The 55,516-nt window shown below is 72.3% G+C and carries 52 protein-coding genes and 3 pseudogenes (1 of these 55 cut by a window edge); 26 read left to right on the forward strand and 29 right to left on the reverse strand.

The genetic code is table 11. The features are described from left to right. Positions 1 to 251: 251 nt before the first annotated feature. The gene (locus ACFVYL_RS28815; RefSeq protein ID WP_389720980.1) at positions 252 to 908 is read right to left on the reverse strand and encodes a TetR/AcrR family transcriptional regulator; all 657 of its coding nucleotides are present in this window, start codon (positions 906 to 908) and stop codon (positions 252 to 254) included. On the opposite strand from ACFVYL_RS28815, the gene ACFVYL_RS28820 reads away from it, so the two are divergent. Both ACFVYL_RS28820 and ACFVYL_RS28825 read left to right on the forward strand, forming a co-directional pair. Next, positions 881 to 1,276: a hypothetical protein gene (locus ACFVYL_RS28820; RefSeq protein WP_389720982.1), complete on the forward strand. Its 396-nt coding sequence runs from the start codon at positions 881 to 883 to the stop codon at positions 1,274 to 1,276. The genes ACFVYL_RS28815 and ACFVYL_RS28820 overlap by 28 nt on opposite strands. Further along, on the forward strand, positions 1,273 to 1,767 hold the full coding sequence (locus ACFVYL_RS28825) for an anthrone oxygenase family protein (RefSeq protein ID WP_389720984.1): 495 nt from the start codon (positions 1,273 to 1,275) through the stop codon (positions 1,765 to 1,767). The genes ACFVYL_RS28820 and ACFVYL_RS28825 overlap by 4 nt, the downstream gene beginning before the upstream one ends. On the opposite strand, the pseudogene ACFVYL_RS28830 reads toward ACFVYL_RS28825, so the two are convergent. Continuing rightward, positions 1,764 to 2,137: pseudogene (locus tag ACFVYL_RS28830) on the reverse strand (integrase core domain-containing protein); the annotation flags it as partial. The gene ACFVYL_RS28825 and the pseudogene ACFVYL_RS28830 overlap by 4 nt on opposite strands. A 12-nt stretch (positions 2,138 to 2,149) precedes the next feature. After that, positions 2,150 to 2,653, reverse strand: a complete 504-nt coding sequence (locus ACFVYL_RS28835; protein WP_389720986.1) for a nitroreductase family deazaflavin-dependent oxidoreductase — start codon at positions 2,651 to 2,653, stop codon at positions 2,150 to 2,152. Between the two features lie 191 nt (positions 2,654 to 2,844). Here ACFVYL_RS28835 and ACFVYL_RS28840 point away from each other — a divergent pair, with 191 nt between their 5' ends. The 4 genes from ACFVYL_RS28840 to ACFVYL_RS28855 all read left to right on the forward strand — a co-directional run bounded on the left by ACFVYL_RS28840 (position 2,845) and on the right by ACFVYL_RS28855 (position 6,883). Continuing rightward, positions 2,845 to 3,561, forward strand: a complete 717-nt coding sequence (locus tag ACFVYL_RS28840) for a TetR/AcrR family transcriptional regulator (RefSeq protein ID WP_389720988.1) — start codon at positions 2,845 to 2,847, stop codon at positions 3,559 to 3,561. A gap of 729 nt (positions 3,562 to 4,290) precedes the next feature. After that, positions 4,291 to 5,670: a sensor histidine kinase gene (locus ACFVYL_RS28845; protein ID WP_389721183.1), complete on the forward strand. Its 1,380-nt coding sequence runs from the start codon at positions 4,291 to 4,293 to the stop codon at positions 5,668 to 5,670. Then, positions 5,667 to 6,332 carry a response regulator gene (locus ACFVYL_RS28850; RefSeq protein WP_389720990.1) on the forward strand — a complete coding sequence of 222 codons (666 nt, stop codon included), beginning with the start codon at positions 5,667 to 5,669 and terminating at the stop codon, positions 6,330 to 6,332. The genes ACFVYL_RS28845 and ACFVYL_RS28850 overlap by 4 nt, the downstream gene beginning before the upstream one ends. 149 nt (positions 6,333 to 6,481) lie before the next feature. Beyond that, complete coding sequence (locus ACFVYL_RS28855) at positions 6,482 to 6,883, forward strand: MarR family winged helix-turn-helix transcriptional regulator (RefSeq protein ID WP_389720992.1); 402 nt, start codon at positions 6,482 to 6,484, stop codon at positions 6,881 to 6,883. Between the two features lie 126 nt (positions 6,884 to 7,009). Here the strand turns inward: ACFVYL_RS28855 and ACFVYL_RS28860 are convergent, their stop codons facing one another. Together ACFVYL_RS28860 and ACFVYL_RS28865 are read right to left on the reverse strand one after the other, a co-directional pair. After that, positions 7,010 to 7,756: a maleylpyruvate isomerase family mycothiol-dependent enzyme gene (locus ACFVYL_RS28860; RefSeq protein WP_389720994.1), complete on the reverse strand. Its 747-nt coding sequence runs from the start codon at positions 7,754 to 7,756 to the stop codon at positions 7,010 to 7,012. A 52-nt stretch (positions 7,757 to 7,808) separates the two neighbouring features. Then, positions 7,809 to 9,077 (reverse strand): MFS transporter, encoded by a 1,269-nt coding sequence (locus ACFVYL_RS28865; protein WP_389720996.1) that lies wholly within the window; start codon positions 9,075 to 9,077, stop codon positions 7,809 to 7,811. A gap of 228 nt (positions 9,078 to 9,305) precedes the next feature. Between ACFVYL_RS28865 and ACFVYL_RS28870 the strand changes: the two genes are divergently transcribed. Then, the gene (locus tag ACFVYL_RS28870; RefSeq protein WP_389720998.1) at positions 9,306 to 10,568 is read left to right on the forward strand and encodes an ROK family protein; all 1,263 of its coding nucleotides are present in this window, start codon (positions 9,306 to 9,308) and stop codon (positions 10,566 to 10,568) included. Between the two features lie 71 nt (positions 10,569 to 10,639). Here the strand turns inward: ACFVYL_RS28870 and ACFVYL_RS28875 are convergent, their stop codons facing one another. From ACFVYL_RS28875 to ACFVYL_RS28900, 6 genes are all read right to left on the reverse strand, one after another. Continuing rightward, complete coding sequence (locus tag ACFVYL_RS28875) at positions 10,640 to 11,878, reverse strand: MFS transporter (protein ID WP_389721000.1); 1,239 nt, start codon at positions 11,876 to 11,878, stop codon at positions 10,640 to 10,642. A 144-nt stretch (positions 11,879 to 12,022) separates the two neighbouring features. Continuing rightward, complete coding sequence (locus tag ACFVYL_RS28880) at positions 12,023 to 12,622, reverse strand: TetR/AcrR family transcriptional regulator (protein WP_389721002.1); 600 nt, start codon at positions 12,620 to 12,622, stop codon at positions 12,023 to 12,025. Between the two features lie 263 nt (positions 12,623 to 12,885). Further along, complete coding sequence (locus ACFVYL_RS28885) at positions 12,886 to 13,818, reverse strand: phosphotriesterase (protein ID WP_389721004.1); 933 nt, start codon at positions 13,816 to 13,818, stop codon at positions 12,886 to 12,888. Next, positions 13,815 to 14,417 (reverse strand): DUF4865 family protein, encoded by a 603-nt coding sequence (locus tag ACFVYL_RS28890; RefSeq protein WP_389721006.1) that lies wholly within the window; start codon positions 14,415 to 14,417, stop codon positions 13,815 to 13,817. Before ACFVYL_RS28890 ends, ACFVYL_RS28885 begins: the two co-directional genes overlap by 4 nt. A gap of 23 nt (positions 14,418 to 14,440) precedes the next feature. After that, positions 14,441 to 14,836 carry a cupin domain-containing protein gene (locus ACFVYL_RS28895; protein ID WP_389721008.1) on the reverse strand — a complete coding sequence of 132 codons (396 nt, stop codon included), beginning with the start codon at positions 14,834 to 14,836 and terminating at the stop codon, positions 14,441 to 14,443. Between the two features lie 95 nt (positions 14,837 to 14,931). After that, entirely contained in the window at positions 14,932 to 15,522 is a 591-nt protein-coding gene (locus tag ACFVYL_RS28900) for a TetR/AcrR family transcriptional regulator (protein ID WP_389721010.1), read from the reverse strand. A gap of 161 nt (positions 15,523 to 15,683) precedes the next feature. Between ACFVYL_RS28900 and ACFVYL_RS28905 the strand changes: the two genes are divergently transcribed. The 4 genes and pseudogenes from ACFVYL_RS28905 to ACFVYL_RS28920 all read left to right on the forward strand — a co-directional run. Beyond that, complete coding sequence (locus ACFVYL_RS28905) at positions 15,684 to 15,986, forward strand: SHOCT domain-containing protein (protein ID WP_389721012.1); 303 nt, start codon at positions 15,684 to 15,686, stop codon at positions 15,984 to 15,986. Continuing rightward, complete coding sequence (locus ACFVYL_RS28910) at positions 15,983 to 16,855, forward strand: ABC transporter ATP-binding protein (RefSeq protein WP_389721014.1); 873 nt, start codon at positions 15,983 to 15,985, stop codon at positions 16,853 to 16,855. Before ACFVYL_RS28905 ends, ACFVYL_RS28910 begins: the two co-directional genes overlap by 4 nt. A 14-nt stretch (positions 16,856 to 16,869) precedes the next feature. Beyond that, a pseudogene (locus ACFVYL_RS28915) lies at positions 16,870 to 17,727 on the forward strand (ABC transporter permease); the annotation flags it as partial. A gap of 216 nt (positions 17,728 to 17,943) precedes the next feature. Continuing rightward, a pseudogene (locus ACFVYL_RS28920) lies at positions 17,944 to 19,647 on the forward strand (FtsX-like permease family protein); the annotation flags it as partial. Between the two features lie 74 nt (positions 19,648 to 19,721). Here the strand turns inward: ACFVYL_RS28920 and ACFVYL_RS28925 are convergent. Both ACFVYL_RS28925 and ACFVYL_RS28930 read right to left on the reverse strand, forming a co-directional pair. Beyond that, entirely contained in the window at positions 19,722 to 20,195 is a 474-nt protein-coding gene (locus tag ACFVYL_RS28925; RefSeq protein WP_389721016.1) for an ATP-binding protein, read from the reverse strand. A 192-nt stretch (positions 20,196 to 20,387) separates the two neighbouring features. Beyond that, the gene (locus tag ACFVYL_RS28930; protein WP_389721018.1) at positions 20,388 to 20,720 is read right to left on the reverse strand and encodes a hypothetical protein; all 333 of its coding nucleotides are present in this window, start codon (positions 20,718 to 20,720) and stop codon (positions 20,388 to 20,390) included. A 327-nt stretch (positions 20,721 to 21,047) separates the two neighbouring features. On the opposite strand from ACFVYL_RS28930, the gene ACFVYL_RS28935 reads away from it, so the two are divergent. Further along, on the forward strand, positions 21,048 to 22,145 hold the full coding sequence (locus tag ACFVYL_RS28935; RefSeq protein ID WP_389721185.1) for a PLP-dependent cysteine synthase family protein: 1,098 nt from the start codon (positions 21,048 to 21,050) through the stop codon (positions 22,143 to 22,145). Between the two features lie 22 nt (positions 22,146 to 22,167). Here the strand turns inward: ACFVYL_RS28935 and ACFVYL_RS28940 are convergent, their stop codons facing one another. Further along, on the reverse strand, positions 22,168 to 22,647 hold the full coding sequence (locus tag ACFVYL_RS28940; RefSeq protein WP_389721020.1) for an SRPBCC family protein: 480 nt from the start codon (positions 22,645 to 22,647) through the stop codon (positions 22,168 to 22,170). A 64-nt stretch (positions 22,648 to 22,711) separates the two neighbouring features. Continuing rightward, entirely contained in the window at positions 22,712 to 23,656 is a 945-nt protein-coding gene (locus ACFVYL_RS28945; protein ID WP_389721022.1) for a DeoR/GlpR family DNA-binding transcription regulator, read from the reverse strand. Between the two features lie 321 nt (positions 23,657 to 23,977). On the opposite strand from ACFVYL_RS28945, the gene ACFVYL_RS28950 reads away from it, so the two are divergent. Beyond that, positions 23,978 to 26,254, forward strand: a complete 2,277-nt coding sequence (locus tag ACFVYL_RS28950; RefSeq protein ID WP_389721187.1) for a hypothetical protein — start codon at positions 23,978 to 23,980, stop codon at positions 26,252 to 26,254. Here the strand turns inward: ACFVYL_RS28950 and ACFVYL_RS28955 are convergent. The 3 genes from ACFVYL_RS28955 to ACFVYL_RS28965 all read right to left on the reverse strand — a co-directional run bounded on the left by ACFVYL_RS28955 (position 26,214) and on the right by ACFVYL_RS28965 (position 30,297). Then, complete coding sequence (locus ACFVYL_RS28955) at positions 26,214 to 28,625, reverse strand: right-handed parallel beta-helix repeat-containing protein (protein WP_389721024.1); 2,412 nt, start codon at positions 28,623 to 28,625, stop codon at positions 26,214 to 26,216. The genes ACFVYL_RS28950 and ACFVYL_RS28955 overlap by 41 nt on opposite strands. A 233-nt stretch (positions 28,626 to 28,858) precedes the next feature. After that, positions 28,859 to 29,464, reverse strand: a complete 606-nt coding sequence (locus tag ACFVYL_RS28960) for a hypothetical protein (RefSeq protein ID WP_389721026.1) — start codon at positions 29,462 to 29,464, stop codon at positions 28,859 to 28,861. A 407-nt stretch (positions 29,465 to 29,871) separates the two neighbouring features. Continuing rightward, positions 29,872 to 30,297 (reverse strand): DUF6643 family protein, encoded by a 426-nt coding sequence (locus tag ACFVYL_RS28965; RefSeq protein ID WP_389721028.1) that lies wholly within the window; start codon positions 30,295 to 30,297, stop codon positions 29,872 to 29,874. Positions 30,298 to 30,580: 283 nt separating this feature from the next. Between ACFVYL_RS28965 and ACFVYL_RS28970 the strand changes: the two genes are divergently transcribed. Further along, positions 30,581 to 31,876 (forward strand): TerD family protein, encoded by a 1,296-nt coding sequence (locus ACFVYL_RS28970; protein ID WP_389721030.1) that lies wholly within the window; start codon positions 30,581 to 30,583, stop codon positions 31,874 to 31,876. A 14-nt stretch (positions 31,877 to 31,890) separates the two neighbouring features. On the opposite strand, the gene ACFVYL_RS28975 is transcribed toward ACFVYL_RS28970, so the two are convergent. Further along, positions 31,891 to 33,081: a glycosyltransferase gene (locus tag ACFVYL_RS28975; RefSeq protein WP_389721032.1), complete on the reverse strand. Its 1,191-nt coding sequence runs from the start codon at positions 33,079 to 33,081 to the stop codon at positions 31,891 to 31,893. Between the two features lie 58 nt (positions 33,082 to 33,139). Here ACFVYL_RS28975 and ACFVYL_RS28980 point away from each other — a divergent pair, with 58 nt between their 5' ends. After that, complete coding sequence (locus ACFVYL_RS28980; RefSeq protein WP_389721034.1) at positions 33,140 to 33,928, forward strand: glutamate racemase; 789 nt, start codon at positions 33,140 to 33,142, stop codon at positions 33,926 to 33,928. A 101-nt stretch (positions 33,929 to 34,029) separates the two neighbouring features. After that, positions 34,030 to 34,578, forward strand: a complete 549-nt coding sequence (locus ACFVYL_RS28985) for a hypothetical protein (RefSeq protein ID WP_389721036.1) — start codon at positions 34,030 to 34,032, stop codon at positions 34,576 to 34,578. 169 nt (positions 34,579 to 34,747) lie between these two features. Here the strand turns inward: ACFVYL_RS28985 and ACFVYL_RS28990 are convergent, their stop codons facing one another. Next, positions 34,748 to 35,782 (reverse strand): O-antigen ligase family protein, encoded by a 1,035-nt coding sequence (locus ACFVYL_RS28990; protein ID WP_389721038.1) that lies wholly within the window; start codon positions 35,780 to 35,782, stop codon positions 34,748 to 34,750. A gap of 238 nt (positions 35,783 to 36,020) precedes the next feature. Between ACFVYL_RS28990 and lnt the strand changes: the two genes are divergently transcribed. From lnt to ACFVYL_RS29005, 3 genes are read left to right on the forward strand one after another with little or no spacing between them, the layout of a single operon-like run. After that, positions 36,021 to 37,637 carry an apolipoprotein N-acyltransferase gene (lnt, locus tag ACFVYL_RS28995; RefSeq protein ID WP_389721040.1) on the forward strand — a complete coding sequence of 539 codons (1,617 nt, stop codon included), beginning with the start codon at positions 36,021 to 36,023 and terminating at the stop codon, positions 37,635 to 37,637. 46 nt (positions 37,638 to 37,683) lie between these two features. After that, positions 37,684 to 38,163 carry an NUDIX domain-containing protein gene (locus ACFVYL_RS29000; protein ID WP_389721042.1) on the forward strand — a complete coding sequence of 160 codons (480 nt, stop codon included), beginning with the start codon at positions 37,684 to 37,686 and terminating at the stop codon, positions 38,161 to 38,163. Next, entirely contained in the window at positions 38,160 to 39,110 is a 951-nt protein-coding gene (locus ACFVYL_RS29005; protein ID WP_389721044.1) for a hypothetical protein, read from the forward strand. The genes ACFVYL_RS29000 and ACFVYL_RS29005 overlap by 4 nt, the downstream gene beginning before the upstream one ends. Here ACFVYL_RS29005 and ACFVYL_RS29010 read toward each other — a convergent pair. Continuing rightward, entirely contained in the window at positions 39,100 to 39,618 is a 519-nt protein-coding gene (locus ACFVYL_RS29010) for an ATP-binding protein (protein ID WP_389721046.1), read from the reverse strand. The genes ACFVYL_RS29005 and ACFVYL_RS29010 overlap by 11 nt on opposite strands. Positions 39,619 to 39,700: 82 nt before the next feature. Between ACFVYL_RS29010 and ACFVYL_RS29015 the strand changes: the two genes are divergently transcribed. The 3 genes from ACFVYL_RS29015 (at position 39,701) to ACFVYL_RS29025 (ending at position 44,115) form a co-directional block, all read left to right on the forward strand. Continuing rightward, positions 39,701 to 40,882, forward strand: a complete 1,182-nt coding sequence (locus ACFVYL_RS29015; protein ID WP_389721048.1) for a methyltransferase — start codon at positions 39,701 to 39,703, stop codon at positions 40,880 to 40,882. Between the two features lie 195 nt (positions 40,883 to 41,077). Beyond that, a complete protein-coding gene (locus ACFVYL_RS29020; RefSeq protein WP_389721050.1) occupies positions 41,078 to 43,438 on the forward strand; it encodes a phosphoketolase in 2,361 nt (786 codons plus the stop codon). A 26-nt stretch (positions 43,439 to 43,464) separates the two neighbouring features. Then, complete coding sequence (locus tag ACFVYL_RS29025; RefSeq protein WP_389721052.1) at positions 43,465 to 44,115, forward strand: alpha-ketoglutarate-dependent dioxygenase AlkB family protein; 651 nt, start codon at positions 43,465 to 43,467, stop codon at positions 44,113 to 44,115. Between the two features lie 66 nt (positions 44,116 to 44,181). Here ACFVYL_RS29025 and ACFVYL_RS29030 read toward each other — a convergent pair whose 3' ends face one another. Next, positions 44,182 to 44,679: a methylated-DNA--[protein]-cysteine S-methyltransferase gene (locus ACFVYL_RS29030; RefSeq protein WP_389721054.1), complete on the reverse strand. Its 498-nt coding sequence runs from the start codon at positions 44,677 to 44,679 to the stop codon at positions 44,182 to 44,184. A gap of 210 nt (positions 44,680 to 44,889) precedes the next feature. Here ACFVYL_RS29030 and ACFVYL_RS29035 point away from each other — a divergent pair, with 210 nt between their 5' ends. Both ACFVYL_RS29035 and ACFVYL_RS29040 read left to right on the forward strand, forming a co-directional pair. Then, entirely contained in the window at positions 44,890 to 46,911 is a 2,022-nt protein-coding gene (locus ACFVYL_RS29035; RefSeq protein ID WP_389721056.1) for an FAD-dependent oxidoreductase, read from the forward strand. A gap of 32 nt (positions 46,912 to 46,943) precedes the next feature. Further along, complete coding sequence (locus tag ACFVYL_RS29040) at positions 46,944 to 47,477, forward strand: PadR family transcriptional regulator (protein WP_389721058.1); 534 nt, start codon at positions 46,944 to 46,946, stop codon at positions 47,475 to 47,477. A gap of 73 nt (positions 47,478 to 47,550) precedes the next feature. On the opposite strand, the gene ACFVYL_RS29045 is transcribed toward ACFVYL_RS29040, so the two are convergent. The 4 genes from ACFVYL_RS29045 to ACFVYL_RS29060 form a co-directional block, all read right to left on the reverse strand. Beyond that, complete coding sequence (locus ACFVYL_RS29045) at positions 47,551 to 48,687, reverse strand: Gfo/Idh/MocA family protein (RefSeq protein WP_389721060.1); 1,137 nt, start codon at positions 48,685 to 48,687, stop codon at positions 47,551 to 47,553. Next, a complete protein-coding gene (locus ACFVYL_RS29050; RefSeq protein ID WP_389721062.1) occupies positions 48,684 to 49,451 on the reverse strand; it encodes a sugar phosphate isomerase/epimerase family protein in 768 nt (255 codons plus the stop codon). Before ACFVYL_RS29050 ends, ACFVYL_RS29045 begins: the two co-directional genes overlap by 4 nt. A gap of 145 nt (positions 49,452 to 49,596) precedes the next feature. After that, a complete protein-coding gene (locus ACFVYL_RS29055) occupies positions 49,597 to 50,103 on the reverse strand; it encodes a hypothetical protein (protein WP_389721064.1) in 507 nt (168 codons plus the stop codon). A gap of 178 nt (positions 50,104 to 50,281) precedes the next feature. Further along, complete coding sequence (locus ACFVYL_RS29060) at positions 50,282 to 50,725, reverse strand: nuclear transport factor 2 family protein (RefSeq protein ID WP_389721066.1); 444 nt, start codon at positions 50,723 to 50,725, stop codon at positions 50,282 to 50,284. Between the two features lie 116 nt (positions 50,726 to 50,841). Here ACFVYL_RS29060 and ACFVYL_RS29065 point away from each other — a divergent pair, with 116 nt between their 5' ends. After that, complete coding sequence (locus ACFVYL_RS29065) at positions 50,842 to 51,405, forward strand: PadR family transcriptional regulator (RefSeq protein ID WP_389721068.1); 564 nt, start codon at positions 50,842 to 50,844, stop codon at positions 51,403 to 51,405. Between the two features lie 54 nt (positions 51,406 to 51,459). Here ACFVYL_RS29065 and ACFVYL_RS29070 read toward each other — a convergent pair whose 3' ends face one another. Together ACFVYL_RS29070 and ACFVYL_RS29075 are read right to left on the reverse strand one after the other, a co-directional pair. Then, the gene (locus ACFVYL_RS29070; RefSeq protein ID WP_389721070.1) at positions 51,460 to 53,019 is read right to left on the reverse strand and encodes a GMC family oxidoreductase; all 1,560 of its coding nucleotides are present in this window, start codon (positions 53,017 to 53,019) and stop codon (positions 51,460 to 51,462) included. Between the two features lie 196 nt (positions 53,020 to 53,215). Beyond that, positions 53,216 to 54,205 carry a fibronectin type III domain-containing protein gene (locus ACFVYL_RS29075; protein WP_389721072.1) on the reverse strand — a complete coding sequence of 330 codons (990 nt, stop codon included), beginning with the start codon at positions 54,203 to 54,205 and terminating at the stop codon, positions 53,216 to 53,218. 241 nt (positions 54,206 to 54,446) lie between these two features. On the opposite strand from ACFVYL_RS29075, the gene ACFVYL_RS29080 reads away from it, so the two are divergent. Beyond that, on the forward strand, positions 54,447 to 55,205 hold the full coding sequence (locus tag ACFVYL_RS29080) for a glycoside hydrolase family 75 protein (protein ID WP_389721074.1): 759 nt from the start codon (positions 54,447 to 54,449) through the stop codon (positions 55,203 to 55,205). A 19-nt stretch (positions 55,206 to 55,224) separates the two neighbouring features. On the opposite strand, the gene ACFVYL_RS29085 is transcribed toward ACFVYL_RS29080, so the two are convergent. Beyond that, positions 55,225 to 55,516, reverse strand: the 3' portion of a protein-coding gene (locus ACFVYL_RS29085) for a PTS fructose transporter subunit IIA (protein WP_389721076.1). The gene runs 119 nt beyond the window's last position; the window shows 292 of its 411 coding nt (coding positions 120-411); its start codon lies beyond the right edge, outside the window; it ends in the stop codon at positions 55,225 to 55,227.

The raw sequence follows: 55,516 nt of genomic DNA on the forward strand, positions 1-55,516 counted from the left end.
GCCGTCAAGAGGGTGTCTAAATTGGTCGTCACAACCCGATGTTGGACACCCTCCCTCCGTCTGAGAACCCCGCTATCGGAACTACTCGTCTAGGTGTGCTGTCCGGAGAGGTTGGTTCCGCGGAGTTCTCGGTTGTGGGCCAGGGCGGGAAGGCGTCGAATGGCTCTCCGCCATGGCAGGGCGGGCCTCCGTTCAGTTGCTGGGCACGTTTCGCGCGGCAGCATCGGCCCCTGAACTGGCGACACCGCCCGTCACAGCGAACGGTCAGGGTCTTTGGCGCCGCACAAGGACATCACTGACGACCGGAACTGCCTCGCCGCGTCTCGCGCATCCATGCGACCGATGCGGATCTGATGGTCAGCGGCATGTCCGAGAGCGATCACCGCGGCGACCAGCCACCCGATCTCCAGGTCCGCCGTGAACTCGCCGCTGTTGCGCCCACGGCGGAACAGGTCCTCCAAGCGCTGCTCGACCGGCAGGTGACGTGACATGTCTGCCTCTGGGGCGCTGCCTGCATGACCGAATGCCGCCTGCTCGGCCAGCAGTGTTCCGGCTGCGTCGAGGAACCGGCCAAGGGCTTCAGTGGCGGTGCCGGCCTCAGGAGCGGCAGCTTCCAGCACGGCGAACGCCCGGCTGCTCAGCTCATCACGCACCGCCGCAAGGAGTGCCTCGCGGGTACCGAAGTGCACGTATGCGGTCTGCCGTGTCACACCGGCTGCGGAAGCGATCTCCGCCATGCTCGCCTCCGGGCGCTCGGCGAGCACCCGGACCGCTGCTGATACCAGGGAAGCACGGTTGCGCTGGACCTCTACTCGCTGACGGCGACGCCTTATCTCTGACACGATTGACAACCATACGGCACGCCTCAAAGATGACAGCCATGTCAGAAATAACTGAACTGGCCGCACGCCGCCTCATGATCGACTACACCCGCGACATGGCCCTCTCCGACGAGGACCCGGCACAGATCGTAGGTCGCACCCTGACCGACGATGCGGTCTGGATCACCGACGGCACAGAACTCACCACCCATCAGCTGATCGAGCACGCTGCCCCGGCTCGCAAGAACGTCACCACTAGTCATATGCGGATCGATGATCTCCTCATTGACGGCCACCGGTTCGCTGCACGCTGTTGTCTCAGCGCGGAACACCGCAAGCTCGGGCACGTAGTGAGCGAGTGGCTCCTGATCGGCGAGGTCGCCGACGACGGACGAGTGCGGCATATCCACCAACTCGGTCGTACGCCCGCCGCCGAACCGGGGGCGGGGGAGTGATCCGCATTCCCGTCCGGCTAGTCCAGGGCCTCGCCGTGATGTCCACCGGTGCCCTCGCCGGCGCATTCGGCTACGGAGCGGCCAACCTCGTCCCCACCTTCAACGCCGTCCCCCTCGACGTGCGGCTGTCCTTCCATGCCCAGTTGATGCAAATGAACGGCATCACCATGCAGGGCGCCATGGGCGTGTCGGCGCTCAGCGCCCTCGCGCTGGCCGCCATGACGCGTGGCGTCTCACGACGCTTGGCCGGAGGGGCTGGGATCCTCGTCGTCGCGTCCTTCTTGATCACCCGCCTCGGCAACGTTCCCATCAACGGCCGGATCAAGCAGTGGGCGGCCACCTCCGCACCCGCCGATCACGCCGAGGCCCTGGCGCGATGGGAGGCGTTCAACTACGCACGCACGGGCGCCGCGTTCTCTGCCTTCACGCTGCTGATTCTTCTCTCCCTGGGGCGAAGCCACTCTGCCCAAGATCTAAACGTCAGACCCTAGGTGTATTGCCCTGTGAGGTTGGGGCACGGCTGGCGGGTGGGGGTGGTTGGCCCTTCAGCGTGGTGTGTCCGCGGTGGTGATTGCGGGAGTGCAGTCACTGGGGGAATGCCTCGCGTCGTTCCTGCTCTGGGTGGTAGGGGCGGGCGTAGGCCCATTCGTCGAGCAGGGTGCGGTTGAGGCGTTCGACCTTGCCGTTGGTCTGCGGCCGGTAGGGCCGGGTTCGCTTGTGCGTGATCCCGGCCGCGGCGAGGGCGTCGCGCCAGAGACGGGACTTGTAGCAGGAGCCGTTGTCGGTCAGCACGCGTTCGACGGTGATCCCGACACTCGCGAAGAAGCTCTGGGCCCGGGTCCAGAAAGCGGTGGCGGTCTCCAGGCAGAACACCTAGGCCGACCGAGACCCACGGGTCACACCCCGCTTCTGCACGGTGATCCGGAAGACGGGGTGGTCCGGTGCCGTCGCCAGGATCTCCTCGTCGGAGGATTTGGCGGTCACACCCTGGAAGTACTGGTGGACTTGCCAGCCCCACCGCTCCAGGTAGCCACGCAGGAGCGGCAACTTCTCGGCGTCGGTCACCTCCACGGCGGTGAACAGTCGCACCTTGCGCCCTACCCGCAGCTCCCCTCCGCCGGCCGCGCGCATGTTGCGCACCCACTGGGAGTGCCCGCGCGCCGACACGAGGTACTGGCCCCGGTCACCGTCGTGCGTGTACGGATTGACCGGGATGCGCTGCATCTTGCCGCTCTTGCGGCCCCGTACGGAGAGCTCGGCACTGCCCATCAGGCTGACGCCGTGCCGCGCCAGCCAGCCGATCATGCCGTTGAGGCGGACGTTGAGGGGGCTTCCCTTGAGGTAGGTGGGGGAGGGGCTGGCGGGCGTCGACGGCATGGTGGTCTCCCAAGGCTCAAGAGGGTGTGTGCGTGTGTGCGTGGGTGCGGACTCTTCGGACTGCGAGAGCACTGCTCTCGCTTGAGAACAGTGTGCACTGGATCGGTGATCCAGAGCAAGAGCAGTGCTCTCGAATGTGTGCACTGAACCGAACTGCGCGCACCGCTCCCACCCCGTGGCAGACTGGCCGCATGACCAGCAATGCCAGTGCCACCAATGCCACCAAGGGGGCCCGGGCCCGCGCCCGCGAGGAAGTCACCGCGGCGATCAAGAGTGAGGCGCGCAGGCAGCTCGCTGCCGAAGGTGCCGCCAAGCTCTCCCTGCGGGCCGTCGCACGCGAGCTCGGCATGGTTTCCTCCGCGCTCTACCGGTACTTCCCCAGTCGCGACGACCTGTTGACCGCGCTCATCATCGACGCGTACGACTCGCTCGGCTCCGTTGCCGAGACCGCGCACGCGGACGTCGCCGGTGAAGAGCCCCTTCAGCGCTGGACCGTGATCTGTGAAGCGGTGCGGGGCTGGGCGCTGGAGCGTCCGCACGAGTACGCGCTCATCTATGGCTCGCCCGTACCCGGGTACAGCGCGCCGGACTCGACCGTCCGGGCCGCCGCGCGCGTGGGGCAGCTGCTCATCGACGTCGTGCGCGACGCCCATCAGGGCCGAGGTGTTGCCGTTCAGCCGCTGCCCGGGGGGCTGCGCGGCGAGGGTGAGCGGATCGCGGCGGATCTCGCGCCGGACCTGCCTCCGGCTGTGATCACGGCGATGGTCGCGGCGTGGGCGCAGCTGTTCGGGCTTGTGAGCTTCGAGGTGTTCGGGCAGTACAACCGGCTTGTGGAGGACCGCTCGGCGTTCTTTTCGCACGCCGTGCGGCAACTCGCCGATGGCGTAGGTCTGTTGCCGCAGAGCTGATGCACTGCCGGGGCGCCAACGGCCGGGCATTATCAGGTACTTCTGGCGCCCGTGCGAGCAACTTCTGTTATACGGAGCAAACTGCTGCTCGCGGCGCGGAGCCGCCCATAGAGTGACGTGTGAGTCATCGAGCAGCAGCCCCCGAACTTTTCCGAGGACGTCCCGGAAGAGGAAGGAGGGGTGCTTCATGCACAAGCTCGATGAGTCGTCAGACTGGACGTACTGGAGTCTGGTGGTCATGTTGATCCAGATGGCGCTGGATCTGACCGTGCAGATCAGTCGTCTGGTCTGACGCGCTCACCCCGGGGGTCGGCCTTTCGGTCGGCCCCCACCTCATTGCGGCCCCGGTTTCGGGGCTCTCTGTGATTCCGGTACCGATGGCGGTTCTGGCACCGACCGTACATGCCCGTTTCCGTGGGTACCTGCGATTCAACCTATCCGCGTGGATCGCCGGAGGCCAGGATTCCATGATCGCTTCGGTCTGCCGGACCGTTCTTGTGACAGGGCGGGTCCAGGAGTGCCACTATGCCCCGCCGCACCACCGGACGGCGCACCACCGGACGGTGCACCACGGGCATCGGCCACGGACGTCGGTCACGGACGTCGGTCACGGACGTCGGTCACGGCGGACGGCGTACCGCGCGACCTCGGCCCCCCACGGCTACTCCCGTAGGAGTACGGGTGATCACCACGCCCGTCGGACGCCCGCGGACACCGTCGCGGTCTAGCGTGACCGCCATGGACGAGCAGCGCGAACGCAGGCCAGGCGGCCCGCCCCGGGCGTGGGGCGGACCGCCGATGTGGCGGCAGGGGCCGCCCTGGTGGAACGCCGGGGTGGCGGAGCGGACGGGGCGCCGACTGCCCTGGCTGACCACATTCGTGCTCACCGCGTTCGTGCAGGTCGGGTCGGGCTTCGCCGAGCACGGTCAGGGGAGCCGCGAGCAACTCACCCTCTTCGCGAGGTTGCTGTTGTTCCTGGCCACGGCGGTCCTTCTGCTGCGTCACCGCCACCCCACGCCCGTCGTGTTCGCCACCGCCGGGCTCACGCTGGTCTACATCGCTGCCGGGTTCCCCTACGGTCCGGTCTTCCTCGCTGTCGCGGTGGGCTGCTTCGCCGCCGTCGTCGCGGGCCACCGGCGCGCAGGCTGGGGTGCCGTGGGCGGGTTGTGGGCCGGTCATCTGTTGATCGCGCACTGGCTCTACCGCTGGTTGCCGCCCGATGACGACGGCGCCCGCCCCTGGAGTCAGGAGATCGTGGTCGCCGTCTGGGTCGTCGCGATCGTCGCGGTGTCCGAGCTGGGTCGCGTACGCCGTGAGCAGTGGGTCAAGGAGCGCGCCGAGCGCGCGCAGGCCGCCGAGCGGCGCGCGGGCGAGGAGCGGCTGCGGATGGCGCGTGAGCTGCACGACGTTCTCGCGCACAGTATTTCCGTCATCAACGTTCAGGCGGGCGTGGGCCTGGCCCTGCTCGATTCCGACCCCGAACAGGCCCGCACCGCCTTGACCACCATCAAGGCGGCCAGCAAGGAGGCGCTGGGCGAGGTGCGCCAGGTACTGGGCACCCTGCGCGCCCCCGGCGACGCGCCCCGCGCCCCGGCGCCCGGCCTGGACCGGCTGCCGGAACTCGTCGAGCAGGCAGGGAGCGCCGGGTTGACCGTCGACGTCACCACCGAAGGTGCCCCCGCGAAGCTGCCGCCCGGCGCGGACCTCGCCGCGTTCCGCATCGTCCAGGAGGCGTTGACGAACGTCGTACGTCACTCGGGGTCGCGCCACGCGCGCGTGCTGGTGCGCCACGAGAGGACCGTACTCACCCTGCGCATCGACGACGACGGGCCCGCCACCGGCACCGACGCGGGTGGCAGTGGCAACGGACTCGCCGGGATGCGGGAGCGTGCCGCCGCCCTCGATGGCACGATCGAGGCGGGCCCACGGCCGGCCGGCGGCTTTCGCGTGACCGCCGTGCTGCCTCTGGCGGGAGGCGCGGGCGCGAGCGCGAGCCGGGGCCCGGGGGTCCGTACCGCATCTCAGGAAGACGCCCACCCAGCACCTCAGCGAGACGCCCATCCCGCACCTCAGGAAGGCGCCCATCCCGCACCTCAGGAGGATCAGTGATCCGCGTACTGCTCGCCGACGACCAGTCACTGGTCAGGGCAGGCTTCAAGGCGCTGCTCGGGGCACAGCCGGACATCGAGGTCGCCGGGGAGGCCGCCGACGGCGAGAAAGCGGTGCGAATGGTGCGGGAACTGCGCCCCGACGTCGTCCTGATGGACATCCGTATGCCGCTGCTCGACGGGCTGGCCGCCACCCGGCGGATCACCGGTGAGCCCGGTCTTGACGACGTGAAGGTGGTCATGCTCACCACCTTCGAACTCGACGAGTACGTCTTCGAGGCGATCCGCTCCGGGGCCTCCGGCTTCCTGGTCAAGGACACCGAGCCGGAGGAACTGCTGCGCGCGGTGCGGGCGGTGGTCGCGGGCGACGCGCTGTTGTCCCCCGGGGTGACGCGCCGCCTCATCGCCGAGTTCGCGGCCCGTTCCAAGGAGCCCGCAGCAGCCGACGGCCTCGGTGAACTGACCGAGCGGGAACGGGAGGTGATGGCCCTGGTCGGCATCGGCCTCTCGAACGAGGAGATCGCCCGCCGTCTGGTGGTCAGCCCGCTCACGGCCAAGACGCATGTCAGCAGGACGATGGTGAAGCTGGGCGCCCGGGACCGCGCCCAACTCGTCGTACTCGCCTACGAGTCGGGCCTGGTCCGCCCTGGCTGGCTAGGCTGACGAGCGGCGTACGGCATGCGGGGAGGGGGCGTTCGGGGCCGGGTCGGGGCCGGGTCGGGTCGGGCTGCAATATCTATGTGCACGCATTGCATGCATATGCATTTAATGACGGTGCAACAAAGGCGGAAATTCTGCTACCGTGCCGTTTCATGGCGGGGAAAACGGCCGAACAAGGCCTGGTGGATCAATGGCGCGGCATCCTCGCGCTGCATGCGCGCACGCTGTGCGAACTCGACCGTGAGCTGCACCCGCACGGCGTGGGGGCGAGCGACTTCGAGGTGCTCGACGTGCTGGCCGAAGGGTCGTCGGACGACGGCGGCTGTTCGTTCCGCGTGCAGGAGATCTCCGCGCAGGTTCATCTGAGTCAGAGTGCTCTCTCCCGCCTCATCGGACGCCTGGAGAAGGACGGCCTCGTGGAGCGCGGGATGTGCAGCGAGGACCGTCGCGGCGTGCGCGTCTCCCTCACCGGCAAGGGGCGCGCGCTCCACGGCGAGGTGCGGCCCCTGCAGCGGGCGGTCCTCAAGAGGATGCTCGACGGCCACGAGAGCTGAGCCGTGGGCCGTGGGGCTCCGAAAGCCCTGTCAGCTCTGTCAGCCCTGTCAGCTCTGTCAGGCCTGTAAGCCCCGTAGTCGAGTCGCCCGGCAGTCAGCCCATCGGCCAACCGGTCAGTACGCAAGTCAGCCCATCACGATCGACGACTTCTCCCGCCACAGCGCCGCCACCGAACGGTCGCCCGTCACCTCCGGGAGCGGCAGCCGGTTCCACAGCGCCAGATAGAGGCGTGCCGCCTGCCCCGACACCTCGCAGTCGGCGGGCGCCATCGTGCCTCGCTCCGTGACCGGCGGCCCGTCGGACAGGCGTACGGTCCACGTCCGCTCGCCGCCCGGCGCATCCGTGGCCCGCACCCGCAGCACCCGCGGCTCCTCGCTGCGCACCCGGCTCTTCTTGCGCGCGTGGAAACCGAGCAGCAGCTCCTCGATGCCGTCCACGGCGAACTCGACGCCGACCGGTGACGGCGTGCCGCCCCGCGCGGACTCGGCGTCCACCCGGTGGACGGTCGTCTCGTTCGCCTGCCGCCGGGCCCAGAAGGCCAGCGCGGAGGGTGCGGGCAGGAACGCCCAGCACTCGACGTCGTGCGGCGCGGAGGTGAGCGTCGCGACGAGTGCCGCGTGCCCCTCGCGGAACCACTCGACGAGCGCGTCCCCGTCCAGGTCGGGGAGTTCGCCGCCGAGCCGGTACGAGGTACGCCGCTCGGTGATGAAGGCGGCGGCCCATCGGTGCACCATCCCCGTGTGCCTCAGCAGGTCCCGCACCTGCCAGTCGGGGCAGGTGGGCACCTTGGCGTCGGGTCCGGCCTCCGCGGCGGCCGAGGCCAGCAACTGGCCTTCGCTGTCCACCACTTGGATGTGCTCGGAAATATCCATGTGGCAGATTGTGTCGGATGGAGCGCCCTCGAACCGGAACCTCCGCAGGATGTCAGGCCGTTTCCGTACGCTCCGTACGCTCCGTACGCTCCGTACGACGGGTCGCGAAGCCGATGACCGACGCGACGGCGGCGAGCAGGGCGACGCTCGTGAGCGCCGTGGGCAGCGAGTACCAGTCCGTCATGAACCCGATCAGCGGCGGCCCGACCAGCATGCCGCCGTAGCCGAGCGTCGATGCGGCGGCGACCCCTCCGGGACCGGCGAGGGCGCCCGCCCGCTCGACCGCCACCGGGAAGATGTTGGCCAGTCCGAGCCCGGTCACGGCGAACCCGGCCAGGGCGAGCCCTGCCGAAGGGGCGAGGGCGCCGAGCAGCATCCCGACGCACGCCGTCGCGCCGCCGCCGACCACGGTGCGGGTCCTGCCGAGCCGTTCCAGGAGCGCGGTGCCGGAGAGCCGGCCGATCGTCATGGCGAGGGCGAAGCACGAATAGCCTGCGGCGGCGATGCCCGGGTGGGCGTGCAGGTCCTCCTCCAGGTGGAGCGGGCCCCAGTCCGCGATGGCGCCCTCGCCGTACGCGGTGCACAGCGCGATGAGCCCGAAGACGATCACGAGCCCGCGCGTGCGGCGGTCCGTGCGGCGCGTGCCGCCGTGCCGCGCCGGGGAGTCTGCGGGGGCGCCGTCCGCGGTGGCGGCGGATCCGCGGAGCCCGGCGCGGGCCCCGTATCGCAGCAGGGCGGGCGCCGCCGCGGCGGTGATCGCCAGGCCGACGACGGTGATGCCGAGCAGGTGGCGGGTGGGGGAGAGGTGCCCCGCGACCAGGCCGCCGAGGCCCGAGCCGAGCATGCCGCCCAGGCTGAACGCCGCGTGGAAGCTGGGCATCACCGGCCGTCGCAGAGTACGCACGAGATCGACCGCGGCGCTGTTCATCGCGACGCTGATGCCGCCGTACGAGGCCCCGAAGAACAGCAGCACCAGCCCCAGTACGAGGACCGAGCTCGTCAGCGGCGGCAGTGCGACGCTCAGTGGCAGCGCCACCGCGCAGGCCACCGTCATCGGGATGCTGCCGTAGCGCCTGCAGAGGCGCCCGGTGAGCGTCATGGTCACGACGGCTCCGGCGGAGACCGCGAGCAGCGCGAGCCCGAGTTCGCCCGCCGATGCCCCCGTCTGCTCCTTGATGGCGGGGATGCGGACGACCCAGCCGGCGAAGACGAAGCCGTCGAGGGCGAAGAAGACGGTGAGCGCGATGCGCAGTCGGCGGAGGTCGAGGTCGCGGTCGGTGGGCCGCGGCACTGCGGTCCCGGTTTTGTTTAGTAGCGGCACAAAGTCAGAGTAGAGGTGTGCACGGCTGCCGTTCAAGACGGTTTCGGACGGCGCGCGGGACGTTCCGGGAGAGGCCCGGGGACGGTCACGACGTAGGCAGGGGAAATGGTCACGGCGCAAAGCCGGGAAACGGCCACGGCGGAGCAACGCGGAAACGGTCACGGGGAGGAACGAGCGGATGACGGATGAACGGCGAGGCCGTGTACGGATCATGGGAGACTCGCCCTCATGAACGGCAAGGCTGACCCCCGTGCCGAGGGGGAAGTGACCACGCGTACCCGCCTGGAGCGCGGGCGCGGCGCGCTGGGCCCCGCGCTCGAACTGGTCCACACGGGGCGCGCTCCCACTCGCGCCGTACTCACCGCAGAGCTGGGTGTCACGCGCGCCACGGCGGGCGCCGTCGCCGCCGAACTGGAGGCGCTCGGCCTGATCCGGATCGACGCGAAGCCCAGCGCGGCAGCGGGCTCGCAGGGGCGGCCTTCGCACCGGCTCGCCGTCGCAGAGGACGGGCCTGTGGCGCTCGCGGCGCAGGTGCACGCCGACGGCTTCCGGGCCGCGCTCGTCGGGCTCGGCGGCGGGATCGTGGCGACGGCGCCGGGCTGCGAGACCGTCGGCGCCGACCCCGCGCAGGTCATCGGGGCCGTCGTCGAGGCGGGCGCGGCACTGCTGCGCGAGACCGGCAGGCGGTGCGTGGGCGCCGGCCTCGCCGTGCCGTCCGCCGTGGCCGAACCGGAGGGCACCGCCCTGAACCCGCTGCATGTGGCGTGGGCCGCGGGCGCGCAGGTCCGCGAGATCTTCGCCGACTGCGTACGTGACGCGGGCATCGCGGGACCGGCCTTCGCGGGCAACGACGTGAACCTCGCCGCACTCGCCGAGCACCGCCACGGCGCGGGGCGCGGCGCCCGGGACCTGCTGTGCGTGGCGACCGGCCACCGCGGCGTCGGCGGCGCGCTCGTCCTCGACGGCCGTCTGCACACCGGGAGTTCGGGTCTCGCCCTGGAGGTGGGCCACCTCACCGTGAACTCCGAGGGGCGCCCCTGCTACTGCGGCAGCCGGGGCTGCCTGGACGTCGAGACGGATCCCCTCGCCTTCCTGACGGAGGCGGGGCGGGAGCCGGGCCCCGAGGGGCTGCTCGTACAGGCCCGTGCGCTGCTCCGCGACGCGTACGGCGACCCGGCCGTACGCTCCGCCGCCGAGGCCCTCATCGACCGGCTCGGCCTCGGGCTCGCGGGTCTGGTCAACATCCTCAACCCCGACCGGATCGTCCTGGGCGGGCTCCACCGTGCCCTCCTGGAGGCGGACCCGGAGCGGCTGCGGGCCGTCGTCGCCGACCGGAGCCTGTGGGGGCGCAGCGGGGGCGTGCCGATCCTGGCGTGCACGCTGGACCACAACAGCCTGGTGGGGGCCGCCGAGTTGGCCTGGCAGCCGGTGCTCGACGACCCCCTGGGAGCCCTGGTCCAGCCAGGGCCCGCGTCGCGCGTCGGGTCCTAGCCGGGCGTGTGACTCTGGACGGGGAGACGGCCCTCGACAGGAGGGATACGGTCCTGGACAGGCGTACTGCTCTAGGCGGGCTGGGGCACCTCGGCCTCGTCCCCCGTCTCCCGTACGGCGTCGGCGGAATCAGTGGTCTGCCCGTTGGCCGAGGCCGGAGCCGGAGTCGAGGCCCGGCGGCGCAGCAGATCCGGCACCAGCGAGACGAGACCGAGCGCGGCCAGCGCGGCGCCGATCCACAGCGGCGCCCGCAGCCCGAACGTGTCGATGGCCGGGCCGCCGACGGAGGTGGCGATGATGATGCCGAGGGTGATGAAGGACGAGTGGACGGTGTTCACCAGCGACCGCGCGTTGCCGACGCGCTGGACGCGGGTCACCAGGGCCGGGTTCATGGTGACGCCGACCAGACCGATGCCCAGCATGAACACGACGGCGGGCACGGTCAGTCGGGCGAAGAGCGCGAACCCGATGAGGAAGGCCAGGTTCAGCGCGAGACCGACGAGCAGCACGGGGAGGGTGCGACGGTCGGCGAACCGGCCCACGACGGTGTTGCCGATGACGGTGGCGGCGCCGTACGCGACGAGGAGCAGCGGCACCGTCCCGGTGGAGAAGCCCGTCAGCTCGGTGAGGATCGGGTTGAGGTAGCTGAACGCGGAGAACGTGGCGCCGATCACGAAGGTGCTGGTGGTGAGGGTGAGCCACAGCCGGGGGTTGCGGAAGGCGCCGAGCTCCTGCCGGAGAGTGCCGCTCTCCTCGTCGGCGCCGTCGGCGCTCGGTACGCCGACGAACGTGGCCGCCGCGGCGAGCGCGGTCAGTACGGTGATCGCCCAGAACGCCGCGCGCCAGCCCAGGTGTTCACCGATGACCGTGGCGAACGGAAGGCCCAGCAGGGTGCCGAGCATCAGCCCGTTGAGGGCCACCGCGACAGCGCGGCCGCGCACTTCGGGCCGGGTGATGCGCGAGGCCAGCGATATGGAGACGCCGAAGAAGGCCTGGGACGCGATGCCGGTGAGCACGCGGGCCACCAGCATGGTGCGGTAGTCGGGAGCGAGGGCGGCGAGCACGTTGCCCGCGAGGAAGATGCCGAACAGCAGTATCAGCGCGGTCTTCTGACGCATCCTCAGCACGGCGACCGTGAGGAAAGGGCCGCCGAGTGCCATCGCCGCGGCGAAGGCGGTGATGAGGTAGCCGATCTCCGGGATCGTGGCGTCAAGGCCGTCGGCCATCTGCGGCATCAGTCCTGCGACCACGAATTCACTGGTCACCATGGCGAAGATGCCGAGGGCCAGTACGTAAACGGCGCGGGGCATGGCGGGTTCTCCTGTCGGGCAAGATCCGGAAGAAGTTTTGGATAGATCAGTACAGAAAAAGGGCGTGCGAAGCGTGATGGGTGCACGGCGGGGGTTCAAGGACAGGCTCTGAGGGGAGGGTCTGACGAGTCCGGTCGCGGCTGGTTACCGGACCGCCAGCGCGTCCAAGGCGGTCTCGGCGATGGCCTGCAGGGCGGCCCGGTCGGCGCCGGCCTGCGCGGAGACCCGCATGCCGCCGATGACGGCGTTGACGAAGCGGGCGAGCGCGTCCGCGTCCCGTGTGGTCGTGATGTCACCGTCGCGCTGGCCGGTGCGGATCGTGGCACGCAGCACGGTGAGCCGCGCCGCGAGGTCGCGCTCCAGAATGCCGACGGCCTCCGGGTCGCGACCGGCGAGTTCGACGGTCGTGTTGACCGTGAGGCAGCCGACGCTGTGGCCGTTCTCGCGGTGCTCGATGTCACCCTCGATGACCCGGGCGAGCAGGGCGCGCACGCGCTCGGTGGCCGACAGCTCCACGTTCTCGAGGATCTCGGTCTGGGCCGCGTTCATGGTCTCCATGTACCGGGTCAGGGACCGCCGGAACAGGTCGTGTTTGCTGGTGAAGGTGTTGTAGATGCTGCTGCGGCCCAGGCCGGTGGCTTCGCACAGATCCTGGGTCGAAGTGGCCTCGTAACCGTTCACCCAGAAGGCGTGCATCGCCGCGTCCAGGGCCCGTTCCTCGTCGAAACTCCGCGGTCGGGCCATGTCGGTACCGTACAGTTTTGGAACGACCGGTGCAATACGTGAAAGCGATCCACCGGCCGGACCGTCGCGGCGCCCCCGCGCGCACTGAGAGCCTGTCTTTGAACCTCCGCCTGCGCCCCGACGCACGGCACGCACGCTCGGCGCACGGAGCCTCAGGACAGGTGGCTCCGCCACATGACCTGGGGCTCCGCACGCCGATCGCACGCCCCGTGCGCCGCTGCGCCCGCGCTTCGCGCGGACGACGGGGGTTCAAAGACAGGCTCTCACCCGGCCGTCCACTCCACCCCGAAGGCCCGCCCCGGGTTCGTCGTCAGGATCCGTCCCACCAGTTCCGCTCCCACGGCGTCTTCGAGCCGGGGCCGCACCCTGCGCAGCAGATGCGGCATGCCGGGGCCGCCCCGCACCGACCGCGCCCCCGCCGTCGTCGTGTCGCCCCCCAGGAGGATCCGGTCGCCGAAGCCGGCGTCCGCCAGGGAGCGCGCCGCGTCCGGCATGCGCCAGTCCGTGGCGTGGTGGGTGCGGGAGGGGCCGTCGAAGGCCACGTAGGCGCCCGCCTCGGCGGCCTGCAGGTGGCAGATGAGGTCGGGGGAGCGGTTGAGGTGGCCGAGGATCACCCGGTGCGGCGGGACGCCGAACTCGCCGCAGAGCAGGTCGAGTACGTCCGGCGCGCCGGTGCCCAGCTCCAGGTGGACGGAGATCGGCGCGCCCGTCGCACGGTGGGCCTCGGCCGCTGCCGCCATCGTCCAGCGCGCGTGGGCGTCGAGCCCGTGGAAACCGCCCGCGACCTTGATCAGCCCGGCCCGTACGCCGGACTCCCCGATGCCCTCGGTGAGTTCACGTACGAAGAGCGCGGCGAGGCCGTCGGCACGGAGCCGGGCGAGGAACTCCGTTGTGTAATGGGCCGCTTGGTGCAGCCCGGTCGCCGCCACGAGACGGATGCCGGAGGTTGTGGAGAGCGCGGGCAGCCGCCCGGCGTGCCGGCCCATGCCGTGCGGCGTCCACTGCACGACGCTCTGTCCGCCCGCCGCGCGGAACGCCGCGAGTTCGGCGGCCGCTTCCTCGGCCGAGTCCAGCTCCTGGCCCGGGAGTTGAGGGCTGCGCAGGAAGAGGTGGTCGTGGGCGTCGCAGACTCCGAGGTCTTCCGGCGCGATGTCCCCGAGAACGGTGCGGACCGCGTGGCCCGCGGGCGCGGTCACCAGTGCCGCCCGCGCGGCAGCTTCTCCCGCTCGGGGGCGGAGAGGTGCAGCACCTGGAAGACGTCGCCGACGGCGTCGGGGGTCTCGTGGTCCCAGAGCGAGAAGTGGACGGCCTCCCAGGTACGCGGATCGATGGCGGTCAGCGCGCTCACGGCCCCTTCGCGCCGGGCCGTCCTTTGCGCCTCGTCGGCGAGTTCGCGCGCGAGCTCGGGCAGCCGGGCCGGCTCGGGTATCCGCTGCCGACGGCGGACCGCCGACCTCGCCGCACCCGCGGCCGCGCCGCCCTCCCCGTACGCACTGCTCTCCTCGTACGCGAGGACCGTCCAGTTCTGCACCGTCGGCCGCCCGAAATCGTCGACCAGGCCCTGGAAGCCGGGGCCCCAGAGGAAGGAGTTCATGCCCTCGGCGGTGTTCCAGAGGTAGAACGGCGCGTACTGGTTCACGGGCGAGCCGTCCCTGCCGCGCTCGCGCATCAGGTAGGCCTTGAAGCCGAGCCCGGGAAACTGGTCCAGAAGGTGGCCCTTGGACTCGACGCGATGGCGGATGACGCCCATGTCGTAGTCGGCGGGCAGGGTGATCTCGTACTGCAGGGCGTGCATCGTGTACTCCCGTGGAATCAGGCTCAGTTGGAGCAGGCGGCGGGGTCGACCAGCGGTCCCCAGTCGGCGGTGGTCCCGTCCTCGGCCGCCTCGACCACGGCCAGATGGGTCATGAAGGTGCGCGGCCCGGCGCCGTGCCAGTGCGACTCGCCGGGCTCGATCCACACGGTGTCGCCGGCCCGGATCGGCTCGACCGGGCCGCCCTCGCGCTGCACGAGCCCCTCGCCCTCGGTGACGTGCAGGACCTGGCCGTGCGGGTGGCGGTGCCAGGCGGTACGGGCGCCAGGGGTGAAGTGCACGCTGTACATCCGCAGGCGGGACGGCGCGTCGGGGGCGGCGATCTCGTCGAGCCAGACGGTGCCGGTGAAGTGCTCGGCGGGTCCCAGCCGGCTGTCGGGTCTGTTCCGGGTGATGTGCAACGTAGGCATCCTTTGGGGCAGGTGGCAGGTGGCAGGTGGCAGGTGGCAGGAGGTGCAGGGGTGGGCGTGTACGGGATGCGGCGCCGGCTGCCGCGTCAGGCGGTGGGCGCGGTGCGGGCCGCGGCGAGCAGCGCGAGCAGTCCGCGCACCGCGGCGTCGAACGCGGCGGGCGCACCGGACGAGCGGGCCAGCACATACCCGCCCTGCACCGTGGCGACGACCGTCGACGCCACGTCGCGCGGATCGAGCGCGTCCGTGAACTCGCCCCCGGCGCACCCCTCTTCGACGATCCCGGCGATGCGCTCGCGCAGCCAGTCGAGGGTCTCGGTGACGGGCGCGCGCAGCTCGTCGCTCGCGATGACGTCCGGGTCCATCGTGAGCCGCCCGACCGGGCAGCCCTTCAACACGTCGCGCTCGCGCAGCAGATAGGCCTCGATGCGGGTGTACGCCGGCCCGGGGCGGCTCAGGACCGCCTCCGCGGTGGCGCGCATCTCCTCGGCGGTGCGTCGGATCGCGGCGAGCGCGAGGTCGGGCTTGCCCGCGAAGTGGTGGTACATGCTGCCCTGCCCCGCGCCCGCGTGCTGCTGGATGGCCTTGGGGCTCGTGCCGACGTAACCCCGCTCCCAGAGGAGCTCGCGGGTGGACTCGATCAGACGCTCCGGAGTGCTCATGAAGCTACTGTACATACTAGTAGGTACAGAGGTCCAGCGGCGGTGGGAGCAGCTGGTTCCGCCGTACGTACTCCCGGGGTGGTATGCCCGGTGCCGCTGGCCGTACGACGACGTGAGGGCGGTGCCGGGGCGAGTTTGGAGGCATCACAGAAACCGGTTCCGAGGAGATGAGTCCAATGCAGACCCTGGCGCAATGGGACGGCGGGCCCGGCCCGTGGATCCTCTTCTTCCCGCTGATCTGGGCGGCCGTCGTCATCGGCGTCGTCACCCTGCTCCGCCGGACCGTGTGGCGCGGCCGGCGCGGCCCGTTCCGGGGCGCGGCCGGTTCCGCACGGCACACCGGCGTCGACGACAACTCGCCCATCGCCGTGCTCGGCCACCGCTTCGCGTCCGGTGAGATCGACGAGGACGAGTACTGGCGGCGGCTGACCGTCCTCAACGAGGAGTTCGGCCGTCCGGCCAAGGGCGGTGCGGCGTGAGCACCGCGACCGGACGGGTGGCCGGGGCGGTGCGCACCGACGCCGCCCGGGTCTCCGGCGCCGTGAAGGTCTACGGCCGCGGAGACACCGCCGTACGGGCCCTGGACGGGGTGAGCGTCGGCTTCCCGGCCGGACGCTTCACCGCGATCATGGGCCCGTCCGGGTCCGGCAAGTCCACCCTGATGCACTGCGCGGCGGGTCTGGACACGCTCACCTCGGGCACCGCCTTCATCGGTGACACGGAGCTCGGCACGCTGGACGACCGGCGCCTGACGCTGCTGCGGCGCGACCGCATCGGCTTCGTGTTCCAGGCCTTCAACCTGGTGCCGACGCTGACCGTCGCCGAGAACATCACGCTTCCCGCGGACCTCGCGGGCGCCCGCGGCGACGACGAATGGACCGATGCGCTCGTCGACGTCGTCGGGCTGCGCGACCGGCTGCACCACCGGCCCGCCGAACTCTCCGGCGGCCAGCAGCAACGCGTCGCCGTGGCACGGGCGTTCGCCGGCCGGCCCGACGTCGTCTTCGCGGACGAGCCGACCGGCAACCTCGACTCGCGCTCCGGCGAAGAGGTGCTGAACCTGCTCGGCCGGGCGGTGCGGCAGATGGGCCGCACCGTCGTCATGGTCACCCACGACCCGGTGGCCGCCGCCCACGCCGACGAGGTCGTCTTCCTCGCCGACGGGCACCTCGTGGACCGGATGGAGGCCCCGACGGCGGACCGGGTGCTCGACCGCCTGAAGGCCTTCGACGCGGGGTCGTCCGCCAGGGATTCGGCCGCTGCGGAGCAGGCTGCCGCAGCTGCCGTCGGTTCCGTACCCGGTCCCGGCCCCGACCGGGGCCCCGGCACAAAGGAGCCGTCATCGTGAGCTCGGCAAGCTCCCTGAGCGCCTCCGCCCGTATCAGCCTCGCCTCCCTGCGCGGCCACAAGCGCCGCTTCACCGGTACCTTTCTCGCCGTCATGCTCGGCGTCGCCTTCCTGACGGGCACCCTCGTCATGGGCGACACCCTGCGCGCCGGCTTCGACACGATGTTCGGCAACGCTGCCCGCGGCACCGACGCCGTCGTCCGCAGCGCCGACACCCTCACCACCCCCGACGACAGCCAGGGCACCCGCAAGCCCGTCAGTACCACTCTCGTCGGGAGAATCGAGAAGTCCGACGCCGTGGCGGCCGCCGCGCCCAGCGTCCAGGGCGCGGGCCAGCTCCTCGGCAAGGACGGCGAGCCCATCGGCGGCCAGGGCCCGCCCACCGTCGCAGGGAACTGGATCGACGACGCCCGGCTCAACCCGTACGAACTTGCCGAAGGGCGTGCCCCGTCCAAGCCCCACGAGGTCGTCGTCAACCGGGGCGCCGCCGAGACCGGCGGCCTGAAGGTGGGCGACACGGCGACGCTGCGCACCCCCGACCCCGTCGAGGTGCGGATCGTCGGCCTCGCGACCTTCGGCGGCGAGGACGGCATGGCGCAGACCACCTTCACCGGCATGATGCTCACCGACGCCGAGAAGTACCTCACCGCGAAGCCCGGCGAGGCCTCGGCCATCCAGGTACGGGCCGGCCCGGGCGTGAGCGAGCAGGAACTCGTCGACGCGCTGACGCCCGTACTGCCCAAGGGAGTCGAAGCGATCACCGGCGAGGCCTCGGCGGCGGAGAACACCGACAACATCTCCGGCCAGTTCCTCGACCTCTTCACCACGTTCCTGCTGGTCTTCTCCGGCGTGGCCCTGCTGGTCGCCACCTTCAGAGCCTGTCTTTGAACCCCCGCCTGCGCCCCGACGCCCGGCACGCACGCTCGGCGCACCGGGCCCCAGGACAGGTGGCTCCGCCACATGACCTGAGGCTCCGCACACCGATCGCACGCTTCCCCAAGCTCTCGGCTCCGCTCGAGCAGGGGAGGCCCCAATCCGCCGCTGCGCCCGCGCTTCGCGCGGACGACGGGGGTTCAAAGACAGGCTCTCAGCATCCACAACACCTTCGCCATCATCGTCGCCCAGCGCACCCGCGAGAACGCGCTCCTGCGCGCACTGGGCGCCTCGCGCCGTCAGGTCACTGTGTCGGCCCTCGTCGAGGCGAGCGTCGTCGCCGTCCTCGCGTCGGCCGTCGGCCTCGCGGGCGGCATCGGCATCGCGGCCGGTCTGCAACAGCTCTTCCCCGCCATCGGATTCCCCTTTCCCGGGGGCGACTTGGTGATCAGCGCGCTGTCCATGCTGCTGCCGTTCGCCGTCGGCGCCGTGGTCTGTCTCGGCTCCGCGGTCGCGCCCGCCGTACGGGCCGGCCGCACCGCGCCGCTCGCCGCGCTGCGCGAGACCTCGGTGGACCACTCGGCGGCCTCGCGCCGACGCGCCGTGGTGGGGGCGTCCCTCGCGCTGGTCGCGGTAGGTCTCGCCCTGACCGGCGTCCTGGTCAGCCCTTCCGTGTGGCTGGCCGGGGCCGGTGCGCTGCTGGCCCTCGTGGCCTTCGTGGTGCTCGGACCGGTCGCTTCCGCGCGCGTGGTACGGATCCTCGGCGGGCCCCTGGACCGGCTGCGCGGTGTTCCCGGAGGCCTCGCCCGGCGCAACGCCCTGCGAAGCCCCAAGCGGACCGCGGCCACGGCGAGCGCGCTGATGATCGGCGTCGCCGTCGTCTCGCTCTTCACGGTCTTCGGCGCCTCGCTGAAAGCCACGATGGACCAGACCGTGAACCGCTCCTTCGCCGGCGACGTCGCGGTGAGCACCCCCGGCTTCGGCGCGGGCGGCAGCGGTCTGAGCCCGAAGCTGGCCCCCGCGCTCGCCGGGCGGCCGGAGGTCGAGACCGCCGTCGGGCTCGGCAAGGGCGCCGCGGAGGTCGACGGCGAGGGGCGCGCCCTGACCGTCACGGACCCGGGCCCGTTCGCCAGGTCCTTCGACCTCGGCCACGTGGACGGGACCCTGGCCGCGCTCGGCGACAGGGGCATCGCGATCACCCGCTCGGAGGCGGAGAAGCAGGACCTGAAGGCCGGGTCCCGGACCGAACTGGCCTTCGCCGACGGCAAGAAGGAGACCTTCACGGTCCGCGCCGTCTACGGCCGTTCCGAGCTGGCCGGTGACTACGTCATCACCCGTGAGGCCTGGGCCCCGCACCGTACGCAGGACTCCGACAGTCTCGTCTCCGTCACCTTCAAGGACGGCGTGGGCACGGCCGCGGGCAAGGCCGCGGTCGCCGAGGTCGCGCGGGATTACGGCAACCCGGACGTGCAGACCCGCGCCGAGTACGCGCAGACCTCGGCGGGCGGCATCGACATGATGCTGACCCTCGTCTACGCGCTGCTCGCCCTCGCGGTGCTCATCGCGCTGCTCGGCATCGCCAACACACTGACGCTGGCGATCCATGAACGCACGCGTGAGCTGGGCCTGTTGCGCGCCGTCGGGCAGACCAGGGCACAGCTGCGGGCCATGGTCCGCTGGGAGTCGGTGCTCGTCGCCGCCTTCGGGACGGCCGGCGGGCTCGCGCTCGGCGGCTTCCTCGGCTGGGTCCTGGTCAAGGCGTCCGACGGCGCGACCGAGAGCGCCTTCGCGTTCGCCGTGCCGCCGGTGCGGCTCGCGGTGGTCGCCCTGGTGGGCCTGGCGGCGGGAGCCGTGGCGGGCCTGCGCCCGGCTCGTCGGGCGGCACGTCTCGACGTGCTGCGGGCCATCGCCGCCGACTGACGTCCGGCCCGCTGTCGTACACGCGGCGGCGTACGGGCATGGAAGGACGCCGCGAGCGGACGATCACCGCCCGGTCAGCCGGCAACGGCCGACCGGGCGGGAGTCTTCTCGCGCACCCCGTACCTGGGACACGAGGACAGGGTCCCGGCGGGGACAGGGGTGGGAAGCGTGAACCAGACGGTCTTCCCCGCGTCGCCCTGCGGGCTCACGCCCCACGCCTCGCTCACGGCGGCGACCATCGCGAGTCCCCGCCCACACGTGGCGAAGGCATCCGCGTCACCGATCCGGGGGAGCCGGGGATCGTGGTCATGGACGGAGATCGTGAGCCGGTCGAGCAGCAGCTCGATCTCCACGGTGCACACCTTGTCCGGCTCGGCATGCCGATGGACGTTGGTGAGCAGTTCCGTCACCCCGATGGCGGCTAGGTCGATCAAGGGATCCAGATGCCAGTAGCGCAACTGCGCAGATACGATTCTGCGGACCTGGCGGATCCGCGACGGCAGGGCTTGGAGCTCTACCGTGCAATGCCTGCTTGGCTGGCTGATCACGGCTGCGACTCCCCGAATTGAGGTCCGGAAGAAGACGACGTTCGGATCCAGCAGGGGCCGCGTGGTCTGCCGCCTGCTGTGTGGCCGGCGGGCTGGTTCGCAGCGTCATCGCCGGTAAACCCAGAGTGATGTGAGACCAGAGTGACCCAGGGGGTGCGGGCCTGCAACTCGCACGTCGGATCGGGGCCCCGCTCAGCCTCGCGGGCGGTGGTGTTCCGTGGCGCTGCGCACCGCCTCGATGAATCTGCGCACCGTCGGCGGTCCCGCCTCACCGGGCTTCGGTTCGTGCTCGCCGAGGGTGAGGCGATACCGGGTGCCGTTCACCTCGGCCATCGCCCGGTCGTCCGCGGCGAACCACGGCTTGCCCGTGCGGACCGCCTGCAGCGGCGCGCTGTCGATCTCCGTGCCGTAGCTGGTGAGCAACTCCAGTCGGCCGTCGCTGATGCGCACTTGTCCGGCGCGCGTGAGGGAGCGCAATCGTCGCTCGATCTGTACGCCTGTGGCCGTGAATTCCGGCTCCGCCATGGCATCGCCCCCTGGCGCGCTTCGATGATCCGCTTGTCACGGGACGGGTGCCCCGTGCGGTGAAGTCTGCACGTACCAGGCGCCCAGCACCAGTGTGCGTGGAGCCGTCCGCCGACCGTTCCCGCTCGCCCGTCCGGCGCTTCCGGAAAGCTTTACCCAAGGCTGTGGCGCCTGTGCCTTTGAGGTGCTCAAAGGTGTGTTTATGCAGGTGAGAAGCGTGTGGCGGGTGTTTAAGATCGATGCGTACGGCCGCGTCGAATCGCGTCCGGCACGACGCGAAGGAGCCCCGCCGTGACCACCCCACAGCAGGATCGAGTCGACGAGCCGATGCCGACGCTCGACGTCGACCACAGCGACGACACCTACCGGGCCTGGCTCAAAGAAGCCGTCCGCAAGGTCCAGGCCGACGCCAACCGGTCGGCCGACACCCACCTGCTGCGCTTCCCGCTGCCCGAGCAGTGGGGCATCGACCTGTACCTCAAGGATGAGTCGACCCATCCGACGGGCAGCCTCAAGCACCGCCTCGCCCGCTCGCTGTTCCTCTACGGCCTGTGCAATGGCTGGATCAGGCCGGGCCGCCCGGTCATCGAGGCGTCCAGCGGCTCCACGGCCGTCTCCGAGGCGTACTTCGCGAAGCTGATCGGGGTGCCCTTCATCGCGGTGATGCCCCGCACGACCAGCGCCGAGAAGATCCGCCTCATCGAATTCCACGGCGGCCAGTGCCACTTCGTGGACGACTCACGCACGATGTACGCGGAGTCCGCTGCCCTCGCCGTCGAGACGGGCGGCCACTACATGGACCAGTTCACCTACGCGGAACGGGCCACCGACTGGCGCGGCAACAACAACATCGCCGAATCGATCTACCAGCAGCTGCGGTTGGAGCGCTACCCCGAGCCCGCGTGGATCGTCGCCACGGCCGGCACCGGCGGCACCTCGGCGACCATCGCGCGCTACGTCCACTACATGCAGCACGACACCCGCATCTGTGTCGCGGACCCGGAGAACTCCTGCTTCTTCGACGGCTGGACGAAGAGCGACCCGGACGCGATGAGCGACTGCGGCTCCCGCATCGAGGGCATCGGCAGGCCCCGCATGGAGCCGAGCTTCCTGCCCGGCGCGATCGACCGCATGATGAAGGTGCCGGACGCGGCGTCCGTCGCCGCCGTACGGGCGCTGGAGCGGGCCATCGGCCGCAAGGCGGGCGGTTCGACCGGTACGGGCCTGTGGAGCGCGCTGAAGATCGTCGCCGAGATGGTGGCCGCGGGCCGGACGGGCAGCGTCGTGACCCTGCTCTGCGACCCCGGCGACCGCTATCTGGACAAGTACTACGCGGACGCGTGGCTGGCCGAGCAGGGGCTGGACATCACGCCGTACGCGCAGGCGATCGACACGCTCCTGGGCACGGGGGCGTGGCCCGAATAGGGGCCGGCCCGCCTGTGGGGTCCTATGCCGGGGCCGTGGTGAGCCGCCGGTCCAGGGCCGTGACGGCGTCGCGGAACGCCCGGCCGAGGCCCGCGCGGCCGAGCCGCAGGGCGCCGCGCAGCGGGGCGGCGCCGTCCGCGGCGAACGTCCACTGCACCCGGGTACCGGTGCCGGCGGGGGAGAGCCGCCACTCCTCGAGGAGGGCGCGCATGCCGGGGACGTTGGTCTCGTCGACGCGGTAGGTGTACCGCACCGGCCCGTCGGCCGCGAGGACCGACTCCCGGAAGAGGGCGCCGCCCTTGAGTCGGACCTCGCGGCCTGTGCCGCCGCCGGTGGGCCGGCACAGGGTGACCGCGGTGAACCACCGGGGCCAGCTCGTCACGTCGTCGGCCAGGGCGCGGTAGACCGCCTCGGGGGGTGCGCTCACCTCGCGTACGAAGACCAGGCGCAGCGGAGCGGAATCGACGAAGTCGAGACCTACGGGACGCAGTCGGCGTGCCATCGAACTCTTCCCCCCAGCGGAACGAGACGGTTGACCGGGCCCGGTCACCCTAGCTGGCGGGCCGTCAGATGTCTGTGCGGTCTTCGGAGTTGACGTGATCTCCGACGGCTTCGGCCGCTTCGGCCGCTTCGGTCGTGCGGTCGGCGGCCGCGCTGGCGGCGGCAGGCTCGGCGGAACCGTCCGCCTCATCGGCCGCCGTGCGCTCACCCGTGACCACGAGCCGGTTCAGGTGCTCGGAGATCTCCACGCGCGCCTGCGCGGGCAGCCCCGCGTCGGTCACCAGCGTGTCCACCTGCGAGAGCGTGGCGAACGAACTCAGTCCCACCGTCCCCCACTTGGTGTGGTCAGCGACCACGACCACGCGCCGCGCCGACTGCACGAGGCGCCGGTTCGTCTCCGCCTCGGCCAGGTTCGGCGTCGAGAGACCGGCCTCAAGGGATATGCCGTGCACCCCGAGGAAGAGCACGTCGAAGTGGAGCGCCCCGATCGCCTGGTCCGCGACCGGGCCGACCAGTGAGTCCGACGGCGTGCGCACGCCACCGGTCAGCACGACCGTCGCCGCGCCCTGCCGCTGCCCCGACGTGCGCTGCGCGGAGTGGAAGACGTCCGCCACCCGCACCGAGTTCGTCACCACCGTCAGGTCCGGCACGTCCAGGAGATGGTGCGCGAGCGCGTACGTCGTCGTGCCGCCGGACAGGGCGATCGCCGTGCCGGGCACCACCAGGGACGCCGCGGTCCGCGCGATGTCCTCCTTGGCGGTCAGCTCCAGGCCCGACTTGGCTTCGAAACCCGGCTCGTGCGTGCTCGCCTCGACCACCGGCACGGCGCCGCCGTGGACCTTCTCCAGGACACCCTGGCGGGCCAGCGCGTCGAGGTCGCGGCGGACGGTCATGTCGGACACGCCGAGCTTGCGGGTGAGTTCGTTGACGCGGACGCCGCCACGGCGGCGCACCTCGTCGAGGATCAGGGCGCGGCGCTGCTCGGCGAGAAGGTTCTGATGGTCGCTCACGCCGGTCCGGCCCTTCTGCCCCGTCACACTGGTCGCGCCCGGGTGGCGCGCTGCCTCATCCTCGCACGGGCCGCCGACGGCCGTCCCACCGCCCGGGCAGCCCTCCACGGCCGGCGAACGGCACGCGGGAGGAGATACGGAAGGAGGAGATACGGAAGGAGGAGATTGCGTGACGAGGGGTGCGCGGAGAGCCGCGAGCCGAGATTCTGGTTCCCTCATCATGCGCATCTCGGGGGAAGCGGAACAGTGGAGCGTGCCACGCAGGACGAGACCGCCCTGGAACTCCTGGTCCACGGAGTCGGGGGAACCACACCGGAAGAGATGCTGGGCGACCCGCGCACCGTGCGGATCTCCGGCGACGACACGGCGGCCGTCTTCCGCCGCACCGAGGACGCGGACGCCGAACGCCGCCCCGACGACTACCGCGGCAAACCGGTGCCGGAGGCGTACGTCTGGTGCAACCTGACCTCCGGCAACGGCTCCCGCGCCCTGTGGCTCCTGCTGCTGCCCTTCATGGTCGTCAACATCGCCCACTGGATGCGCCCCACCTCGCGCCACCGCAAACGGCTCGTGCGCACCTACGGCCTCCTGGTGCGGCTCGTCGGCCTCACCCTCACCGTGCTGCTCGTCGCCGCCGCCTGCGAGGTCGCGATCGACCTCACGGCCTGGCAGTGCGCCGGCACCCCCCGGTGCGCCGAGGACCGTGCCTGGCTCGGCTTCCTCGCCACCGACGCCTCCGGGAACGGCGGCTGGTGGTCCCAGCCCGGCCGCCGCCTCGCCCTCGCCGCCCTCCTGCCCGCCGCGCTCACCGGCCTGCTCTGGTACCTCTCCCACCGCACCTGGAGCGCGTACGAGTCCCAGCAGCCACTGCCCCACCAGCCCGACCCGGAGGAGGAGACCAGCCGCACCGCGCTCGGCAGGCCCGGCTTCTGGTACGGCCGGCGTCTGGTGGCCCGGCTGCGCGCCGCCCACACGGCAGCCGGACTGCTCACCGTCGCCGGGGCGGTCGGCACCTCGGCCGCACGGCACGACCGGCGCGCCGGGGGCCCCGCCCTGCTCGACGTCCTCGGCTGGGCGTTCGACTCGGCACTCGTCCTGGGCGGAGGAGTCGTCGTCTGGGTGGTGTGCCGCAGGGGGCGCAGCGAGAACCGGCCCGACCGGAAGCTGGACAAGACCCTGGTACGCCTGCTCCCGCTGGGCGCACTCGTCCTGCTCGCCCTCGCCCTGGTGTACGCGGCCTGGTCGCGCCCCGGCTGGCGCTCCGAGGGCAGACTGCCGGGCAACGCCACGTTCGGCGGCATCGCGCTCGTCCAGGGCCTCCTGATCCTGTGCCTGGCCGTCGCCGCCCACTTCCTGTACCGCTCCGCACCCGACTCCCGCACCGCCATCCGCGGCTTCGGCGGACCCGCCGTCGCCATGCTGTCCTGCGCGCTCGGCGGCGTCATGACCGGTGGCGGGGCGCAGCGCGTGGCCGACTGGCTGGACGGCAGACAGGGGTCGATCGACGGACCGCCCGCGCTGCTCACCTGGCAGGCGTCCGTGATCCCGCTGCTGCTCGTGGTCGTCGCGGCGCTGTGCGGCTGGTTCGGCGTGCGCACCGTCCAGCGCAAGCACCGCGAGATGGCCCGCGTACCGCTGGACTACCCCGGCGAGCCGAAGGACTCCACCCGCACCCGCCGCATCGCGGGCACACGCGCGCGTGCCGCCCTCACCGACCGCGCGCCCCTGCTCGTCGGCATCGTCTCCGCCGTCACCCTGCTGCTCGGCGCGGGCGCGCTCACCGGCGCCTGGGCCACCGGCGAGGTACCGGCGCAGGCCGCCCAGGGCCTGCCCGACGTCCTGGAGGGAGCGGCCGAGACGTCGCAGGCACTCGGCTCCTGGCTGATCGGCTTCGGTTTCATACTGTTCGTCACCTGGGGCCGCCGCGCCTACAAGGACGCATCGGCCCGCCGCACCATCGGCATCCTCTGGGACGTCGGCACCTTCTGGCCGCGCGCCGCCCACCCCTTCGCGCCGCCCTGCTACGCCGAGCGTGCCGTGCCCGACCTGACCTGGCGGATGGCCGCCTGGACGCGTGCCACCAGCGCCACGGGCGGCCGCCTCGTCCTCTCCGGGCACTCCCAGGGCAGCGTCCTCGCCGCCGCGGCGGCCTGGCAGCTGCGCCCGTCGGTCCGCAGACGCGTCGCCCTGCTCACCTACGGCTCACCCCTGGAGCGCCTCTACGGCCGCTGGTTCCCCGCCCACTTCGGACCGGCGGCCCTGTCCTCACTGCACCGCGAGGTCGACTGCTGGCGCAACCTCCACCGCACCACCGACCCGATCGGCGGCCCCATCCAGCTGCACGGCGAGTGCGGCCCGCAGGTCGACAGGCCCGCGCTCAAGGACCCCCTCGCCTACGGCCGTACGGAGGAGCATCCGCTCCCCGCGCCGATCCTCGGACACGGCGACTACCAGGCCGATCCCGCATTCGCGCAGGAGCGGGCGCGGCTCCTTGCCCGCCTCAAGCCGGAGGTTCCCGCGCCGCGTCCCGCCGCGCCGAACTCGGCGCCGGACGAGGTCACACCAACTCCGGCAGATCCTCCGGATACAGCAGGGTGAGATCGTCCGTGCTCGGCTCTTCGAGCTGGGCGACCCGGCCCGCGTGCCGCTCCACCATCGCCTCGAAGGTCTGCCGCGCGGTGCGGCCGTTGCCGAACGCGGGCCCCTTGGGGAGCGCCGTGAAGTACTTCAGGAGCGCCTCGGACGTGCCCGTGCCGAGGCGGTACTCGTGCTCGTCGGCCTGCTGCTCCACGATCCGCAGCAGCTCCTCCGGGGCGTAGTCGCTGAAGGTGATGGTCCGTGAGAAACGGGACGCCACACCGGGGTTGACCGAGAGGAACCGCTTCATCTCCGCGGTGTAGCCCGCCACGATCACCACGACGGCCTCGCGGTGGTCCTCCATCAGCTTCACGAGCGTGTCGATGGCCTCCCGGCCGAAGTCGCGCCCGGAGTCCTCCGGCGAGAGCGCGTACGCCTCGTCGATGAACAGGACCCCGCCGCGCGCCCGGTCGAACGCCTCCTGGGTGCGGATCGCCGTCGAGCCGATGTGCTCCCCGACCAGGTCCACGCGCGAGACCTCGACGAGGTGACCGCTCTCCAGAACGCCCAGCGAGGCGAGGATCTCGCCGTACAGCCGGGCGACGGTCGTCTTGCCCGTGCCGGGAGAGCCGGTGAAGACCAGATGGCGGCGGACGGACGCGGCCTTGAGACCGGCCAGCTGCCTGCGGCGGCCCACCTCGATCATGTCGGTGAGGGCGCGCACCTCGCGCTTGACGCTGTCGAGGCCGACCAGCGCGTCGAGTTCGCCGAGGACCTCCTTGGAGACGCGGGAGGGCTTCTCGGCCTGGGCGGGCGCGGCCTGCGCGGTCTGCTGGGCGGGCAGGGAGCCGAGCAGTCCGACGGTCTGCGTGGCCGTCTGGGCGGCGGGCGCCGTCGGCGCGGCGGGCGCGGGGGTGCGCAGGCCGCCGCTCTCGTCGCTCACGCAGTCCTCGACGAGCGGCCCCTCCTCGGCGAACTCGAAGCCGCCGCGTGCGCACCGCTCCGTACGGCACTTCTTCAGCGTCGTACGGCAGCCGTCTATGACGTGGAAGCCATAGCCCCCGCTGCCGCCGACCCGGCAGCCGTGGAAGCTGCCGCGGCCGCCCGCGGAGACGTAGAAACCGGCCTCGGCGGGTGAAGTGACCGTGCAGCGCTCGATGGTGGGGTCCGCGCCCTTGGTGACGATCACGCCCGTCTGGACGGCGTCGACGGTGCAGTTGGCGAGGGTGCCACCGCTGCCGTGGTCGCGGAACCAGGCGCCCGTGGCGGCCTCGCGGATGCGGCAGTCGTCGAGCTGCGCGGTCGCACCGTCGCTCACCGACACGGCGGTGTTGCGCACCTGGGAGAGGTCGCTGTCGACGACGTCGGCGCGCGAACCGCGGTCGAGGACGAACAGCGCGTCCGGCACGTCGTGCACCCGGCACGACTCCAGGACCGCGGTGGCGCCGTCGCTCACCCAGACCGCCGGGTAGTCGCCGGTGCTGTCGTGGATCTCGCACTGGTTGGCGTCCACGCGCGTGCCCGGGTCCCAGACCGACAGGCCGTTGCGGCCGAAGCGGCTGACCGTGGACCGGGTGAGGGTGAGCACGGAACGGGAGCGCAGGTCGACCGCGTTCTCCGGGATGTCGTGGATGCGGCAGTCGGCGAGGGTGAGCACGGCGTCCGTGTCGAGGGTGACGCCGTCGGAGGTGGTGCGGTGCACGTCGCAGTCGGTCAGGTGCGCCGCGGCCCGCCCGGTGACCTGCACGCCCGAGCCCTTGACCTCGTACACCTCGCAGCCGATGGCCTCGAGCCCGCTGTGCTCCCCGGTCACCGAGAGGCCCGCGCCCGAGGCGTGGTGCACCCGGCAGCGCTCCAGGCGGGGGTGGGCTCCGCCGCGCACCGCGACGCCGGACTGGCCCGCCGCGACGATCTCGCACTCCTCGAAGACTCCGCCGCCGCCGTCGAGCACGGCGATGCCGATGCCGCCGGGGTTGTCGACGGTGCAGCGGCGCACGGTGGGACGCGCGCCGCCGCGCACCTCGATGCCGGCCGCGGACCGGGTCACGACGCGGACGCCGATGAGCTCCGGGGCGCCGTCCTCGACGAGGAGCGCGGGCGCGGACGAGTCCTGCCCCTCGATGTGCAGGTCCTGAACGACCGCGGAGGCGCGGACGGTCAGCGGCACGCCGTCGGACGGTGCGATGCGCACCGAACCCGGCGAACTCTCGGGGCCGCGCAGGGTCACCGCGCGCTGGACGACGAGGTTCTCGCGGTAGGTGCCGGCGGCGACGGTCAGTATGTCCCCGTCGCCCGCGGCCTCCAAGGCAGCGGCGAGCGATGCGTACTCGCCGGTGCGGCGCCGCCACCGCGACGTGCCGGTGTGCGTCACCTGGACCGTGCCCTGTGCCATGGAGTTGCTCTGCCCCCACCTCGTCGTACGCGGGATCCTGCGTCGTCGTGCCGTGTCACTCGTGCCGTGTCACCGCGCAGGGAGCCGAAGAGTTCGGCCGGTCCACCGTAGCGCGCGGGAGCAGGCGTAGTTGACCCGATGGCCAGGCTCTCACCTGCGCGGCCTTGCGCAGGCTTGTTCGACGGCGCGGGACGGCGGCAGGGGACGGCGGGCGGTCGGCCGCGCCGGGCGGGTCAGGAACCGGTGCCGGTCCTGCCCCAGTCGGGGCCCGCCTTGTCCCAGGCCCGGTCGAGCCGTGCGTACCGCCCCTGGACGATGCGCCAGAGGATCATCCTGCGGGCGCCCTCGATGAGTCCGGCGGTCGCCGCCGCCGCGCCGAGACCCGCGAGGACCGCGTGCGTGGTCGCGGTGGCGCCGTCCAGCGGGCGGCCCACGACCCGGCCGTGCTCGTCGGTCCACAGCCTGAAGTGGTCGCCGGACTCGGGGGTCTTGAGGTCGGACAGGACGACGCCGAAGCGGTCCGTGTGGTCCGGGGCCGTCCAGCGGGCGAGCACCCGGCTGTGCGCGTCGCGGGCCGATGACGTCTCGGGGTCGGGGTCGAGCGGGGGAGAGTCGATCCTCCGCAGCACGGTGCCGACGGCGCTGTGGCGGTTCTCGTGCTGCCGGCGCACCGAGCCGAGCAGGGCGTCCCGCGACAGGCTCGCGGTCGTCATGCCGAGGACCGGCACGGCGACGACGATCAACACCAGGGTGACCAGGGCCAGCCAGGCCTCGACGAGATCGGTGCCGCGGCGCAGCGGATTGTGCCGCCACCGCCAGAGACCGACGATTGTCCGCACTGGCCTGCACCCCCTTCCGCGTCCGTCTTGACCAGGAACGGCACGGCCCACGCGCGGACGGCGAGAAGGGAGGGCGAGATCACCCTCCGAGGTCGCCCCCTTGGCGTTGCCCTTCACATCCACGATTCCCAACGACCGTGCCCCGTCATGGAGTTCCCCGTCAGGGCTCGGATCATTCGGGAATCACGAAACGGTCACCGATGCGGATGATTGCGGTCGATTCGGTCGTCGACGGACACCATCTTGACCTCGTCCCGTCAGATCTCCACCGGCATGGTCACGGTGGGCTCGGGCACTTCGCCGTCGGGGTCTCGCGGCCGGGCAGCGCCTCGGCGGCGGTCGACGGCGGCCGTCTGCGTCATACGGCCTTCCTGCCAGCGTTCACTGACAGGAAGGGCCGCGGACGGTCAGTACCCGCGGTACGGGCGGTTGTACGGGTCCTCGTACGACGCCGGAGCCGGACGGGGCGCCGCGGGGCGCATCGCCTCGTACCCCGTGCCGGGAGCCGGCCGCTGGGGCTGGGCGCCCGGGTAACCGCGCGGAGCCCCCGCCTGTTGCGGGATGTACGGCGACGGCGCCTGCTGTAGCGGTGCGGGCTGCGGGGCCTGCGCGTAGCCGTACGCGGGGTTGTGATGGGACGGGGCGGCCGGCAGGGCGGGCAGCGCGGCCGGGAGTGCGGGCAGGTGACTGCCCGTGTCGTACGCGGAGGGGACCCGGATCGGGGCGATTTGCGGAGTGCCCCGCTCTGCGACGAGGGAGTCGTAGATCGGAGTGTCCGGGAAGGACGGCGCGGAGTAGTAACCGCCGCCATAGGTGGAGCGGGGGGAGGTCATGCTCCATAAGTTAAGCCCTTGATGTGCTGGTTGGGGAGACCGATAAGAGGGTTGTTTTGCGTGTTGGCTGTGGCTAGGGATCCCCCAATGCGCGCGAACGTGGGAAAATCGGTCGCCGAACGACGTTTGGATCGTGTAAAGGCCGAGGTCCTGGGGGTTACCCCGGGTTGGCCGTGCGGGTCCGCGGGCGGCGGTCGTGGGCCTCTGTGTGGTCCGGGTAATAGGTTGGTCATGAACGAAACGGCGACCCCGCCGGACGCGGCGACTTGCGATGGGGGCGGACATGGCCATGTCTAAAGGATCGAATGTTCCCGTACCGGCACCCGCGGTACGGATCGAATTGGGGTGGGGTTCCGGAGCCGGAGTGCCGGACGCCGACGCGTCGGCGCTGCTGCTGTCCGCCGCCGGAAAGGTGCGCTCCGACGCGGATTTCGTCTTCTACAACCAGCCGGCGCACTCCTCCGGAGCGGTGCGGCACGAGGGCAAGCAGCGGTCCGGCGCCGGTGTGACCGACGTCCTCGCGGTCGACCTCGCGCGCGTGGAGCCGGAGATCGAGACCGTGGTGCTCGCCGCGTCGGCCGACGGCGGCACCTTCGGGCGGATTCCCGGCCTGTACGTCCGCGTCCTCGACGCGTCGAGCGGCGCCGAACTCGCGCGCTACGACAGCTCCGACGCGACGGTGGAGACCGCCTTCGTCCTCGGTGAGCTCTACCGGCGCCAGGGCGCGTGGAAGTTCCGCGCCGTCGGACAGGGGTACGGCAGCGGCCTCGAAGGCCTCGCGACGGACTACGGCATCACGGTGGACGAGCCGCAGCAGGCGGCGCCCGCACCGGCGGCACCGGCCCCGGCGCCCGCATCGGGAGCCCCGCTCCCGCCCGCACCGGCAACTGCGCCCGCCCCGGCCGCGCCGCCCGCCCCGCCCGCCGCCGCTCCCGCTCCCGTGCGCCTGACCAAGGTGACGTTGACGAAGGACGCGCCGTCCGTCTCCCTGATGAAGCAGGGCGGCACATCGGGAGGCATGCGCGTCAACCTCAACTGGGAGGTGCGCAAGCAGTTCAAGGGCTGGGGCGCCAAGCTCGGCAGGGCCGTCGCCATGCACGCCGACCTCGACCTCGACCTGTGCGCCCTCTACGAACTCACCGACGGCCGCAAGGGGGTCGTCCAGGCGCTGGGCAACGCCTTCGGAGCGCTGCACCAGCCGCCGTACATCCTGCTCGACGGCGACGACCGCACCGGCGCCGTCGCCACCGGCGAGAACCTCACCATCAACCTGGACCACATCAAGGACTTCCGCCGCATCGTCATCTTCGTGACCATCTACGAAGGCGCGCGCAGCTTCGCCGACCTCAACGCCACGGTCACCCTCCAGCCGCAGCACGGCGCCCCGATCGACTTCTCGCTCGACGAGTGCACGGTCCCCTCGACCGTGTGCGCACTGGCGCTGATCACCAACAACGGCGGCGACCTCGTCGTCCAGCGCGAGGCCCGCTACCTGGTGCCGGAGCGCGGCGTGAGCCCGCAGCGCACCATGGACCACGCCTACGGGTGGGGCATGAACTGGACGCCCGGCAGGAAGTAGCGGGAAGCGGACCGTCAGCGCTGCTCGGGCGCGGGCTCCGCGGCGGCGGTGTCGGGGCGGGCATAGGTACGTCCCTTCCACGCCGCACCGCGCCCCCTGTAGTGCTGCACCGCCGAGTCCACGGTCATCAGGAGGTAGAGGAACGCGGTCCCGGGCAGCAGCGGGGCGAGCCAGAGCGGCTGACGGTAGTAGCGCAGCATCGGCAGGTAGGTCGCGGTCATCACCAGCCAGGCCAGGCCGCCCGCAGCCGCGGTCACCGCGCTCCCCGCGGCGAGACCCGCGAACAGCGTCACGGGCGGGGCGAGATACACCAGGGCGAGGCCGCCGACCGTGCCGATGAGCAGGAGGGGGTTGTGCCGCAGTTGCGCGTACGCGCTGCGCGACACCATCCGCCACAGGTCGCCCAGGCGCGGATAGGGGCGCACGCTGTCGACGCGCTCGGCGAGCCCCAGCCAGATGCGGCCCCCGGAGCGCCGTACCGCCCGCGCGAGCGCCACGTCGTCGATCACCGCCTGCCGGATGGCGTCCGGGATCCGGGCGCGCTCGGCCGCGTCCGTACGGAGCAGCACACAGCCGCCCGCCGCCGCGGCCGTCCGCGATCCCTTCCGGCCGATCCGGCGGAAGGGGTAGAGCTGCGCGAAGAAGTAGACGAACGCCGGGACCACCAGGCGCTCCCACCCGCTCTCCACCCGCAGCCGGGCCATGAGGGAGACGAGGTCGAAGTTCCCGGCGTCCGCCGCGGCCACCAACTGCCGCAGGCTGTCCGGCTCGTGGGCGATGTCCGCGTCGGTGAGCAGCAGATATTCGGGCTCACGCGCGCGTGCGAGGCCGATTCCACGGCGTACCGCCCAGAGTTTGCCCGTCCACCCCGGGGGCGGCTCACCGGGGGAGCAGACGGTGAGCGGCAGGCCGCCGTGGCGCTCGGCCAGCGCACGGGCCAGTTCGCCCGTCCCGTCCGAACTGCCGTCGTCCACAAGGAAGACCTCGGCCCGCCCCGGATAGTCCTGCGCGAGCAGCGAGGGCAGGCTCAGGGGGAGTACGTCCGCCTCGTCCCTGGCGGGGACGACGACGCAGACCGGCGGCCAGTGGGCGGGGTCCCTGCGCGGTGGCAGACGTACGTCCGTACGCCAGAAGAAGCCCTGCCCCAACAACAGCCACAGCCACGCGGCAAGCGATCCGGTGGCGATCCACGCAACGGCGCTCATCCGCCGAAGTCTGCCCCACCGGAAGGGGTCTGTGGGGCCCATCGACTATGGTGACCGGGTGAAGATCGCGCTCATGGACTCCGGTATCGGACTGCTCGCCGCCGCGGCCGCGGTGCGCCGCCTGCGGCCCGACGCCGACCTCGTGCTCTCCTCGGACCCGGACGGAATGCCGTGGGGGCCGCGCACTCCCGAGGACCTCACGGAGCGCGCCCTCGCCGTCGCCGAAGCCGCCGCCGCGCACTGCCCCGACGCGCTGATCGTGGCCTGCAACACCGCTTCCGTGCACGCGCTGCCCACGCTGCGGGCCCGCCTGGAGCCCGGGATCCCGGTCATCGGGACCGTGCCGGCGATCAAGCCCGCGGCCGCCGGCGGCGGCCCCGTGGCCATCTGGGCCACGCCCGCCACCACCGGCAGCCCCTACCAGCGGGGACTCATCGACGAATTCGCGGACGGCGTCACCGTCACCGAGGTGCCCTGCCCCGGTCTCGCCGACGCCGTGCAGTACGCGGACGAGCAGGCGATCGACGAGACCATCGCCGCCGCGGCGGCCCTCACCCCCCGTGATGTAAGGGCCGTCGTCCTGGGCTGTACCCATTACGAGCTCGTCGCCGAGCGCATTCGCGCCGCCGTCCAGCAGCCCGGCCTGCCGCCCATGGTCCTGCACGGCTCGGCCGGCGCGGTGGCGGCCCAGGCGCTGCGCAGGACCGGAGCGCTCTCCGGCACGAACGCCACAGCCGCGCCGCCCGGCCTCACCGTCCTGCTCAGCGGCCGCGAGGAACAGCTGCCGCCCGCGGCGCTCGCGTACGCGGAGGGCCGCATGCTCGCGGCGGTCGGTTCGGCGATCTGAGCCGCGGATCCCGCGGTCCTCGCGGCGATAAGCCGCTCGCTTCCGGCGGTCACTCTGTGTGATCCAGTGGCTTCATGGCGGAATCTGAGTAGTCTCGAAGCATGACGGACCAAGCCCCGGAAGAGCGGGCCGCTTCCGACAGCCTGCCCGAAGTCTGGACCGGACGTGCGACCAACCGTGCGCAGTGGCTCCTGGCGTGCGCCGGGGCCGCCTGCCTGGCACTCGGCATCGAACTCGCGGTGGACTCCATGTGGACCTCCGGCATCGCGCCGCTGGTCATGTCCGTCGTGGGATGCATCGCCGTCGGACTCCTGATGCTCTTCGGGACGCTCGCCTTCGTCCACGTGGCCGTGAAGGTCGACAAGGACTGCCTCGAGGTGCGCTGCGGCCACCTGGGCCTGCCGCGCCGCCTCATCCCGCTCTCCCATGTGGTCGGCGCGGACTTCGCACCCGCCGTCACGCCCCGGCAGTGGGGCGGCTGGGGCTACCGCTGGCGCCCCGAGAAGGGCACCGCCGTAGTGGTCCGGCGCGGCGAGGGCCTGGTGCTCAGCCTGGGCGACGGCCACAAGTTCACGGTGACGGTGGACAACGCCGAGTCGGCGGTGCGCGCCATCCGTGACCGGCTCGGCCTCAAGGACAACGGCGCCTGACCGTCCCGCCCGGACAACGGCGCCTGACCGTCCCGTCCGGACAACGGCGCCTGACCGTCCCGTCCGGACAACGGCGCCTGACCGTCCCGTCCGGACAACGGCGCCCGACCGTCCCGTCCGGACAACGGCGCCCGACCGCCCCGCCCGGACCGCCGACGCGTCGCCTCGTTCAGCGGGGCCGCGGAAGCGAGCCGTCCCGTGGTTCGTCGTGGAGCGGCCGCGCCGTGGCGATGCCCGCGAGCAGCCCCGCACCCGCCGTCACGGTCGTCACGCTCAGCGCGTTGCCCACCGCGGCCACAGCCGTCAGCGCCGTCAGGGCCGCGCCCGCCGACAGTACGACCTGGGTGGGTCCCGGCGAACGCCACAGGGCGTAGAGCAACCAGCAGAAGACCGCCGCCAGCAGCGCGGCCCCGACGAGCCCCTGCTCCGACGCCTGCTGCAGAGGAGCCGAGTGCGGCTTGCCGTCGGCCACCAGGCCCTCGGCGACCACCGGGCTGACCTCGCCGAACCGTCCGGGGCCCACGCCCATCACCGGGTCCCGCTCCGCGAGGCCCAGCGCGTCCTGCCAGAGCAGCACCCGGTGCTGTCCGAGCGTGCCCTCAAGGGGCGCCGTCAGACCGTCCGGCAGCGCGTCGTCGGCCACCGCCAGGAAGACGCCGGTGATCAGCACCGCCGCGGCCGCGAGTCCGGCGATGCCGAGCGTCCTGTTGCGCACCCGGGCCGCCGCGAGCGAGCAGAGCAGCACCACGGTGGCGCCCGCGCACCCGACCGGCGAGCCGAGCACCGCCGCGGTGACCGCGACTCCCGCGGCGAGCAGTCGCAGCGCGAGGCGGGCCGACGGAGTGTGGGCCGCCCACGCCGCGCAGCAGGCCGCGCCGGCCGAGAGGGTCAGCAGGGCGGCCGTGGCGCCGGCGTGGCCGAGCGGGGAGGAGGGGGTGAGCGCGAGACGCGGCGCGCTCACGGCGAACCCGAGTCCCGCGAGCGCCCCCGCACAGGGGGCGGCGACCGGGAGCAGCGCTCCGCAGATGCGCCCGCCCGCATAACCGGCGGCCACGGCGAGTACCGCGAGGAGCATGCCCTCGGGGCTGCCCCCGTGCACGCCCGCGGTGATCAGTGCCCAGGCGGCGCACGCGCCGAGCAGCGCCCCGCCCGTCGCGTCGGACGCACTCCGTCGTTCCGGCGCCGCTGCCGGACCGGCCGACACAGCTGTCCCCGTAGATCCCACCCCGTCGCCCCCCGGTGTTGACGGACCCCCACCGGCAGGACCGCTCCACGAGGGCGTGCACCGGCCGGTGTCAGGGACCCGGCCACACGTTAACGGCTGACGCCCCGGTTCGGAGCCAGTTGTGCAGGAACGATACGGCGGACGCTCCCGTGCCGGGCCCCGCCGTACCGCCCGACCGAGCTGTCGGGCCCCAGGTGACGCGCCGTACACTCCCCGGGTGACCGCCACCACCACTCCCGTAGACGAGCCGGACTCGCTCGATCCGCAGACCCCGCAGGTCGCACGCGGCGTGCGCGTCCTGCGACGGCTCGTGCCCGCCGCAGTGGCGGCCCTCTCCGGAAGCCTGCTCTACGTAAGCTTCCCGCCCCGCACCCTGTGGTGGCTTGCGCTCCCGGCCTTCGGGCTCCTCGCGTGGTGTCTGCACGGCCGCACCTGGAAGGCGGGCCTCGGTCTCGGCTACCTCTTCGGCCTCGGCTTCCTGCTGCCGCTCCTGGTGTGGACCGGCGTCGAGGTGGGCCCCGGCCCGTGGCTGGCGCTCGCCGCCGTCGAGGCGGTCTTCGTCGCCCTGGTGGGCGCGGGCATCGCGGCCGTCTCGCGACTGCCCGGCTACCCCCTCTGGGCGGCGGCCCTGTGGATCGCGGGTGAGGCGGCACGCGCACGCGTGCCCTTCAACGGCTTCCCCTGGGGCAAGATCGCCTTCGGCCAGGCGGACGGCGTCTTCCTGCCGCTCGCCGCGCTCGGCGGCACTCCTGTGCTCGGCTTCGCGGTCGTCCTGTGCGGCTTCGGGCTGTACGAGATCGTCCACCGGGTCCGCGAGGCACGCGGCGCCGGGGCCGTGCGCCGCGGTGCTGCCGCCGCCGCGGTGCTCAGCGTCCTGATCCCCGTGGCCGGTGCTTTCGCCGCGCGTCCGCTCGTCAGCGACAAGGCGGAGGACGGCACCGCGACCATCGCCGCGGTCCAGGGCAACGTCCCGCGCGCGGGACTCGACTTCAACGCGCAGCGCCGTGCCGTCCTCGACCACCACGTGCGCGAGACCGAGCGCCTCGCCGCCGAGGTGAAGGCGGGCAGGGCCGAGCGCCCGGACCTGGTCCTGTGGCCGGAGAACTCCTCCGACGTGGACCCCTTCACCGACCCCGAGGCGCGCCGCGCGATCGAGCGCGCGGTCGCGGCGATCGGGGTGCCGGTCTCCATCGGCGGCGTAGTCGAGCGCGAGGACGGCAAGCTCTACAACGAGCAGATCCTCTGGGACCCCAAGAAGGGCCCGACGGACACCTACGACAAGCGCCAGATCCAGCCCTTCGGCGAGTACATCCCGCTGCGCTCCCTCATCAGCTCCTTCAGCAGCGACGTGGACAAGGTGCGCCAGGACTTCAGCCGCGGCACCGAGCCCGGCGTCTTCACCATGGCCGGCGCCCGGGTGGGCATCGCGACCTGTTACGAGGCAGCCTTCGACTGGGCCGTGCGCGACACTGTCACCCACGGCGCGCAGATCATCTCGGTGCCCAGCAACAACGCCACCTTCGACCGCAGCGAGATGACCTATCAGCAGCTCGCCATGTCCCGGATCCGCGCGGTCGAGCACAGCCGCGCCGTCGCGGTGCCGGTGACCAGCGGCGTCAGCGCCGTGATCATGCCGGACGGCAAGGTCAGGGCGAAGACGACCTGGTACACCGCCGACTCCCTCGTCGAGGAGGTCCCGCTGCGCTCGTCGCGGACCCCCGCCACCCGGCTCGGCCCCCTGCCCGAGGGCATCCTGGTGCTGATCGCCGCGGGCGGGCTCGGCTGGGCTGTGACGTCGGCGGTACGGAGCCGGCGGGTGGCGGCGGCGCGGTAGACAGGTCACGCCCCGGGCGGTGGCGGGGCGCCGTTAGGGTCGGCGCATGGCTACTCCTGATTTCATCCGCACGATCCGGGCCGACGCCGGCCAGCAGCTTCTCTGGCTCCCCGGGGTCACCGCCATCGTCTTCGACGACGAGGGGAGGGTGCTGCTCGGGCGGCGCTCCGACAACGGCAGGTGGTCGGTGATCGGAGGCATCCCGGAACCCGGTGAGCAGCCCGCGGAGTGCGCGGTGCGCGAGGTGTACGAGGAGACGGCCGTGCACTGCGTGCCCGAGCGCGTCGTCCTGGTGCAGGCGCTGGAACCGGTCACCTACGACAACGGCGACAACTGCCAGTACATGGACATCACCCTGCGCTGCCGTGCCGTCGGCGGCGAGGCCCGGGTCAATGACGACGAGTCGCTGGAAGTGGCGTGGTTCGACGTGGACGCGCTGCCCCGGCTGCACGAGTTCTCCCTGTTCCGGATCAAGCAGGCGATGGCGGAGGCCCCCACCTGGTTCGAGCCCACGCCCGAGCGGTGAACCGACCCTCGGGCGCGCGCCGGGAACTGCTTCCCGGAGGCGGACTCGTCCTGGACGTACGCGACGACGACGTACGCGACGACGACGTACGCGACGACGACGTGCGTGACGGCGACGTGCGTGACGACGGCGTGCGTGACGGCGGCGTACGCGGCGACCACGTGAGCGACGGCGGGCCCACCCGGCCCCCGCTGCGGTTCGCGGCGACGGAGGACCGCGGGTGGGTCTTGCGCCAGGGGGAGCGGGCGCTGATCGAAGCACGGTCGGAGGGCGAGGGCTGCTGCCGTGACCTGCGGCTGCGACGCCTGCCCGGCTATCACTCACCGTTGCCGCCCCTGTCCGCCGCGACCATGCGCACCGGTGGCGACTGGCCCCACCGGTACGCGCGGTGGCTGGAGAACACGGCGTACGGGCCGCTGCACCGCGGGCGCTGGAGCCTGCGCCCGCGCCCGACGTTCGCGCCGGGGATCTGGGGCGGCGACCTCGTCCGCAACTGGCCGGACGCGACCCTGGAACTCCTCTGCGGGGGCGGCTGGCACGGCGTGCTGCCGCTGCGCCCGCTCCCGGCGCCGGACGATCCGCACGTGAAGGCGTGCCGCAAGCATGCCCGGGAGGGCACCCTCGCCCCCGTCCTGCTGTGGTGGGTCTCCTTCCTGGACGGCTGGCTGCTCCTCGACGGCCACGACCGGGCCGCCGCCGCCGCGCTGGCCGAGGGCGCGGAGCCGCACTGTGTGGAGCTGGCCCGCGTACCGGACGACGCCGACTGGCGGGCGACCGCCGCGGCGGTCACCGAGGCGCACGAGAAGCTGGCGGCGCGACTGGCCGCGGGGCCGCACGCCGAGCGCCGGCGGCAGGCGGTGGACCGGGGCTACGCGGACGCGCTCTCGACCCTGCCGTACGACGCGGCCGTAACCCCCCTCTTCGAGGAGCCGGGCCTCAGTCTTTGACGGCCTCCACGATCCGCAGCGCGGCCTGGGCGGGGGTCAGGTGCGTCGTGTCGACGACCTCGGCCTCGGCGTGCAGCCAGGTGCGGGCCGCCTCGGCGTACGGCTCGAGATGCGCGAGGCGGAAGGGTGAGGGCAGGGGTGAGTCGCCCGCGATGCGGCCGCGGAGGGTGTCCTCGTCGGCGTGGAGGACGAAGTGCCGTACAGGGATGGTGTGTTGGGCGAGGCCCGAGCTGATCTCGCGCCAGTACTGCTCGACCAGGACGGTCATCGGCATCACCAGGGTGCCGCCGGTGTAGTCGAGCACCTGGCGGGCCGTCTCGACGACGAGGGGCCGCCACGGCGGCCAGTGCTGGAAGTTGCCCGTCCAGGGCAGCCCCGGCGTGATGTCCATGAGTGTCTCGCCGACCTTCTCGGCGTCGAACACCCGTGAGTCGGGGAGGAGTTGCTGCACGAGCGCACTGGTCGTCGTCTTGCCCGCGCCGTGGGTTCCGTTGAGCCATACGATCATGGGTTCGACGGTAGTGGCGCCGGGGCCGCGGGTCTGTGCCGATCGTGGAACAGAAGACGCTCTCCGTTAGCCTGAAGGCACGATGAACCGTTTGAGCACGTCATGGGGCGCGTACGACCTCACCCGTTTCCCGGCGGACCCTCGCGACCAGCTGCGCGCCTGGTCGGCGGCCGACGCCTATCTGCTGCGGCACCTGGCGGGGGAGGAGGGGGGCGCGGCCGTCGACCTCTCCGGACCCGAACCCACAACCGTGGCCGTCGTCGGCGACCGGTGGGGCGCCCTGACCACTGTTCTCGCCGGGCACGCGCGCGTACCCGTGCAGATCACCGACTCCTTCCTCGCGCAGCAGGCCACCCGGGCCAACCTCGCGCGAGCGGGGCACGCGCCGGACGCGGCGCGGCTCCTGACGACGAGGGACGCGCCGCCCGCCCGCGTCGACGTGCTCCTGGTCCGCGTGCCGAAGAGCCTCGCGCTCCTGGAGGACCAGCTGCACAGGATCGCGCCCGCCGTGCACGAGGGCACCGTCGTCGTCGGCACCGGCATGGTGACCGAGATCCACACCTCGACCCTCGAGCTCTTCGAGAGGATCATCGGGCCGACCAGGACGTCGCTTGCCCGGCAGAAGGCGCGGCTCGTCTTCAGCACGCCGGACCCGGCGCGCGCGGCGGGTCCCAGCCCCTGGCCGGGCAGGTACGTGCTGCCCGCCGACTCGGGAGCAGGCGCCGGTCTGACCGTCGTCAACCACGCGGGCGTCTTCTGCGCCGACCGGCTCGACATCGGCACCCGCTTCTTCCTCAAGCACCTGCCGCGTGCCCGGGGCGGCGCCCATGTCGTCGACCTCGGTTGCGGCAACGGGGTGCTCGGCACCGCGGCCTCGGTCGCGGACCCGGACGCCACGGTCACCTTCATCGACGAGTCGTTCCAGGCCGTGGCCTCCGCCGAGGCCACCTTCCGGGCCAACGCCGCCGAGGACGCCAAGGCCCACTTCGTGGCCGGTGACGCGCTCGCGGCCGTGCCCGAGGGGACGGTGGACCTCGTCCTGAACAACCCGCCCTTCCACAGCCACCAGGCCACGACCGGCGCGACCGCCCGCCGCATGTTCACCGGTGCCCGCGCCGCCCTTCGCCCCGGCGGCGAGCTCTGGGTCATCGGCAACCGCCACCTCGGCTACCACGTGAAGCTCCGGGGGCTCTTCGGCAACGCGGAGGTCGTGGCGAGCGACCCGAAGTTCGTGCTGCTGCGGGCGGTGAAGAGCGGACACTGAGGTCCCCGCCCGGTGGCGGCCGCCCCGCACGGCTGATGTGCTGGGGGCGGTGCCGGCCGTGCCGCACGGCCGGCGTGCCCACGAAGGACGGGCCGCCTCCCGCACGACTGACCCGCCGCTCCCGTGGAACCCGCGCAGCGCTCCGCCGTACCCCGAACCGGTCGTACGTCCCCGATCTTGCGAGGAGAGAAGCCCGTGGCAGCCCTGGCAAAGGACCACCTGGAGGCGCTCGACGCCCACTGGCGTGCCGCCAACTACCTGGCCGCCGGTCAGATCTACCTGATGAGCAACCCCCTGCTGACGGAGCCGCTGCGGCCCGAGCACATCAAGCCGCGGCTCCTCGGCCACTGGGGCACCTCGCCCGGCCTCAACTTCGTCCACACGCACCTCAACCGGGTCATCAAGGAACGCGACCTGGACGCGCTGTGCATCTGGGGCCCCGGCCACGGCGGCCCTGCGGTGCTCGCCAATTCCTGGCTCGAGGGCTCGTACAGCGAGATCTACCCCGACGTGACGCGGGACGCGGAGGGCATGGCGAAGCTTTTCCGCCAGTTCTCCTTCCCCGGCGGCGTGCCGAGCCACGTGGCGCCCGAGACGCCGGGTTCGATCCACGAGGGCGGCGAGCTCGGCTACTCGCTCGCGCACGCCTACGGCGCGGCGCTCGACAACCCCGATCTGCTGGTCGCCTGCGTGATCGGTGACGGCGAGGCGGAGACCGGGCCACTGGCCGGGTCCTGGCACGCCAACAAGTTCCTCGACCCCGTCCACGACGGCGCCGTCCTGCCGGTCCTCCACCTCAACGGCTACAAGATCGCCAACCCGACCGTCCTCGCCCGGCTGCCCGAGGACGAACTCGACGCGCTGCTCAGGGGCTACGGCCACGAGCCCGTGTACGTGAGCGGCGATGACCCCCTCACCGTCCACCAGGCGATGGCCGAGGCCATGGACCGGGCACTCGACAGCATCGCCGCCATCCAGCGGACGGCCCGCGGCGGCGGTTCGGACGGCCGCCCGCGCTGGCCCGTGATCGTGCTGCGCACGCCCAAGGGCTGGACCGGGCCGAAGACCGTGGACGGGCAGCCCGTCGAGGGCACCTGGCGCGCGCACCAAGTGCCGCTGGCCGGCGTCCGCGACAACCCCGACCACCTGCGGCAGTTGGAGGAGTGGCTGCTCTCGTACCGCCCGCGCGAACTCTTCGACGCCGACGGGAGCCCCACCCGCCGGATCCGCTCCTGCATGCCCGAGGGCGAGCGCCGCCTCGGCGCCACCCCGCACGCCAACGGCGGCCGGCTCACCCGCCCGCTGCCCCTGCCGCCGCTGGAGAGGTTCGCCGTCACCGTCGACAAGCCGGGCACCACCCTGCACGAGCCGACCCGGGTCACCGGCGGCCTCCTCGAGCAGGTCATGGCCGACACCGCCGACCGCCGCGACTTCCGGGTGGTGGGCCCGGACGAGACCGAGTCCAACCGGCTCGGCGCGCTCTACGAGGCCACGGGCAAGGCCTGGCAGGCCCGCACCCTCGACACCGACGAGCACCTCGCCCGCGACGGCCGGGTCATGGAGGTCCTCTCGGAACACCTCTGCCAGGGCTGGCTGGAGGGGTACACGCTCACCGGGCGCCACGGTCTGTTCTCGTGCTACGAGGCGTTCGTCCACATCATCGACTCGATGGTCAACCAGCACATCAAGTGGCTGAAGACGTCGCGCGCCCTGCCCTGGCGCGCGCCCGTGCCGTCCCTGAACTACCTGCTCACCTCGCATGTGTGGCGCCAGGACCACAACGGCTTCTCGCACCAGGACCCCGGCTTCGTCGACCACGTGCTCAACAAGAGCCCGCACGTCGTACGGGTCTACCTGCCGCCGGACGCCAACACCCTGCTGTCCGTGACCGAGCACGCCCTGCAGAGCCGTGACTACGTGAACGTCGTCGTCGCCGGCAAGCAGCCCTGCTTCGACTGGCTCACCCTCGACGAGGCCCGCGCGCACTGCGCACGCGGCGCGGGCATCTGGGAGTGGGCCGGGACCGACGACGGCACGCGGGACCCGGACGTGGTCCTGGCCTGCGCGGGTGACGTGCCCACACAGGAGGTCGTCGCCGCCGCTGCGCTGCTGCGCGAGCACCTGCCCGAGCTCGCCGTGCGCGTCGTCAACGTCGTCGACATCGCCCGCATGATGCCCCAGGAAGAACACCCGCACGGCATGGCGGACTCCGAGTACGACGCGCTCTTCACCCGCGACAAGCCGGTGATCTTCGCGTACCACGGCTATCCGTGGCTCGTACACCGTCTCGCCTACCGCCGGAGCGGGCACGCCCACCTGCACGTGCGCGGCTACAAGGAGGCCGGTACGACGACCACGCCCTTCGACATGGTCGTCCGCAACGACCTGGACCGCTACCGCCTCGTCATGGACGTCATCGACCGCGTCCCCGGCCTGGCCGTGCGCGCCACCGCCGTACGCCAGACGATGGCGGACGTCCGCACCCGCCACCACAGCTGGATCCGCGAGCACGGCACGGATCTCCCCGAGGTCGCCGACTGGGCCTGGCACTTCTGAGCCAGGCCCGAGCCGCGAGGAGGCGCATGGCACCGGCCGACGAGCTGTTCCCCCGCACCCGGACCGTCCTCGGCCCGGGTGCGGTGCACCTGCCGCACTGGCTGACGCCCGAGGAGCAGCTGCGGCTCGTGGCGGCGTGCCGCGCGTGGGCCAGGCCGCCCGCCGGGCTGCGGCTCGTCAGGACTCCCGGGGGCGGCGCGATGACGGCCCGGCAGTTCTGCCTGGGCTGGCACTGGTACCCGTACGGCTACGCGCGCACCGTGGTCGACGGGGACGGCGCCCCGGTGAAGCCGATGCCTGCCGCCCTCGCCGAGCTGGGCCGCGGCGCGGCCGAAGCGGCCGGTCACACCGTCGGGGAGGCGTACGACATCGCCCTCGTCAACTTCTACGACGCCGACGCGCGGATGGGCATGCACCGCGACAGCGACGAGAAGTCCGACGCCCCCGTGGTGTCGCTGAGCCTCGGCGACACGGGTGTCTTCCGCTTCGGCAACACGCGCACGCGCACGAAGCCGTACACGGACGTCGAGCTGCGCAGCGGCGATCTGGTGGTCTTCGGCGGTCCGTCGCGCCTCGCCTACCACGGGGTGCCGCGGGTGCTCCCCGGCACCGCGCCACCGGAGCTCGGCCTCACCGGACGGCTGAACATCACCTTGCGCGTGAGCGGTCTGGGCTAGGGCCCTTCGGACGGGTGGTCCGGCCCGCCGCGCCGACCACCGCGCCGAGGCCCCGTGCGGTGGCGGTCACGCCGACTCCAGGTCGAGGAGCCGCCGCTTGCTCTCCAGGCCGCCCGCGTACCCGGTCAGGGAGCCGTCGGCGCCGATCACCCGGTGGCACGGGCGCACGACGAGCAGCGGATTGCGGCCGATGGCGGTGCCCAGGGCGCGGACCGCGGCGCGTGAGAGGCCGAGCTGCTCGGCGAGCCGTCCGTAGGTGGTCGTGGTGCCGTAGGGGACGGTGTCCAGGGCGTCCCAGACCTTGCGCTGGAACTCGGTGCCCGCCCCCGTGGAGTACTCGATGTCGAAGTGGGTCAAGTTCCCCGAGAAGTACGAACGCAGCTGCGCGGCGATCGTCTCGAACGCCTCTTCGTCGCGCGTCCAGCCGTCCAGGACGACGGCGCCGCCCTTCTGGCCCGGCAGGGACAGCGAGGTCAGGGCGGTGCCGCCCGTGGCGGTGGCCGACTCCTCGCCCACCAGCAGCAGCTCGCCCAGCGGGCTGTCGATCGTCGTGTAGACGGTCATCGGACTCTCCTCGGTCGTGCCGCGTTCCGTGCGGTTCTCCTTGCTGACACGGACCAGTCTGCGTCGCGCGCGCGAGCGCGGCTGGCGGGATTCGGACATCACGCTGAGCCGCCGGGAAGCCGCCCGGGGATCCATCTTATGCAACTAGTTGCATAAGGCTCGGTGCCTGGTCTACAACTGTCCTGTAGACACCGCGTACGGAGGGGCCGCATGAGCCGTTACCCGAACCTGCTGAACCCGCTCGACCTGGGCTTCACCACCCTGCCCAACCGGGTCCTGATGGGCTCCATGCACGTGGGCCTCGAAGAGGCCCCGAACGGCTTCGAGCGGATGGCGGAGTTCTACGCGACCCGCGCGCGGGGCGGCGTCGGCCTCATCGTCACCGGCGGCATCGCCCCGAACGAGGTGGGCCGCCCCTGGGACGGCGGCGCCAAGCTGACCACCGAGGCGGAGGCCGCGGAGCACGCCGCCGTCACGGCGGCCGTGCACGCCGCGGGCGGCAAGATCGCGATGCAGATCCTGCACTTCGGCCGGTACGCCTACCACGACAAGCTGGTCGCGCCGAGCCCGATCCAGGCGCCCATCAGCCCCTTCGTGCCCCGTGAGCTCACCGACGACGAGGTCGAGGAGACCATCGAGGACTTCGTGCGCGCCGCCGAGCTCGCCAAGCTCGCCGGCTACGACGGCGTCGAAGTGATGGGCTCCGAGGGGTACTTGATCAACGAGTTCATCGCGGCCCCCACCAACCGGCGCACCGACCGCTGGGGCGGCGCCTACGAAAACCGTATCCGCTTCCCCGTCGAGATCGTCCGCCGCACGCGCGAACGCGTCGGCGCGGACTTCATCATCGTCTACCGCCTCTCCATGCTGGACCTCGTCCCCGGCGGCTCGACCCTCGAAGAGGTCGTCCACCTCGCGAAGGAGATCGAGGCCGCGGGCGCCACGATCATCAACACCGGCATCGGCTGGCACGAGGCGCGCATCCCCACCATCGCGACGTCGGTGCCGCGCGGCGCGTACACCTTCGTCACGAAGAAGGTCATGGGCGAGGTCTCCGTGCCGCTCGTCACCACCAACCGCATCAACACCCCGGAGATCGCCGAGCAGTTGCTCGCCGACGGCGCCGCCGACATGGTGTCCCTGGCCCGCCCGCTCCTGGCCGACCCCGACTTCGTCGCCAAGGCGAGGGACGAGCGGCCCGAGACCATCAACACGTGCATCGGCTGCAACCAGGCCTGCCTGGACCACACCTTCAACCTGCAGATCACCTCCTGCCTGGTGAACCCGCGTGCCTGCCACGAGACCGAGCTCGTGCTCTCGCCGACCCGCGCCAAGAAGCGCATCGCCGTCGTCGGCGCGGGGCCCGCAGGTCTCGCCTTCGCCGTCTCGGCGGCCGAGCGGGGCCATGACGTCACCCTCTTCGACGCGGCCGCCGAGATAGGCGGCCAGCTCAACGTCGCCCGCAAGGTGCCGGGCAAGGAGGAGTTCGACGAGACCCTGCGCTACTTCCGCACCCAGCTCGCACTGCGCGGCGTCGACGTCCGGCTGAACACCGTCGTCACCGCGGACGAGCTCGCGGAGGCCGCGTACGACGAGGTGGTCGTCGCCGCGGGCGTCACCCCCCGCGTCCCGGAGATCCCGGGCATCGACCACCCCAGCGTCGTCGGCTACCTCGACGTCCTGCGCGGCGAGGTGCCGGTGGGGGAGCGGGTCGCGATCATCGGCGCGGGCGGCATCGGCTTCGACGTCGCCGAGTTCCTCACCGACGGCGGCGAGAAGGCGAGCCTGGACCCGGCGACGTACTTCCGGCAGTGGGGCGTCGACATGGACTACCGCGAGCGCGGCGGACTGACCAAGCCCGAGCGGCCGACGCCGCCGCGCACCGTCCATCTGCTGCAGCGCAAGACGTCCAAGGTCGGCAAGGGCCTCGGTAAGACCACCGGCTGGATCCACCGCACCGAACTGCGCCACCGCGGCGTCGCGATGGTGGCCGGCGCGAGCTACGACCTGATCGACGACGCGGGCCTGCACATCACCGTCGAGGGGGAGTCGTCCGTGATCCCGGTCGACACCGTCGTGCTCTGCTCGGGACAGGAACCGCGCCGCGACCTGCACGAGGAACTCGCCGCCGCCGGGATCGCCGCGCACCTCATCGGGGGCGCGGACGTCGCCGCCGAGCTGGACGCCAAGCGCGCCATCAAGCAGGGCACGGAGCTGGCCGCGGCGCTGTGAGAGGGGGCCGCCCCCGTCCCTAGGATTGGCCCATGTCACTCCCGCACGCGATCCTCACCGCCCTCCTGGAGAAACCGTCGTCGGGCCTGGAACTGACCCGCAGGTTCGACAAGTCGATCGGCTACTTCTGGTCGGCCACGCACCAGCAGATCTATCGCGAGCTGGGCAGGCTTGAGCGCGACGGGGCCATCCGCGCGCTGCCGCAGCAGGGGGCCACGCGCGGACAGAAGAAGGAGTACGAGGTCCTGGCCGCGGGCCGCGCCGAACTGGCCCGCTGGACGGCCGCGAGCCAGGACCCGAAGCCGCTGCGCGACACCCTGCTGCTGCGTCTGCGCGCCGCGGCGGTGGTCGGCACGGAAGGCATCCAGGAGGACCTGCACCGCCATCTCGACCTGCACCGGCGCCAGTTGGCCGAGTACGAGGAGATCGAGCGGCGGGACTTCCCGCCCGGGAAGGACGCCGTCGAGGACCGGCTGCGCCATGTGGTGCTGCGCGCCGGCATCGACCTGGAGACGTTCTGGACGCAGTGGCTGACGCGGGCGATCGAGGAACTCGGGGCGCCGTAGCGGATACGGCGCCGTGTGGGTGTCCGGGCACGACTGCCGGATGCGCGACGTCTCACCACACGTGGGAACGTCATCAGGCGGTGTCGCTTCCGTTCCCCAGCGTCGCCTCCCCCGGGTCCCACTCCTGCGGCAGCGGCTCCGGCGGCACGAGCTGCGTGGCGAGCGGCAGGAACTCCGAGCGCCGCGCCGAGTGCGTGATCGCCGTCATCGTCTGCAGGACGTGCAGGGCGAGCGCGCCGGACGCCCGGTGGGGGACGCCGCCGCGCAGGGCGCGCGCCATGTCGACGACGCCGAGGCCGCGCCCGTCGGTCCGCCCCCGTACGGGCAGTTCGCGCCACTCGTCGCCGCCGCCCGGCAGCAGCTTCAGCGGACCGCCGAACGTGTTCGGGTCGGGCACCGCGAGCGTGCCCTCGGTCCCGGTGATCTCGAAGCGGGTGCGGCGCAGCGCCGAGTCGAAGCTGAACGTCGAGGCGGCCCGTACGCCGGAGGCGAACACGATGAGCGACGACACATGCGTCGGCACGTCGACGGGGAACGCCTGCCCCGCCTTCGGCCCCGACCCGACGACGCGCTCCTCGCGCGCGCGTGCCGTCGTCGCGGCCACCTCGCAGACGCTGCCGAACAGGGCGACGAGCGCGGTCAGGTAGTACGGCCCGAGGTCGAAGAGCGGTCCCGCGCCCGGCTGGTAGAAGAACGCCGGATCGGGGTGCCAGGCCTCGGGCCCGGGGCCCTGTGTCACCGTCGCCGCTGCCACCGGCACGCCGATGTGCCCGGCGGCCACCGCCCGCAGCGCCGACTGCAGGCCCGCCCCGAGGAACGTGTCCGGCGCGTTGCCCACGCGCAGCCCGCGCTCCGACGCCTCGGCGAGCAGCTTCTCCGCCTCCGTGGGCGCGAGCGTGATGGGTTTCTCTCCGTAGACGTGCTTTCCGGCGCGCAGGGCGGCCGCCGCCACCTGCGCGTGCGCCGCGGGCACGGTGAGGTTGACGACGAGCTCGACCTCGGGCAGGGCGAGCACCGACGCGGGGCCGCCCGCCTCGGGTATGCCGTGCGTGCGGGCCGCGGCGACCGCCCGCTCCTCGTCGAGGTCGGCGACGGCCACGACCCGGACGTCCGGGAAGCGGCTCAGCGTACGCAGGTACTCGGCGCTGATGACGCCCGCGCCGACGACGGCGACGCCGACGGGGCCCGAGCCCACGGGGGCCGGGTTCACGCCGTCTCCAAGGAGGCGAGGTAGGTGCGGCTGGCGGCGAGCCCGGCGAACAGGGTGTCGGCGTCGTCCGCGCAGGAGTCGAACTCGACGATCCGCCAGGCGTCCGGCGCGGCGGCGAGGATCTGAGGCACCGGCATGGTGCCGCCGCCGACCGCGACGTTCGGGTCCTCCTTGGTGCCGGGGCCGTCCTTGAGGTGCAGGGCCCGCACCCGATCGCCGAGGCGGCGAAGGAGCCCCGGCACCTCGGCGCCGCCGACCGCCGCCCAGTAGGTGTCGATCTCCAGGAACACGGCGGGGTCGAGGAGTTCGGCGAGTACCTCGACGGCGTGCAGGAGCCCCGCTTCTCCCTCGTCGAAGCGGGGCTCGATCTCCCACCAGTGGTTGTGGTAGCCGATGCGTATGCCGTGCCGTTCGGCAAGCGCCGCAAGGGAGTTGAGCCGGTCGGCGGCCCGCGCGAGTCCGTCGCGCGAGGTGAACTCCCCGGGCGGGATGCCCGCGGGCACGATCGCGAAGCCGGTCCCCAGGGCCGCCACCGCGTCGAGCACGGCTCCGGGGTCCGGGCCGAGCAGCTGCACGGCGTGCGTGCCGGACACGGTGAGCCCGAGATCGTCGACGATCCGCCGCAGCCCCTTCGGGTCGCCGAGCACGTCGTACGCCTCCACGGCGCCGTACCCCAGAGAGGCGAGGCGGCGCAGCGTCCCCTCCCGGTCGGCGGCGAGCTGATCGCGCACGGAGTAGAGCTGAACGCTGAGCGGTCGTGGCATGAACGCGCCCTCCCTGTCGGCTGGGAGGACGGTAAGGCGGTTCAGTGGGGCGGGCAAGGGTGCGTGGAGTGCGGGCGTCACCCTCCGCCACGCGACTGCCGCCCACCCCTGGTGCTGGCCGGTGGGCGGCAGTCGACGGTGCCGGTCAGGAACGGCCGGCGGCTCCCCGGCGGCGCAGGTACCAGACACCGCCGGTCGCGGCCGCGGCCACCAGGGCCCCGCCGGTGACGAGCGTGAGCGTGCCCCGGTCCTCGGTTCCGCCCCCGAGTCCGCCGCGGACGCCGCGCGCGGGCGCGGTCGTCGAGGAGGCCGTCGGCCCGGCGCCGACGGTGACGGTCCGAGGTCCGGCCGACGAGCCGTCCTTGCAGGTGACGAGCACGGTGTAGGTGCCGGCGCTGACGTTCTGCCAGGTGGCGCTGTCGTTCGTCAGCTCCACCTGGCGGCCTCCGGCGAAGCTCGCGTTGGCGCCGCCCATCAGTGAGGCCGTGCCGCCGCCGGAGCCGCACGCGGTGGTGGTGGCCCGCACGGTGGATCCGGTGGCGGTGACGGTGAGATCGCCGCCCGCGAACGCCGACGGAGCACCCAGGACCAGCGGCAGCGCGGCGGCGACGACCGTCAGGCCGGCGCGGACACCTATCTGAGTAGTACGCATGAGTCTGCCCTCCGGTGGCACGGGAGGCGGTACAACCCATGCGCCGCCGAGAGTCGGGGATATCGCCCGTGCTACCTGACGACGAGCCAACGTGGCGCGAGCGGCGTTCGCATGCGGACGGCGGCCGGGCAGGTGACGGAGTCCTTCGTCCGGCGCAGAGCGGTGCCACCGGGGAAGGTCACTGCGGGGCGGGGACCAGACCGGCTTCGACGAGGCCCGCGTGTACCGCCTGCCCGAGGGCGTGCACCGCGGACTGCGGGCGGACCATCACGGTGAACTCCTTGATCCGCCCCTCCTCGTCGAAGTGCAGCAGATCGATGCCGTGGACCTCTTTCCCGTTCACGGTGGTGCGGAACAGCAGGACGTCCGACTCCGCCACGGTGCCGTCGGCACTGGTCTGCGCCTCGCCCGCGTACCCGCCGACGTACCGGAAGTCCTCGAATGTCCGCAGCAGGACACCGAAGAGGCCGAGCACCATGGGGCGGCCTTCGAACGGTGTGAACTTCACCGGGCTGTAGAAGCGGATGTCCGGCGTGAACAGTTCCTCCAGCGCGCCGAGGTCGCGCTGCTCGACGACGGCGCGGAAGCGTGCGGCCGTGGGATGCGTCGTGGTTCGCGTCATGGTTCCTCCCGAAATCCTGTGGCGGCGCACCGTGGCGCCATAGTCATGAATCTGAGTAGTCACATGCATGACTATGATGAGGGGGCGAGGCGGCGGAAGGGAAGGGGAACCGGACGATGGCTCTGCGGCACGCGGTGCTCGCGGCACTGCTGGACGGCGAATACAGCGGCTATCAGCTGGCCAAGGGCTTCGACATCGGCGTGGCCAACTTCTGGCACGCACTGCCCCAGCAGCTCTACGCCGAGCTGACCAGGCTGGAGACCGAGGGCCTCGTCACCGGGCGGGAGGTGGTCCAGGAGGGCCGGCCCAACAAGCGCCTGTTCACGGTCACCGACGAAGGCCTCGCGGAGATGGAGCGGTTCGCCGCCCGCGCCGCGAAGCCGTCCTTCATCCGCGACGACCTGCTGGTCAAGGTGCAGGCCGTCGACGGAGTCGCCGCCGCACCGGTGATCGAACAGCTCACGGAGCGCGCCGCGGTGGCCGACGCGAAGACCGAGGTCCTGGAGAAGCTCCTCGTACGGCTGCGGGGCGACGCGGACGAGGACGACTTCCTGCGCACCGGCGAGCGCGTCGGCCCCTACCTCACCTGTCTGCGCGGGCTCGCCTTCGAACGGGAGACCCGCGACTGGTGCCGACGCGCGGCGGCGCTCCTGACCGAGCGGGCGGCCGCCGTTCCGTAGCCCGTCGCCCGCGCTGCCCGAGCCGTTCGAGGGTCTCGACGACCTGTGAGGGTGTCAGACGGCGCGGCCGGGTTCCGGGCCTGCCGCGGGTGGCGTGCCGCATCCCCGGATCAGGTCGGCGGCCTTCTCCGCGATCATGACGGTCGCCGTGTTCGTGTTGGCCGAGACGATCGTCGGCATGACCGAGGCGTCCACCACCCGAAGACCCCGGAGGCCGTGCACGGTCAGGTCCGGCGCCACGACCGCGTCGGGCCCCGTCCCCATCGCGCAGCTGCCCACCGGGTGGAAGTACGGGCCCACGGCCGCGGCGAGGTACCCGCGCAGCCCGGCCTCGTCGGTGATGTCAGGGCCGGGGAGCACCTCGCGCGGGCGCCACGGGGTGAAGGGCGCCGCCGCCGCGATCTCCCGTGCCGTCCCGATGCCCCGCAGCATGCGCCGGACGTCCGACTCCCGGCCCAGGTAGTCCGGGTCGATCAGCGGCGGCGTCGCCGGGTCGGGACCGGCCAGGCGTATCGAGCCGCGGCTGTCGGGCACGGTGGACACCGCCAGGGTGTACCCGTTGGCCGGGACCGGCATCGTCGGCGGGTGGTACGGCGCGTGGATGAAAAGCAGCTGCATGTCCGGGCCGGGCGCGCCGGCGTCGCTGCGCCACGACAGGGACGTCTCGGCGAGGCTGGTCTGCGGGGGCGGCAGGGGGCGCCCGGCTTCGTGGACGACGGGGCACAGCGGGTGGTCGTGCAGGTTGCGGCCGACACCGGGCAGATCGTGGCGGACCGTGAGGCCCGCCTGCCGCAGCTCATCGGCGGGGCCGATGCCGGAGAGCAGGAGGAGCCTCGGGGAGTCGACCGCCCCGCAGCTGACGATCACCTCGGTCGTCGCGCGGACGGTGTGCAGGGCGCCGTGCCGCCGTATCTCCACGCCGGTGCAGCGGTCGCCGTCGAAGAGCAGGCGCAGCGCGCGGGAGTCGGTCGAGACGGTGAGGTGGGGCCGGTCGGCCCGGACGGGGTGGAGGTAGGCGTGTGCGGCACTCTGGCGTCGCCCGTACGAGATGTTCAAGTCGTGCCAGCCGACGCCTTCCTGGTCGCTTCCGTTGAAGTCGTCGGTCCGGGGGTGCCCGGCCGCGGCCGCGGCGTCGACGAAGGCCTGGGAGAGGGGGTGCCCGCCCTCCTGCGCGGTCTCCGGACGCAACGGCCCTTCGGTGCCTCGGTACTTGGGGTCCTTGCCGTGGACCGTCTCCATGCGCTGGAAGTACGGGAGGGTCTCGTCGAAGCCCCACCCCGTGCACCCCAGGGCCGCCCAGCGGTCGTAGTCGTTGCGGTGACCGCGCAGATGGATGAGGCCGTTGATGGCGCCCGAGCCGCCGAGCGTCCGCCCTCGCGGGAAAGCCCGCGCGGCCCGGCCGGCGCCGGTCTGCCGGACCGTGGTGTAGGCGTAGTCGACCTCGGAGCCCTGGAGCGCGGGCCAGGCGGTGGGCTCCGCGATCTCCGCCTTGCCGTCCTCCCCGCCGGCCTCGATCAGCAGGACCCGGCTCTCCCCATCCTCGGACAGCCGGGCCGCCAGCACACAGCCGGCCGACCCCGCACCCACCACGATGTAGTCCCACTCACACGTCAACGTCCGTCAACTCCCTCATGCCCGTCCACCCTTCGCCGCTCCCGTCTCGCGCACCCCTCAAGTAGCCATGCGGATACGGGAGTTGCGCGAGCAGAGCTCCGATTGTGTCCGAGAGTGACAGAAGTGGTGCCGGAAATCGCGGAAAGCCCGCACCGCCGAACCGGGCGCACCGTCGGGCCCGCCTGGGCGCCTCCGTTCAGCCCGTGGTGACGGTCCGTTCGGGCGAGTAGCCGCCCCAGGTGCCGTCCGGGAGCTTGGGGCGGACCCTCACCCGGTGCCGCTCCCCGGCCTTCCTGCCGATGTAGAAGCTGTGCTCGGCCTTGCCGGGCGGTGCCGTGCCGCCGAAGACGAGCGAGGTGGCGGTGCGGCCGTCCAGTTGGATCTGGTACTCCGCCACGGCGCCGCCGGTGCGCGGCGGCGTCCAGGAGAGGTCGATGTAGTACGCCCCGTCCGCGCGGTGCGTGCGCGCGCGGAAGTCCGTCGGCGCGGTCCCGGGCCCTGAGCCCTTGCCCGCCGCGGTGGTGAGGCGGACCTCGGGGCTCGCGGGGGAGAAGTTGTCGGCGGCGTCGCGCGCCTTGACCGTGAAGGTGTAGGCGGTGCCCGGCCGCAACCCGGTGACCAGCGTCGCGCTCTGGCCTCCGCCCACGCTGTGGATCTTCGAGCCGCCCTGGTAGACCTCGTAGGAGGCCACGCGCTTGTTGTCCGAGGACTTCTCCCAGGAGAGCATCGCCGAGCTGTCTCCCTCGGCCTTGCCCGTCAGACGTGCGGGCCGCGTCGGGGCCTTGTGGTCCGTGGCGGCAGCGGCGGGCGTCGTGACCGAGAGCCGCCTGCTGTCCTCGCTGACATTCCCCTCGGCATCACGGGCGCGCACCGTGAAGGTGTACGTGGTGGACGCCTTGAGGCCGACGATGTCCACCATGTGCTCCCTGCCCGGCACCTGCTTCACCTTCTTGGCGCCGCGGTACACCTCGTACCCGGTGACTTCCGTGTCGTCGACGGCCTGATTCCACATGACGTGGGCGGTCGTGGCGCTGCCCGCCTGGACGGTGAGGCCGCGGGGTGCCGCCGGAGGCTCGGTGTCCTCGGCGTCCCCGCCGCCCCAGGCGCAGCCGCCCAGTGCGGCGGCGGTCACGGTCATGGCGGCCAGCAGGGCGAGAGGGGTGGCGGGATGGGGGGTCCGTCGCACGGTGCTGCCTTCCACTCGACGGCATTGGTCCGGACCTATTTGACACAGGTGACGAGGGCACATCAAGGGGGCGGGGGTGTGCGCCGTCCGGACCGTGATCGGCGGAGGGGGCATGGGCCGACGCACATATTGGGATATCTGGTCAACAAGTCGTCCGTTCTCCCTGCGAAAGGTTGTTTCCGTGAGGCCTTCTCCCGTGAGGTCCCTGCCCGCGCGGTCTCTTCCCGCGAGGCTCTCGCCCGTGCGCAACGGGACGGCGGTCCTGGTCGCCGCGCTCGGCGCCGCCCTGCTCGCCCCCGCCGCGTTCCCCGCATCGGCGCAGCAACTGTCATCGCGCCCGGGCGTCAAGTCACCCCGGAACACGGCAGGTTCGGCGGGCCCGGCGCTCCACGAGGGATCGGTGCGAGCGGCCGACCTGCTGGCGCACACACAGAAGTGCAGACAGATCTCGAAGGGCAAATACCGCACCGACGGCGACGCCCGCGCGGACGTCCCCGTCTGCGGAACCCGGGACACGGTCTTCTGGAAGGCCGACATGGACATCGACTGCGACGGGCAGCGGACCAAGGCTTGTAACCGCCGCACCGACCCGCTCTTCCTCCACGCCACGACCTACCAGCAGTCCGACGGCCGCCATCTGAACGCGGAGCGCCTGCCCTACGTCGTCGTACCAGGACCGAGCCGGCGCTGGAATCACGCCGCGCACGGCATCACCGGCGGAACCGTCGCCGCCGTCGTCCACCGCGACCAGGTGCTCTACGCCGTCGTCGGCGACACCGGCCCCGCCGACCTGATCGGCGAGGCGTCGTACGCGGCGGCCCGGGCGCTCGGCATCAGTCCCGACCCGCGCACGGGCGGCGCGGCCTCCGACGTCACGTACATCTTCTTCAAGGGCCACAAGGCCGCCCCGATCGAGAGCCACCGGGCCGCGGTCGCCCGGGGCGACGCGCTGGCCCGGCAGTTCGCAGGGGGTGTACGGGCGACGGGGCGGCCCGGATGAGGAGCCGCCCCGTCACGCCTCATCTTTTCCGGTAGGTGTACGCCTCGGTCGCCGCCGCCTCGACCGCGGCGAGGTCGGCGCCGGCCGACGCGGTCACCACCGCCGCCACCGCGCCCTCCACGAAGGGCGCGTCCACCAGGCGCGCGGCGTCCGGGAGTGCGTCGCCCTCGGCGAGCAGGGCCTTCACGGTGAGGACCGCGCTGCCGAGATCGGCGAGGACCGCGACGCCCGCGCCGCGGTCGACCCGCGCGGCCGCCGCCGAGATCAGCGCCGCGCTGGTGCCGAGCCCGCCGCCCTCCGTTCCGCCGGCG

Source organism: Streptomyces sp. NPDC058308 (assembly GCF_042880275.1).
Lineage (GTDB): Bacteria > Actinomycetota > Actinomycetes > Streptomycetales > Streptomycetaceae > Streptomyces.

What these genes read in the sequence shown, in the direction of transcription:
- ACFVYL_RS29035 (WP_389721056.1), top strand. Translation starts at nt 44,890, where the DNA reads ATGAGCCGTTACCCGAACCTGCTGAACCCGCTCGACCTGGGCTTCACC.
- ACFVYL_RS28950 (WP_389721187.1), top strand. Translation starts at nt 23,978, where the DNA reads ATGCTGGGCGACCCGCGCACCGTGCGGATCTCCGGCGACGACACGGCG.
- ACFVYL_RS28880 (WP_389721002.1), bottom strand. Translation starts at nt 12,622, where the DNA reads ATGGCCCGACCGCGGAGTTTCGACGAGGAACGGGCCCTGGACGCGGCG.
- ACFVYL_RS28900 (WP_389721010.1), bottom strand. Translation starts at nt 15,522, where the DNA reads ATGTACAGTAGCTTCATGAGCACTCCGGAGCGTCTGATCGAGTCCACC.
- ACFVYL_RS29030 (WP_389721054.1), bottom strand. Translation starts at nt 44,679, where the DNA reads ATGACCGTCTACACGACGATCGACAGCCCGCTGGGCGAGCTGCTGCTG.
- ACFVYL_RS28875 (WP_389721000.1), bottom strand. Translation starts at nt 11,878, where the DNA reads ATGCCCCGCGCCGTTTACGTACTGGCCCTCGGCATCTTCGCCATGGTG.
- ACFVYL_RS28860 (WP_389720994.1), bottom strand. Translation starts at nt 7,756, where the DNA reads ATGGATATTTCCGAGCACATCCAAGTGGTGGACAGCGAAGGCCAGTTG.
- ACFVYL_RS28820 (WP_389720982.1), top strand. Translation starts at nt 881, where the DNA reads ATGTCAGAAATAACTGAACTGGCCGCACGCCGCCTCATGATCGACTAC.
- ACFVYL_RS28870 (WP_389720998.1), top strand. Translation starts at nt 9,306, where the DNA reads ATGAACGGCAAGGCTGACCCCCGTGCCGAGGGGGAAGTGACCACGCGT.
- ACFVYL_RS28905 (WP_389721012.1), top strand. Translation starts at nt 15,684, where the DNA reads ATGCAGACCCTGGCGCAATGGGACGGCGGGCCCGGCCCGTGGATCCTC.
- ACFVYL_RS29050 (WP_389721062.1), bottom strand. Translation starts at nt 49,451, where the DNA reads ATGCCACGACCGCTCAGCGTTCAGCTCTACTCCGTGCGCGATCAGCTC.
- ACFVYL_RS28835 (WP_389720986.1), bottom strand. Translation starts at nt 2,653, where the DNA reads ATGCCGTCGACGCCCGCCAGCCCCTCCCCCACCTACCTCAAGGGAAGC.
- ACFVYL_RS29040 (WP_389721058.1), top strand. Translation starts at nt 46,944, where the DNA reads ATGTCACTCCCGCACGCGATCCTCACCGCCCTCCTGGAGAAACCGTCG.
- ACFVYL_RS29015 (WP_389721048.1), top strand. Translation starts at nt 39,701, where the DNA reads ATGAACCGTTTGAGCACGTCATGGGGCGCGTACGACCTCACCCGTTTC.
- ACFVYL_RS29065 (WP_389721068.1), top strand. Translation starts at nt 50,842, where the DNA reads ATGGCTCTGCGGCACGCGGTGCTCGCGGCACTGCTGGACGGCGAATAC.
- ACFVYL_RS29055 (WP_389721064.1), bottom strand. Translation starts at nt 50,103, where the DNA reads ATGCGTACTACTCAGATAGGTGTCCGCGCCGGCCTGACGGTCGTCGCC.
- ACFVYL_RS28840 (WP_389720988.1), top strand. Translation starts at nt 2,845, where the DNA reads ATGACCAGCAATGCCAGTGCCACCAATGCCACCAAGGGGGCCCGGGCC.
- ACFVYL_RS28935 (WP_389721185.1), top strand. Translation starts at nt 21,048, where the DNA reads ATGCCGACGCTCGACGTCGACCACAGCGACGACACCTACCGGGCCTGG.
- ACFVYL_RS28965 (WP_389721028.1), bottom strand. Translation starts at nt 30,297, where the DNA reads ATGACCTCCCCCCGCTCCACCTATGGCGGCGGTTACTACTCCGCGCCG.
- ACFVYL_RS29025 (WP_389721052.1), top strand. Translation starts at nt 43,465, where the DNA reads ATGGCACCGGCCGACGAGCTGTTCCCCCGCACCCGGACCGTCCTCGGC.
- ACFVYL_RS29010 (WP_389721046.1), bottom strand. Translation starts at nt 39,618, where the DNA reads ATGATCGTATGGCTCAACGGAACCCACGGCGCGGGCAAGACGACGACC.
- ACFVYL_RS29060 (WP_389721066.1), bottom strand. Translation starts at nt 50,725, where the DNA reads ATGACGCGAACCACGACGCATCCCACGGCCGCACGCTTCCGCGCCGTC.
- ACFVYL_RS28940 (WP_389721020.1), bottom strand. Translation starts at nt 22,647, where the DNA reads ATGGCACGCCGACTGCGTCCCGTAGGTCTCGACTTCGTCGATTCCGCT.
- ACFVYL_RS28985 (WP_389721036.1), top strand. Translation starts at nt 34,030, where the DNA reads ATGACGGACCAAGCCCCGGAAGAGCGGGCCGCTTCCGACAGCCTGCCC.
- ACFVYL_RS28930 (WP_389721018.1), bottom strand. Translation starts at nt 20,720, where the DNA reads ATGGCGGAGCCGGAATTCACGGCCACAGGCGTACAGATCGAGCGACGA.
- ACFVYL_RS28970 (WP_389721030.1), top strand. Translation starts at nt 30,581, where the DNA reads ATGGCCATGTCTAAAGGATCGAATGTTCCCGTACCGGCACCCGCGGTA.
- ACFVYL_RS28955 (WP_389721024.1), bottom strand. Translation starts at nt 28,625, where the DNA reads ATGGCACAGGGCACGGTCCAGGTGACGCACACCGGCACGTCGCGGTGG.
- ACFVYL_RS28855 (WP_389720992.1), top strand. Translation starts at nt 6,482, where the DNA reads ATGGCGGGGAAAACGGCCGAACAAGGCCTGGTGGATCAATGGCGCGGC.
- ACFVYL_RS28975 (WP_389721032.1), bottom strand. Translation starts at nt 33,081, where the DNA reads ATGAGCGCCGTTGCGTGGATCGCCACCGGATCGCTTGCCGCGTGGCTG.
- ACFVYL_RS29000 (WP_389721042.1), top strand. Translation starts at nt 37,684, where the DNA reads ATGGCTACTCCTGATTTCATCCGCACGATCCGGGCCGACGCCGGCCAG.
- ACFVYL_RS28890 (WP_389721006.1), bottom strand. Translation starts at nt 14,417, where the DNA reads ATGCACGCCCTGCAGTACGAGATCACCCTGCCCGCCGACTACGACATG.